This window comes from Tenacibaculum lutimaris (assembly GCF_003610735.1).
Taxonomy (GTDB): Bacteria; Bacteroidota; Bacteroidia; order Flavobacteriales; family Flavobacteriaceae; genus Polaribacter; species Polaribacter lutimaris.
Window position 1 is genome coordinate 57,672 of record NZ_RAQM01000007.1, and the last position, 57,073, is coordinate 114,744.

Annotated in this window: 63 protein-coding genes and 2 tRNA genes (2 of these 65 only partly in view); 36 read left to right on the plus strand and 29 right to left on the minus strand. The window is 32.6% G+C overall.

The genetic code is table 11. The features are described from left to right. The 3 genes in view from C8N26_RS03810 to C8N26_RS03820 are tightly spaced (at most 26 nt apart) and all read left to right on the plus strand, a layout consistent with a single transcriptional unit that may run on beyond the window. A protein-coding gene (locus tag C8N26_RS03810) for a TonB-dependent receptor (protein WP_120186145.1) crosses the window boundary here: on the plus strand, positions 1-1,903 show its 3' portion. The gene continues 536 nt to the left of window position 1, outside the view; 1,903 of the gene's 2,439 nt are visible here — the last part of the coding sequence; its start codon lies beyond the left edge, outside the window; the stop codon is at positions 1,901-1,903. A 26-nt stretch (positions 1,904-1,929) separates the two neighbouring features. Then, positions 1,930-2,712, plus strand: coding sequence for an alpha/beta fold hydrolase (locus C8N26_RS03815; RefSeq protein WP_120186146.1), 783 nt, complete (start codon positions 1,930-1,932; stop codon positions 2,710-2,712). Then, complete coding sequence (locus C8N26_RS03820) at positions 2,705-3,475, plus strand: 3-hydroxybutyrate dehydrogenase (RefSeq protein WP_120186147.1); 771 nt, start codon at positions 2,705-2,707, stop codon at positions 3,473-3,475. The genes C8N26_RS03815 and C8N26_RS03820 overlap by 8 nt, the downstream gene beginning before the upstream one ends. Positions 3,476-3,621: 146 nt before the next feature. Here C8N26_RS03820 and C8N26_RS03825 read toward each other — a convergent pair. Then, positions 3,622-3,698: transfer RNA gene (locus C8N26_RS03825), tRNA-Asn, on the minus strand. 58 nt (positions 3,699-3,756) lie between these two features. Further along, positions 3,757-3,833: transfer RNA gene (locus C8N26_RS03830), tRNA-Asn, on the minus strand. A 273-nt stretch (positions 3,834-4,106) separates the two neighbouring features. Between C8N26_RS03830 and C8N26_RS03835 the strand changes: the two genes are divergently transcribed. The 5 genes from C8N26_RS03835 (at position 4,107) to C8N26_RS03860 (ending at position 9,842) form a co-directional block, all read left to right on the plus strand. After that, positions 4,107-6,833 (plus strand): 2-oxoglutarate dehydrogenase E1 component, encoded by a 2,727-nt coding sequence (locus C8N26_RS03835; RefSeq protein ID WP_120186148.1) that lies wholly within the window; start codon positions 4,107-4,109, stop codon positions 6,831-6,833. Between the two features lie 117 nt (positions 6,834-6,950). Next, on the plus strand, positions 6,951-8,159 hold the full coding sequence (gene odhB, locus C8N26_RS03840; protein WP_028892180.1) for a 2-oxoglutarate dehydrogenase complex dihydrolipoyllysine-residue succinyltransferase: 1,209 nt from the start codon (positions 6,951-6,953) through the stop codon (positions 8,157-8,159). Positions 8,160-8,279: 120 nt separating this feature from the next. Then, on the plus strand, positions 8,280-8,624 hold the full coding sequence (locus C8N26_RS03845; RefSeq protein WP_120186149.1) for a hypothetical protein: 345 nt from the start codon (positions 8,280-8,282) through the stop codon (positions 8,622-8,624). A gap of 385 nt (positions 8,625-9,009) precedes the next feature. Beyond that, positions 9,010-9,456, plus strand: coding sequence for an SRPBCC family protein (locus C8N26_RS03855; RefSeq protein WP_120186151.1), 447 nt, complete (start codon positions 9,010-9,012; stop codon positions 9,454-9,456). Positions 9,457-9,470: 14 nt separating this feature from the next. Beyond that, positions 9,471-9,842 (plus strand): VOC family protein, encoded by a 372-nt coding sequence (locus C8N26_RS03860; protein WP_120186152.1) that lies wholly within the window; start codon positions 9,471-9,473, stop codon positions 9,840-9,842. Positions 9,843-9,900: 58 nt separating this feature from the next. Here the strand turns inward: C8N26_RS03860 and C8N26_RS03865 are convergent, their stop codons facing one another. From C8N26_RS03865 to C8N26_RS03905, 9 genes are all read right to left on the minus strand, one after another. Continuing rightward, complete coding sequence (locus tag C8N26_RS03865; RefSeq protein ID WP_028892184.1) at positions 9,901-10,104, minus strand: hypothetical protein; 204 nt, start codon at positions 10,102-10,104, stop codon at positions 9,901-9,903. Positions 10,105-10,140: 36 nt separating this feature from the next. After that, positions 10,141-11,454, minus strand: coding sequence for a Fe-S cluster assembly protein SufD (gene sufD / locus C8N26_RS03870; RefSeq protein WP_120186153.1), 1,314 nt, complete (start codon positions 11,452-11,454; stop codon positions 10,141-10,143). A 42-nt stretch (positions 11,455-11,496) separates the two neighbouring features. Beyond that, a complete protein-coding gene (sufC, locus tag C8N26_RS03875) occupies positions 11,497-12,246 on the minus strand; it encodes a Fe-S cluster assembly ATPase SufC (protein WP_028892186.1) in 750 nt (249 codons plus the stop codon). A 76-nt stretch (positions 12,247-12,322) separates the two neighbouring features. After that, positions 12,323-13,771, minus strand: coding sequence for a Fe-S cluster assembly protein SufB (gene sufB, locus C8N26_RS03880; RefSeq protein ID WP_120186154.1), 1,449 nt, complete (start codon positions 13,769-13,771; stop codon positions 12,323-12,325). Positions 13,772-13,804: 33 nt separating this feature from the next. Continuing rightward, positions 13,805-14,134, minus strand: coding sequence for a HesB/IscA family protein (locus C8N26_RS03885; protein ID WP_028892188.1), 330 nt, complete (start codon positions 14,132-14,134; stop codon positions 13,805-13,807). Between the two features lie 136 nt (positions 14,135-14,270). Further along, positions 14,271-15,338: a cytochrome-c peroxidase gene (locus C8N26_RS03890; protein ID WP_211327783.1), complete on the minus strand. Its 1,068-nt coding sequence runs from the start codon at positions 15,336-15,338 to the stop codon at positions 14,271-14,273. A 2-nt stretch (positions 15,339-15,340) separates the two neighbouring features. Further along, positions 15,341-16,099: an MbnP family protein gene (locus C8N26_RS03895; protein ID WP_120186156.1), complete on the minus strand. Its 759-nt coding sequence runs from the start codon at positions 16,097-16,099 to the stop codon at positions 15,341-15,343. Between the two features lie 4 nt (positions 16,100-16,103). Then, positions 16,104-17,426 carry a hypothetical protein gene (locus C8N26_RS03900; RefSeq protein WP_120186157.1) on the minus strand — a complete coding sequence of 441 codons (1,323 nt, stop codon included), beginning with the start codon at positions 17,424-17,426 and terminating at the stop codon, positions 16,104-16,106. A gap of 13 nt (positions 17,427-17,439) precedes the next feature. Continuing rightward, on the minus strand, positions 17,440-18,792 hold the full coding sequence (locus C8N26_RS03905; RefSeq protein WP_120186158.1) for a choice-of-anchor B family protein: 1,353 nt from the start codon (positions 18,790-18,792) through the stop codon (positions 17,440-17,442). Positions 18,793-18,931: 139 nt separating this feature from the next. Here C8N26_RS03905 and thiL point away from each other — a divergent pair, with 139 nt between their 5' ends. From thiL to C8N26_RS03950, 9 genes are all read left to right on the plus strand, one after another. After that, positions 18,932-19,978, plus strand: coding sequence for a thiamine-phosphate kinase (gene thiL / locus C8N26_RS03910; protein WP_120186159.1), 1,047 nt, complete (start codon positions 18,932-18,934; stop codon positions 19,976-19,978). Between the two features lie 158 nt (positions 19,979-20,136). Then, entirely contained in the window at positions 20,137-20,607 is a 471-nt protein-coding gene (gene lysM, locus C8N26_RS03915) for a peptidoglycan-binding protein LysM (RefSeq protein ID WP_120186160.1), read from the plus strand. 151 nt (positions 20,608-20,758) lie between these two features. Beyond that, entirely contained in the window at positions 20,759-21,658 is a 900-nt protein-coding gene (locus C8N26_RS03920; RefSeq protein WP_028892194.1) for a DMT family transporter, read from the plus strand. Positions 21,659-21,689: 31 nt separating this feature from the next. Further along, positions 21,690-22,556, plus strand: a complete 867-nt coding sequence (locus tag C8N26_RS03925) for a YicC/YloC family endoribonuclease (protein WP_231517316.1) — start codon at positions 21,690-21,692, stop codon at positions 22,554-22,556. A gap of 2 nt (positions 22,557-22,558) precedes the next feature. Further along, the gene (gmk, locus tag C8N26_RS03930) at positions 22,559-23,158 is read left to right on the plus strand and encodes a guanylate kinase (protein ID WP_028892196.1); all 600 of its coding nucleotides are present in this window, start codon (positions 22,559-22,561) and stop codon (positions 23,156-23,158) included. Positions 23,159-23,185: 27 nt separating this feature from the next. Next, a complete protein-coding gene (nadD, locus tag C8N26_RS03935; RefSeq protein WP_120186161.1) occupies positions 23,186-23,770 on the plus strand; it encodes a nicotinate (nicotinamide) nucleotide adenylyltransferase in 585 nt (194 codons plus the stop codon). Between the two features lie 48 nt (positions 23,771-23,818). Further along, entirely contained in the window at positions 23,819-24,682 is an 864-nt protein-coding gene (locus tag C8N26_RS03940; protein WP_120186162.1) for a M23 family metallopeptidase, read from the plus strand. After that, the gene (locus tag C8N26_RS03945) at positions 24,683-26,179 is read left to right on the plus strand and encodes a GH3 auxin-responsive promoter family protein (protein WP_120186163.1); all 1,497 of its coding nucleotides are present in this window, start codon (positions 24,683-24,685) and stop codon (positions 26,177-26,179) included. Between the two features lie 10 nt (positions 26,180-26,189). Further along, complete coding sequence (locus C8N26_RS03950; RefSeq protein ID WP_120186534.1) at positions 26,190-26,756, plus strand: MOSC domain-containing protein; 567 nt, start codon at positions 26,190-26,192, stop codon at positions 26,754-26,756. Here the strand turns inward: C8N26_RS03950 and C8N26_RS03955 are convergent. From C8N26_RS03955 to C8N26_RS03980, 6 genes are all read right to left on the minus strand, one after another. Next, positions 26,746-27,501, minus strand: a complete 756-nt coding sequence (locus tag C8N26_RS03955) for an HD domain-containing protein (protein ID WP_120186164.1) — start codon at positions 27,499-27,501, stop codon at positions 26,746-26,748. The genes C8N26_RS03950 and C8N26_RS03955 overlap by 11 nt on opposite strands. Positions 27,502-27,573: 72 nt before the next feature. After that, on the minus strand, positions 27,574-28,164 hold the full coding sequence (locus C8N26_RS03960) for a TetR/AcrR family transcriptional regulator (protein ID WP_120186165.1): 591 nt from the start codon (positions 28,162-28,164) through the stop codon (positions 27,574-27,576). Between the two features lie 207 nt (positions 28,165-28,371). Next, positions 28,372-29,943: a S41 family peptidase gene (locus C8N26_RS03965; RefSeq protein ID WP_120186166.1), complete on the minus strand. Its 1,572-nt coding sequence runs from the start codon at positions 29,941-29,943 to the stop codon at positions 28,372-28,374. Beyond that, on the minus strand, positions 29,930-30,361 hold the full coding sequence (locus C8N26_RS03970) for a deoxycytidylate deaminase (protein WP_120186167.1): 432 nt from the start codon (positions 30,359-30,361) through the stop codon (positions 29,930-29,932). The genes C8N26_RS03965 and C8N26_RS03970 overlap by 14 nt, the downstream gene beginning before the upstream one ends. A gap of 66 nt (positions 30,362-30,427) precedes the next feature. Continuing rightward, positions 30,428-31,009 (minus strand): HupE/UreJ family protein, encoded by a 582-nt coding sequence (locus C8N26_RS03975; RefSeq protein ID WP_028892203.1) that lies wholly within the window; start codon positions 31,007-31,009, stop codon positions 30,428-30,430. Positions 31,010-31,017: 8 nt separating this feature from the next. Continuing rightward, the gene (locus tag C8N26_RS03980; protein ID WP_120186168.1) at positions 31,018-31,479 is read right to left on the minus strand and encodes an Lrp/AsnC ligand binding domain-containing protein; all 462 of its coding nucleotides are present in this window, start codon (positions 31,477-31,479) and stop codon (positions 31,018-31,020) included. Between the two features lie 105 nt (positions 31,480-31,584). Between C8N26_RS03980 and C8N26_RS03985 the strand changes: the two genes are divergently transcribed. The 5 genes from C8N26_RS03985 to C8N26_RS04005 are packed head-to-tail and all read left to right on the plus strand — an operon-like array spanning position 31,585 to position 34,640. Next, positions 31,585-32,145, plus strand: a complete 561-nt coding sequence (locus C8N26_RS03985; RefSeq protein ID WP_120186169.1) for a DUF2975 domain-containing protein — start codon at positions 31,585-31,587, stop codon at positions 32,143-32,145. Positions 32,146-32,157: 12 nt separating this feature from the next. Continuing rightward, the gene (locus tag C8N26_RS03990; protein ID WP_120186170.1) at positions 32,158-32,661 is read left to right on the plus strand and encodes a DUF2975 domain-containing protein; all 504 of its coding nucleotides are present in this window, start codon (positions 32,158-32,160) and stop codon (positions 32,659-32,661) included. Positions 32,662-32,664: 3 nt separating this feature from the next. After that, entirely contained in the window at positions 32,665-32,871 is a 207-nt protein-coding gene (locus tag C8N26_RS03995; protein WP_047789930.1) for a helix-turn-helix domain-containing protein, read from the plus strand. 28 nt (positions 32,872-32,899) lie between these two features. Continuing rightward, positions 32,900-34,156: a Y-family DNA polymerase gene (locus C8N26_RS04000; RefSeq protein ID WP_120186171.1), complete on the plus strand. Its 1,257-nt coding sequence runs from the start codon at positions 32,900-32,902 to the stop codon at positions 34,154-34,156. Between the two features lie 25 nt (positions 34,157-34,181). Continuing rightward, positions 34,182-34,640: a LexA family protein gene (locus C8N26_RS04005; RefSeq protein ID WP_120186172.1), complete on the plus strand. Its 459-nt coding sequence runs from the start codon at positions 34,182-34,184 to the stop codon at positions 34,638-34,640. Positions 34,641-34,710: 70 nt separating this feature from the next. On the opposite strand, the gene C8N26_RS04010 is transcribed toward C8N26_RS04005, so the two are convergent. Continuing rightward, positions 34,711-35,121, minus strand: a complete 411-nt coding sequence (locus C8N26_RS04010) for a BrxA/BrxB family bacilliredoxin (protein WP_028892207.1) — start codon at positions 35,119-35,121, stop codon at positions 34,711-34,713. 114 nt (positions 35,122-35,235) lie between these two features. Here C8N26_RS04010 and C8N26_RS04015 point away from each other — a divergent pair, with 114 nt between their 5' ends. The 6 genes from C8N26_RS04015 (at position 35,236) to C8N26_RS04040 (ending at position 41,971) form a co-directional block, all read left to right on the plus strand. Continuing rightward, positions 35,236-35,994, plus strand: coding sequence for a TerB family tellurite resistance protein (locus tag C8N26_RS04015; RefSeq protein ID WP_028892208.1), 759 nt, complete (start codon positions 35,236-35,238; stop codon positions 35,992-35,994). A gap of 123 nt (positions 35,995-36,117) precedes the next feature. Next, positions 36,118-39,525: an isoleucine--tRNA ligase gene (gene ileS, locus C8N26_RS04020; protein ID WP_120186173.1), complete on the plus strand. Its 3,408-nt coding sequence runs from the start codon at positions 36,118-36,120 to the stop codon at positions 39,523-39,525. 4 nt (positions 39,526-39,529) lie between these two features. Then, entirely contained in the window at positions 39,530-39,907 is a 378-nt protein-coding gene (locus tag C8N26_RS04025) for a TraR/DksA family transcriptional regulator (protein WP_028892210.1), read from the plus strand. A gap of 44 nt (positions 39,908-39,951) precedes the next feature. Continuing rightward, the gene (locus C8N26_RS04030) at positions 39,952-40,602 is read left to right on the plus strand and encodes a hypothetical protein (RefSeq protein ID WP_147418480.1); all 651 of its coding nucleotides are present in this window, start codon (positions 39,952-39,954) and stop codon (positions 40,600-40,602) included. 132 nt (positions 40,603-40,734) lie between these two features. Then, complete coding sequence (locus tag C8N26_RS04035; RefSeq protein ID WP_120186175.1) at positions 40,735-41,328, plus strand: lipoprotein signal peptidase; 594 nt, start codon at positions 40,735-40,737, stop codon at positions 41,326-41,328. Between the two features lie 40 nt (positions 41,329-41,368). Next, complete coding sequence (locus C8N26_RS04040; RefSeq protein WP_120186176.1) at positions 41,369-41,971, plus strand: DUF4230 domain-containing protein; 603 nt, start codon at positions 41,369-41,371, stop codon at positions 41,969-41,971. Here C8N26_RS04040 and C8N26_RS04045 read toward each other — a convergent pair. The 9 genes from C8N26_RS04045 to pdxA form a co-directional block, all read right to left on the minus strand. Next, positions 41,968-42,381 (minus strand): DUF6691 family protein, encoded by a 414-nt coding sequence (locus C8N26_RS04045; RefSeq protein WP_120186177.1) that lies wholly within the window; start codon positions 42,379-42,381, stop codon positions 41,968-41,970. The two genes, C8N26_RS04040 and C8N26_RS04045, sit on opposite strands and share 4 nt — an antisense overlap. 1 nt (position 42,382) lies before the next feature. Beyond that, positions 42,383-42,943 carry a YeeE/YedE family protein gene (locus C8N26_RS04050; RefSeq protein ID WP_120186178.1) on the minus strand — a complete coding sequence of 187 codons (561 nt, stop codon included), beginning with the start codon at positions 42,941-42,943 and terminating at the stop codon, positions 42,383-42,385. Continuing rightward, positions 42,943-44,181, minus strand: coding sequence for a 3-deoxy-D-manno-octulosonic acid transferase (locus C8N26_RS04055; RefSeq protein WP_120186179.1), 1,239 nt, complete (start codon positions 44,179-44,181; stop codon positions 42,943-42,945). Before C8N26_RS04055 ends, C8N26_RS04050 begins: the two co-directional genes overlap by 1 nt. A gap of 69 nt (positions 44,182-44,250) precedes the next feature. Further along, entirely contained in the window at positions 44,251-45,591 is a 1,341-nt protein-coding gene (accC, locus tag C8N26_RS04060; RefSeq protein WP_028892216.1) for an acetyl-CoA carboxylase biotin carboxylase subunit, read from the minus strand. Between the two features lie 89 nt (positions 45,592-45,680). Beyond that, positions 45,681-46,169, minus strand: a complete 489-nt coding sequence (accB, locus tag C8N26_RS04065; protein WP_120186180.1) for an acetyl-CoA carboxylase biotin carboxyl carrier protein — start codon at positions 46,167-46,169, stop codon at positions 45,681-45,683. Between the two features lie 24 nt (positions 46,170-46,193). Then, positions 46,194-47,189 (minus strand): beta-ketoacyl-ACP synthase III, encoded by a 996-nt coding sequence (locus C8N26_RS04070; RefSeq protein ID WP_120186181.1) that lies wholly within the window; start codon positions 47,187-47,189, stop codon positions 46,194-46,196. 150 nt (positions 47,190-47,339) lie between these two features. Beyond that, positions 47,340-47,534 (minus strand): 50S ribosomal protein L32, encoded by a 195-nt coding sequence (rpmF, locus tag C8N26_RS04075; protein WP_028892219.1) that lies wholly within the window; start codon positions 47,532-47,534, stop codon positions 47,340-47,342. An 8-nt stretch (positions 47,535-47,542) separates the two neighbouring features. Further along, complete coding sequence (locus tag C8N26_RS04080) at positions 47,543-48,079, minus strand: YceD family protein (protein ID WP_120186182.1); 537 nt, start codon at positions 48,077-48,079, stop codon at positions 47,543-47,545. A 74-nt stretch (positions 48,080-48,153) separates the two neighbouring features. Beyond that, positions 48,154-49,188, minus strand: coding sequence for a 4-hydroxythreonine-4-phosphate dehydrogenase PdxA (gene pdxA, locus C8N26_RS04085; RefSeq protein ID WP_120186183.1), 1,035 nt, complete (start codon positions 49,186-49,188; stop codon positions 48,154-48,156). Positions 49,189-49,251: 63 nt separating this feature from the next. Here pdxA and C8N26_RS04090 point away from each other — a divergent pair, with 63 nt between their 5' ends. The 8 genes from C8N26_RS04090 (at position 49,252) to C8N26_RS04125 (ending at position 55,871) form a co-directional block, all read left to right on the plus strand. Continuing rightward, on the plus strand, positions 49,252-49,842 hold the full coding sequence (locus tag C8N26_RS04090; RefSeq protein ID WP_120186184.1) for a riboflavin synthase: 591 nt from the start codon (positions 49,252-49,254) through the stop codon (positions 49,840-49,842). A gap of 38 nt (positions 49,843-49,880) precedes the next feature. Then, complete coding sequence (locus tag C8N26_RS04095) at positions 49,881-51,404, plus strand: patatin-like phospholipase family protein (RefSeq protein WP_051435887.1); 1,524 nt, start codon at positions 49,881-49,883, stop codon at positions 51,402-51,404. Positions 51,405-51,495: 91 nt separating this feature from the next. Beyond that, positions 51,496-51,882 carry a hypothetical protein gene (locus tag C8N26_RS04100; RefSeq protein ID WP_028892223.1) on the plus strand — a complete coding sequence of 129 codons (387 nt, stop codon included), beginning with the start codon at positions 51,496-51,498 and terminating at the stop codon, positions 51,880-51,882. A gap of 18 nt (positions 51,883-51,900) precedes the next feature. Then, a complete protein-coding gene (locus C8N26_RS04105) occupies positions 51,901-52,758 on the plus strand; it encodes a universal stress protein (RefSeq protein ID WP_120186185.1) in 858 nt (285 codons plus the stop codon). Positions 52,759-52,768: 10 nt separating this feature from the next. Beyond that, the gene (locus C8N26_RS04110; protein WP_120186186.1) at positions 52,769-53,179 is read left to right on the plus strand and encodes a hypothetical protein; all 411 of its coding nucleotides are present in this window, start codon (positions 52,769-52,771) and stop codon (positions 53,177-53,179) included. Further along, positions 53,169-54,017, plus strand: coding sequence for a restriction endonuclease (locus C8N26_RS04115; RefSeq protein ID WP_120186187.1), 849 nt, complete (start codon positions 53,169-53,171; stop codon positions 54,015-54,017). The genes C8N26_RS04110 and C8N26_RS04115 overlap by 11 nt, the downstream gene beginning before the upstream one ends. Before the next feature lie 11 nt (positions 54,018-54,028). Continuing rightward, the gene (locus C8N26_RS04120; protein ID WP_120186188.1) at positions 54,029-55,402 is read left to right on the plus strand and encodes an MBL fold metallo-hydrolase RNA specificity domain-containing protein; all 1,374 of its coding nucleotides are present in this window, start codon (positions 54,029-54,031) and stop codon (positions 55,400-55,402) included. 31 nt (positions 55,403-55,433) lie between these two features. Beyond that, a complete protein-coding gene (locus tag C8N26_RS04125) occupies positions 55,434-55,871 on the plus strand; it encodes a hypothetical protein (RefSeq protein ID WP_120186189.1) in 438 nt (145 codons plus the stop codon). Between the two features lie 36 nt (positions 55,872-55,907). Here the strand turns inward: C8N26_RS04125 and C8N26_RS04130 are convergent, their stop codons facing one another. Together C8N26_RS04130 and C8N26_RS04135 are read right to left on the minus strand one after the other, a co-directional pair. Then, positions 55,908-56,774 carry a universal stress protein gene (locus tag C8N26_RS04130; protein WP_120186190.1) on the minus strand — a complete coding sequence of 289 codons (867 nt, stop codon included), beginning with the start codon at positions 56,772-56,774 and terminating at the stop codon, positions 55,908-55,910. Positions 56,775-56,777: 3 nt separating this feature from the next. Continuing rightward, positions 56,778-57,073, minus strand: the 3' end of a protein-coding gene (locus tag C8N26_RS04135) for a BCCT family transporter (protein WP_120186191.1). Its footprint extends 1,321 nt past the window's final position; only the last 296 of its 1,617 coding nucleotides appear in the window; its start codon lies off the right edge, out of view; it ends in the stop codon at positions 56,778-56,780.

Below are 57,073 nucleotides of genomic sequence, written 5' to 3' on the forward strand. Positions count from 1 at the left end.
AATGACCGACGATAGAGTTTCTATGTTAATTGCAACAGGATTACCTTATGGGTCGTTTTCAACAGTTACAAAAGATGATGTTGAACGTGTAGAGATTTTATTAGGGCCAAACGGAACATTGTATGGACCAAATGCTCATAACGGTTTGGTAAGTACAATAACTAAAAACCCAAGAACTTCAGAAGGAACTACAATAGCGGTTGGTGCTGGAGATCAAAATGTAGTTACAGGTAGATTACGTCATGCGCAAGTATTGAGTGATAAGTTTGCCTATAAAATTCATTTAGAAAGTACACAAGGTACAGAGTTTAATTATGTAGATAGTGTGTATGTAGGAACGAAAGCGTATGGCGAGAAAAACTTAGATCGTGATTTTAATGCGTTAAAATATGGGGCTTCGTTATACTATAAGCCTACAAGTAGTTCTGAAATTACAGCATATTATGGGCATAGTAATAATACCAATTTAGCAGTAAATAGTACTGGTCGTAATCAAATTAAAGATTGGACAATAGATGTGGCTCAGTTAAAATACGTGTCTAAAAACTTTTTTGCTAATGCATATTATACATGGAGTAAAACAGATGAGACTTATTCTATAAATCAACGTACAAAAAATTATATAGCATTGGTTGATAATGGTTTTTCAGAAGAAGAAGCTTGGGATTTAGCGCTGTATGGAGGGGCTTTATTTAGAGATGCGTCAGAAAGGTTTAATGCTGAAGCACAGTATAATAATAGTTGGGGAGATTTTCACTTAACAACAGGAGTTCAGTATCAATTAGATATGGCAGATTCCAAAGGGACTTATTTGATGGATCAAGATGGTTCTATTGATGTAAATCAGACTGGAGTATATGGTCAGTTTGAATACAAGTTAAATTCAGGATGGAATTTCTTGGCAGGAATAAGAGCTGATAATCACGATATATACGGAACTAATTTGTTGCCAAAAGCGGCAATTACCAAAACAATTGGTGAGGGTACGTTTAGGTTAACGTATGGTAAAGGTATAGCAGCGCCAACAATTTTGAATTTAAAAGGTTATTTGTTTGAAGGGTTGTTGTTAGGTAATAGCGAAGGGTTTACGTTAACTGATGGAACTAAAATAAATAAGTTAGAAGTAGAAACTATCAATTCTTTTGAATTTGGATATAAGGGTAAACTGTCAGATAAGTTGTATGTTGATGCAAGTGCGTATTATAATATGTCAGAAAATTTTATAAGTCCAGCACTTGTTATAACAGACTTTGTTAATGGTAATTATGTAACTCATATAGGTAACGAGCCTATAGACCCAAATGCTGCAGGTGCTAGCGCTTCAAAACCAGTGTTAATTAGTTATGTAAATTTTGGAAGTGTTGATACTTATGGTGTTGATTTTGGATTGAACTATTATTTTACGGATGCTATTAGGGCGTCAATAAACTACTCGTATTTTGGTCGTAGTTTAGATAAAAATGATTTGAGTAATGATCTTAATTCAGATGGAAAAGTTTTAGAAACAGAATTACCTGTAAATACACCAGAAAATAAATTTAGTTTAGGATTTCACTATGGAGGAAAGAAATTATACGGTTCTGTTTTTGGTCGTTGGGTGCAAGATTATGATTTTTTCTCAGGAAGTCATGTAGCTGCTAAAACACAAGATTTAAATGGAGATGGAATAAATGATGTTATAGAAAATGGAAAAGGAGCAGTAGGAAACTGGAACTATGGACCTTTAGGTGGGTTTACTGTGGATGCTAATTTAGGATATAATTTAAATGATAATATATCTGTTGGTATGAATGTTACTAATGTTTTTGATGCAAGTGTAAGAGAGTTTGTAGCTTCTCCAGAAATAGGAAGACTAGTTTCATTCGAGCTTAAATATAACTTTAACGTATTTAAGAAAAATTAAAATCTAATCCGTTAAGCTTATAAAGTATGCCGAAAGTAAAAGTAAACAATATAGAGCTTGATTATGAAGAGTATGGAAAAGGCGAGGTTCTTTTGTTTCTTCATGGATTAGGTTCTACCAAAGCAGATTGGGATGCGCAAATCCCTTTCTTTTCAAAAAAGTATCGTGTTGTGGTAGTAGATCTTAGAGGGCATGGAAAAACTTCTATTCCCTCTAAAGATTACGGAGTCGAGTTTATGACCGAAGATATTAAACAATTACTAGATGTTTTAAAAATAGAAAAAGCCACGGTTGTAGGTTTTTCTATGGGAGGAGCAGTAGCTTTTCAATTGGCTTCCAGTTATCCTGAGTATATTAATAATCTGGTTATTGTAAATAGTGGTCCCGATTTTAATAATATGGGTAAAATAGGTGAAGAGTTGTTGAGTTCACGAACAGAGTTTTTAAAAACTAAAGGATTGCTTCCTTTGGCTAAAGAAATTGCTTATAACATGTTTCCTGAAGTTAATCAAATTGAAATAAGAAACCAATTTGAAGAAAGGTGTAAGGAGAATGATTATAACGCGTATTATAACTCATTTGTTACGTTGATGAATTGGGGTTTAGGAGATAGATTAAATGACATTACAGTTAGAACACTAGTGGTAGCTTCTGATATGGATTATACGCCTGTTTCTTTCAAGGAAGAATATGTAAAGAGAATGCCAAATGCAACGCTGTCTGTGATTGAAAACTCAAGACATGGAGCGGTAATAGATCAACCAGAGGCTTTTAATAAAATACTCGAAAATTTTCTGAATCATGAATAAAGTAGTGTTGATAACAGGAAGTACTAGCGGTATCGGTTTAGGTATTGCAGAAGCTTTTGCGAAAGCGGGTTACAATATTATGTTTCATGGTTTGGAAGCAGATGGAGATACAATAGCAAAAAGCGTAGGAGATAAGTATAATGTAAAAGTTTCTTTTTCAAATGCGAATTTACTTGTTGCTGATGAGGTTGAAGAATTAATAGAGCAAACAATAAAAGTATTTGGAGGGCTGCATGTGTTGATTAATAATGCGGGAATACAGTATGTAGCTCCAATAGAAGACTTCCCTAATAATAAGTATGAAAATATTATTGCTATTAATATGAATGCTGCTTTCTATGCTTCAAAAAAGGCGTGGAGCTTTATGAAATATCAGAAATTTGGTAGAATTATCAATGTTTCGTCAGTTCATGGGTTAAGAGCTTCTGAGTTTAAAACAGCGTATGTGACAGCAAAACATGGTGTAATTGGTATGACTAAGGTTTTAGCGTTGGAAGGTGCGCCTCATAATATAACCTGTAACGCAATTTGTCCTGGATATGTAAAAACACCGTTAGTAGAAGGGCAAATAAAAGATCAAGCCAAAGCGCACCATATGTCAGAAGAAGAAGTAGTTGAAAAAGTAATGCTAAAAAAACAAGCAGTAAAGCAGTTTGTTTCGTTAGAAACGATTGCAGATATGGCTCTATTGTTAGCAAAAGACACTTCTTCAACTATTACTGGAACTTCATTTGCTTTAGACGGTGGCTGGAGTGCGCAGTAAAGTTTAATGAAAATCTTTGTTTCATTAATTTAGTATATACAAGAGCAGAAGTCTAGCTTACTAAATTGTTAGTAGGTTGGGCTTTTGTATAATTTTAAGTTTAGGTAAAATGAAAAATCCGATTTACAATGTAAATCGGATTTTTTTGGCTCCTCAACCTGGACTCGAACCAGGGACCCTCTGATTAACAGTCAGATGCTCTAACCAACTGAGCTATTGAGGAATGTTCTTGTAGAACAATCTATATGTGTTGTAGAAATTATCGGCTTCTACGTTGCCTTTGGCTCCTCAACCTGGACTCGAACCAGGGACCCTCTGATTAACAGTCAGATGCTCTAACCAACTGAGCTATTGAGGAATTTAAAACATACTTGTCTTAAAATGCGAGTGCAAATTTAAGTCCTTTTTTTATATCTGCAAATTATTTTTAGTAAAAAGTAAAACTATTTTTTCTTAATGCTGAAATTCAGTGCTTTATTTTTGATGAAAAGAGGTGTCTTTAACTCAAATTTAACAAAAACTAAAAACTCGTTAAAGAGTTTAAAATTAGGCTAAAAAGGAGTGCTATATTTGTTAAAAGTTGTACTTTTGTCAACATTATTCTTATAGACAGAAAAGTATAACAAAATATATGGACAAGTTTTCGTTCTTAAACGCAGCACACGCAGGTTTTATAGGTGATTTGTATGAACAATATCAAAAAAATCCTGATGCGGTAGAACCAAGTTGGAGAAGTTTTTTTCAAGGATATGATTTGGCTAACGAGAATTATTCATTAACAGATGAAGAAGTTTCGGTAGAAGTCCCTGAAGAAGTACATAAAGAATTTTTAGTAATCGATTTAATCAACGGTTACCGTACACGTGGACATTTGTTTACAAAAACAAATCCAGTTCGTAACAGAAGAACTTATACACCAACGTTAGAAATTGAGAACTTTGGGTTAAATCAAGGAGATTTATCCACAGTTTTTAATGCAGGTGAAATTTTAGGTATAGGTCCTAAAAGTTTAGCTGAGATTATAGATTATTTAAAATCTGTATTCTGTGAGAGCATCGGAGTTGAGTATATGTATGTACGCAACCCTGAAGAGTTAAAGTGGTGGAATGAGCGTTTAAACAAAAATGCAAACCATCCTAATTATGATGTAGAATCGAAAAAGTATATTCTTACCAAATTAAACCAAGCGTCAACTTTTGAAAGCTTCTTGCAAACAAAATATGTAGGACAAAAGCGTTTCTCTGTTGAAGGAGGTGAAACATTAATTCCTGGGGTAAGTGTAGCGCTTAGAGATGCAGCTGAATTGTATGGGGTAGAAGAATGTGTGTTAGGAATGGCACACCGTGGACGTTTGAATACTTTAGTAAACATCTTTAAAAAACCAATTCGCGATTTATTTAGCGAGTTTGAAGGGAAAGATTTTGAAGACCAAGATATTGATGGAGATGTGAAGTATCACTTAGGGTTAACCTTAAGTAAAGCGTATCAAGGAGGTCAAAAAATGAAAATGAATTTAGTTCCTAACCCATCTCATTTAGAAACAGTAGATGCTGTTGCTGAAGGAATTGTTAGAGCTAAAATAGATAAAGATTACGAAGGAAATGAAAACAAAATCCTTCCAATCTTAGTGCACGGAGATGCTGCAATTGCAGGTCAAGGAATTGTATACGAAGTTGTGCAAATGGCACAATTAAACGGATACAAAACTGGAGGTACTATTCATGTAGTAGTGAATAACCAAGTAGGATTTACTACTAACTATTTAGATGCACGTTCAAGTACGTATTGTACAGACGTTGCTAAAGTAACTTTATCACCAGTATTACATGTAAATGCCGATGATGCAGAGGCTGTTTGTCACGCAATGGAAATGGCAGTTGAATATCGTATGAAATTCAATAAAGACATTTTTATTGATTTATTAGGATATCGTAAGTACGGTCATAACGAAGGAGATGAACCTCGTTTTACCCAACCTAAACTATATAAAGCAATTTCTAAGCATAAAAACGCTAGAGAAATTTATGCTAATAAATTAATAGCAGAAGGTAGTATTACTACAGAATATCTAAAAGAGATTACTGAAGAATTTAAGGCACATTTAGAAACTGAGTTTGCTGAGTCTAAAAAGAAAGAAACAGCAAAAGTTCAAGAGTTTATGCCTGATGTATGGGAAGGGTTTGTACGCAAGCAGCTGCAAGAAATGTTACAACCTGTAGATACAACCTACTCAGTAGATGGTTTAAAAGGAATTGCAAGAGTTATTTCAAAAACACCAGAAGGACACAAGTTTGTTCGTAAAGCAGAACGTATCTTAAAAGGCCGTGAAAAAATGGTTTTTGAAGATAATTTGTTAGATTGGGGTACAGCTGAAAACTTAGCATACGGTACGTTATTAGAGGAAGGATACGATGTACGTATTTCTGGAGAAGATGTAGAAAGAGGAACGTTCTCTCACCGTCATGCAATTATGCGTGATGAAGAAACCTTAGAGCGTGTTAATTTGTTAAACACAAACCCTAAGAATAAAGGAGAGATGACTATTTACAACTCTCACTTATCAGAATACGGAGTGTTAGGTTTTGATTATGGATATGCAATGGCAGCTCCAAATACCTTAACCATTTGGGAAGCTCAGTTTGGTGATTTTGCCAACGGAGCACAAATTATGTTCGACCAATATATCTCTTCAGCAGAAGATAAATGGAAGTTACAAAACGGATTAGTAATGTTACTACCTCACGGGTATGAAGGTCAAGGACCAGAGCATTCATCAGGTAGAATTGAACGTTTCTTACAATCATCATCAACTGATAACTGGACAATAGCAAACTGTTCTACACCAGCGAATATGTATCATATTTTGCGTCGTCAGATGAAACGTGATTTTAGAAAACCATTAATTGTTTTCACACCAAAAAGTTTATTACGTTTACCAAAAGCAGTAAATCCTATTGAAGATTTAGCAAACGGAACTTTCCAAGAAGTGATTGATGATACTATCGATACATCAAAAGCTAAGAAAATGGTGTTTTGTACAGGTAAATTCTACTACGATTTATTAGCAGAGCGTGAAAAATTAGGAAGAGAAGACGTTGCTTTAGTTCGTATAGAACAATTGTTCCCATTACACAATGATAAAATTAAAGAAGTAATGGATAAGTATCCAAATGTAGAGCGTTACGTTTGGGCACAAGAAGAACCTAAAAATATGGGAGCTTGGAGTTATATGTTAGAACGTTTTGAATTAGCTAGGTTAGAATGTGCTTCAGAAGAGTATCGTTCGGCACCAGCAGCAGGTTCAAGTGCACGTTTTAGAAGACGTCATCAAGCTATTATAGATAAGGTTTTTGATTAAAAAATAAATGCGTTAGGGATTGAAGCAAGCTACCGTGTAGCGCGAAAAGCCCGACCCGATAGGGAAACGCCCAAATAAAAGAAATAAAATAATTCAGATATATAAAATTTAGAACTGATGGTTTTAGAAATGAAAGTTCCTTCTCCGGGGGAATCAATTACAGAAGTAGAAATCGCAACTTGGTTAGTTGAAGATGGTGATTACGTTGAGAAAGATCAACCAATTGCCGAAGTAGATTCTGACAAAGCAACGTTAGAATTGCCTGCGGAAGAAAGCGGAATAATCACTTTAAAAGCTGAAGAAGGTGATGCAGTAGCAGTAGGAGCTGTAGTTTGTCATATTGATATGAGTGCTGCAAAACCTGATGGAGCAGCAGCACCAAAAGCAGAGACACCAAAAGCTGAAGAGAAAAAAGAGGCGCCAAAAGCTGAGCCTGCTAAAGAAACGTATGCTACAGGTACAGCATCTCCAGCAGCTAAGAAAGTTTTAGCTGAAAAAGGAATGAGTGCAGCTGACGTTAAAGGAACTGGTAAAGATGGTCGTGTAACAAAAGAAGATGCTGTAAAGGCAGTTCCATCAATGGGAACTCCAGGTACAGGTGCACGTACTAGTGAGCGTAAGAAATTATCTATGTTACGTCGTAAGGTTGCTGAGCGTTTAGTTTCTGTAAAGAATGAAACAGCAATGTTAACTACGTTTAACGAAGTAAACATGCAACCAATATTCGACTTACGTAACGAGTATAAAGAAGAGTTTAAAGCGAAACACGGAGTAGGTTTAGGGTTTATGTCATTCTTTACCTTAGCAGTTGTAAGAGCTTTAAAAATGTATCCAGATGTAAACTCTATGATAGATGGAGATTACAAAATAAGTCACGATTTCCAAGATATTTCTATTGCAGTATCAGGACCTAAAGGATTAATGGTACCTGTAATTAGAAACGCAGAAAACTTAACGTTTAGAGGTGTTGAAAGTGAAGTAAAGCGTTTAGCATTACGTGCACGTGATGGACAAATCACAGTGGATGAAATGACAGGTGGTACTTTTACAATCACTAACGGTGGTGTATTTGGTTCTATGTTATCTACACCAATTATCAACCCTCCACAAAGTGGAATTTTAGGGATGCATAACATTGTAAATCGTCCAATGGCGGTGAATGGAGAGGTAGTTATTCAGCCAATTATGTATGTAGCATTATCATATGACCACAGAATTATTGATGGTCGTGAGTCTGTTGGGTTCTTAGTAGCTGTTAAGGAAGCCTTAGAAAATCCAGTAGAATTGTTAATGGATAACAATCCTACTAAAGCATTAGAAATGTAGTCGAAAATTTCGACTTATAAATATCTAAATCCCGCACAGATAGTGCGGGATTTTTTTATTTAGTTTTGATTCTAGATGATAAATAATTATATTAGTTGAAATGCTTTTTAATTGCTTGAAATGAAAAATATTGTATTTATAATTTGTTTGCTCATAGCTTCTTTTAACACCTACTCTCAACAAGTTGAATTTGAAAATGAATTTGGACAAGAAAATGTAAAAATTTTAAACTCACTTCTAAAAGATTTTGAAACCAATACGTTAAAAAAGGAATATCCGAATGTTGCATTAGAAAATGCTTATAAAGAGTTTCTAGAAGCTATTGTGGAAGAAAATTATTCGGTTCTAGAAAAAAGTAGAGGTAGTTTTAAAGAAAATAACTTTAAGCTACATATATATATTGTGTTCCAGATTCTGCTTGGATTGAAAAAAGGCTGCCTTCTTCAGAAAAAAAAGGATTTTTAATAAAAGAAAGGTATAAATACTTAACAACAAATAATACGACTGGATATACAGAATCAACCATATTTTGCTGTGATAATAAGGATAAAACACTTGAGCTCTTGAAAAAGGAAAGAGTTCAGGTACATCTTTCAGGATTGTATATAAAGGCTTTAAAAAAGATATCTAACAAATCAGAATTTATTAAAAACTATCTTCACTACATCCAAATTACTGCTGATCCTATTCATCCTAATACAATGTCAAATTATATTCTCATGAATGATATTGATGTAAACGATTATTTTGTGAAAAGGATATTATTTATAAATAATGTTTATAGATAAGACGGGGTTTTTATTTTGATTTAATTTTTTAGTAACTTTAGTATCTATAAAATCAGGTGATTATGAAAGTCATTAAAGAAGGATTTACCGTTTATCATAATTTTCCTATAAAGGTATTGTCTAATGAAGTTTTTAAGGCTATTACCAATCCTCAAGACTTGGTGCATTGGTGGCCGCTTAAGTGTACCGGTATACCTAAACTAGGAGCTGAATATAATTTCTTTTTTGGAGAACCTTATAATTGGTATGGTGAAGTAGTAAAATATGAAGAACATTCTTCTTTTTACATAAAAATGACAAAGTCTGATAAAGATTGGAGTCCTACAACGTTTGGTTTTAACTTGTATGAAAAGGATGATGGAATCACTTGGGTACACTTTTTTCACACTGGTTGGATAGAAGAGAATGATCATTTTAAACACTCTTCGTATTGTTGGGCATTGTTGCTAAATGGACTTAAAAATTACGTTGAAAAAGGAATCATTATACCTTTTGAAGATAGAAATTAAAAAAGATATATAATATGAAACTAGGGGCGTTTTCAATTAGTTTATCGGTGAAGGATATTGATAAATCGAAAGAGTTTTATGAAATGTTAGGGTTTACAGTTTTTGCAGGTCAAATAGAAAAGAATTATTTGATTATGAAAAATGGGAATTCGTTAATTGGTTTGTTTCAAGGTATGTTTGAAAATAATATTCTTACGTTTAATCCAGGGTGGGATGAAAGCGCAAACAAGTTAGATGATTTTGATGATGTAAGAAGTATTCAGCAACATTTAAAAGAAAATCACATCAAATTGAAAAGAGAAGTTGACGAAAGCACTTCAGGTCCCGCAAGTATTATATTCTTTGACCCTGATGGAAATACCATTTTAATAGATCAACATGTGTAAAATAAAAAGCGGAAAACTTATATAAGTTTTTCCGCTTTTTATTTTATTGTTATAACTTCTACTTCTTACCCCAAAAAGAACTAAAGGCAATAGCTACTATACCAATAATTATGGTAATATATGAGCCAGTATTGTCTTGTACTTTTAATAAATCCACATCTCCTACAGAAAGTTGAGTTTCTGGTTGTATAAGAGTATAAACTCCATAAGCTAAAATTACGATGCCAGCAATTAATACTATTGATTTAAAGTTTTTACCCATAATTAATTGTTTTTCATAAAGATATGAAAAAACAACTTATAGTTCAAAACCAATATTAACGCCTAATTTATTAGCAATTAATTGGGTAATTCTTTTTTTAACTTCAGGTATTTTAACACTTTCTAAAACAGTGTTGGCAAAAGCATACATTAATAAAGCGTTCGCTTCCTTTTTAGGAATTCCTCTTTGTTGCATATAGAATAATGCTTGGTCGTCTAATTGACCAATAGTACAACCATGTGAACACTTAACATCATCAGCAAAAATTTCTAACTGTGGTTTAGCATTTATGGTAGCTTTATCACTAATTAATATATTGTTGTTTTGTTGATAAGCATTGGTTTTTTGAGCTTCCTTTTCAACAATAACTTTTCCGTTAAACACTCCAGTAGAGCGATCTCCGTAAATACCTTTATAGTCTTGGTGGCTCTCACAATTAGGTTCAATATGATTAACCAAAGTATGATGATCTACATGTTGCTTACCTTCAATAATGGTAATTCCTTTCAAAATTGAGTTGATATGCTCTCCTTTTTGATAGAAATTTAAATTATTACGAGTAATATTTCCACCGAAAGAGAAGGTGTGTACAGAACAGGTACTCTCTTTTTGTTGCTCAATGTAAGTGTTGTCTACTAAAGAAGCATTTTCATTGTCGTTTTGAATCTTATAATAGTCTACTGTAGCATGTGTATCTGTAAAAATTTCAGTTACAGAATTCGTTAAAACAGCATTACTATTAAGATTTTGATGACGTTCTATAATTTGAACATGTGCATTTTTTTCAACAACAATTAAGTTACGAGGTTGTAACATTGCTGCATTTTCTTTTCCTGTATTAAAGTTGATAATTTGAATAGGTTTTTCAACTTCAACATTTTTAGGAATGTGAATAAAAGCACCTTCGGAAGCAAATGCAGTGTTTAAAGAAGTTAAATTATCTTGCTTAGCTATTTTATTAAAATACTTCTCTATTACGGGTTTGTATTTGTCTTTTGAAAAAGCAGCTGATAATAAACAAACATCTTTTCCATCATGAGTAGTACTTGATAAGAAAGAACTGTATTTACCATCTACAAAAACAATTTTGTAGCTGTCTATTTCATGAATAAAATACTTCTTTACATCTGCTAATTCTATTGCGGCTTCACGATCAGGAAATATGCTGTAATCTTCTTTTAAAATTGAATTTAAAGAAGTGTATTTCCAAGCTTCTAACTTTTTAGTAGGAAACCCTAACTTTTCAAAGTTCTGTAGTGCTTTTGTTCTAATTTCGTGTAAATCAGAGTTGATGTTTATACCGTTTTCAAAAGCTACGTATGATGATAATATTTTTTCTTTTAACTCCATTGTTTCTTACTGTCATTACATCCTAGCGGTAATTAAAATTAATTACGCTAATTCGTTTTTAATCCAATCGTATCCTTTTTCTTCAAGTTCTAAAGCAAGAGAAGCATCTCCTGTTTTAACGATTTTTCCATCGTGTAAAACGTGTACATAGTCAGGAACGATATAATCTAATAAACGTTGGTAGTGTGTAATAACTACTACTGCGTTGTCTTTAGATTTTAATTTATTAACTCCATTAGCAACAATACGTAGTGCGTCGATATCTAAACCAGAATCTGTTTCATCTAAAATAGCTAGTTTAGGCTCTAACATTGCCATTTGAAAAATCTCATTACGTTTTTTTTCACCTCCAGAAAAACCTTCGTTTAATGAACGAGATAAGAACTTACGATCGATTTCTAACAATTCTGACTTTTCACGAATCTTTTTTAACATGTCTTTAGCAGGCATTTCTTCTAAACCTTTTGCTTTACGAGATTCGTTAATAGCAGTTTTGATAAAATTCGTAACAGTTACTCCAGGAATTTCTACAGGATACTGGAATGATAAAAATACACCTGCATGTGCTCTTTCTTCAGGAGCTAATTCGCTAATATCTACGCCTTCTAATTCAATAGAACCAGAAGTCATTTCGTAAGTTTCATTACCAGCAATTACAGATGATAAGGTACTTTTACCAGCACCGTTAGGTCCCATAATTGCATGAACCTCTCCTGCTTTTACTTCTAAGTTAATCCCTTTAAGAATATCTTTACCTTCTACTTGTGCGTGTAAGTTTTCTATTTTTAACATGTTTCTATGTCATTTCGCTTTTTTATCAAAAAGCATTTTTATTATTTTGAAGTTTTCAAATTAACAGATACGTTAATTATCCAACACTTCCTTCTAAACTAATTTCTAATAATTTTTGAGCTTCTACAGCAAACTCCATTGGTAACTTATTTAGTACTTCTTTACTAAATCCATTTACAATTAATGCAATGGCTTTCTCGGTATCAATACCACGTTGGTTACAATAGAATAATTGGTCTTCACCAATTTTACTAGTGGTAGCTTCGTGTTCTATTTGAGCCGATTTATTTTTTACTTCAATGTAAGGGAAGGTGTGAGCACCACACTCATTACCCATTAATAAAGAATCACATTGCGAGAAGTTACGTGCGTTTTCTGCTCTAGAATTAATCTGAACTAATCCGCGGTAACTATTTTGTGATTTTCCAGCAGAAATTCCCTTAGAAATAATAGTTGATTTTGTGTTTTTTCCTAAGTGAATCATCTTGGTACCTGTATCTGCTTGCTGGTGGTTATTGGTAACTGCAATTGAGTAAAATTCACCAACAGAATTGTTTCCTTTTAAAATACAACTAGGATATTTCCATGTAATTGCTGATCCTGTTTCAACCTGAGTCCAAGAAATTTTAGCATTGGTTTCACACAAGCCTCTTTTAGTTACAAAGTTGAAAACACCACCTTTTCCTTCTGAATCACCAGGAAACCAGTTTTGAACTGTTGAATATTTTATTTCAGCATCGTCTAAAGCAATAAGCTCAACAACTGCTGCGTGTAATTGATTTTCGTCACGTTGTGGAGCGGTACATCCTTCTAAATACGAAACATAACTACTTTCGTCAGCAACAACTAAAGTACGCTCAAATTGCCCTGTTCCTCCTTCGTTAATACGGAAGTAAGTTGATAGTTCCATAGGACAACGAACCCCTTTTGGAATATAACAGAAAGATCCGTCAGAGAATACTGCTGAGTTTAATGCAGCATAAAAGTTGTCTGTTGGTGGTACAACTGACCCAATATATTTTTTTACTAATTCTGGATGCTCTTGAATCGCTTCAGAAATAGGCATAAAAATAATTCCTTTTTCAGCAAGTGTTTCTTTAAAAGTAGTAGCTACAGAAACAGAATCCATTACAATATCAACTGCTACGTTAGCTAATTTTTTTTGTTCCTCTAAAGAAATTCCTAATTTTTCAAAAGTGGCTAGTAAATCAGGGTCAACCTCATCTAAGCTGTTTAATTTAGGTTTCTTTTTAGGTGCTGAGTAGTAAGAAATATCTTGAAAACTCGGTTTTTTATAGGTAACATTAGCCCACTCTGGTTCTTCCATTTGTTCCCAAATTCTAAAAGCTTCTAAACGCCATTCAGTCATCCATTCTGGCTCGTTCTTCTTTTTAGAAATGGCACGAACGACATCCTCGTTTATCCCATTAGGAAACTTTTCACTTTCAATATCAGTATAAAAACCGTACTCGTATTCTTTGGTTTTTAATTCTTCTCTTAAATCGTCCTCGGTGTATTTACTCATCAGTTTTTTTGTATTCTTTTTGATGTATAGGTTTTATAGAGAAAAGCTTTCTCCACAACCACAAGTTCTGTTAGCATTAGGATTGTTAAACACAAAACCTTTACCGTTTAAACCTCCAGAATATTCTAAAGTTGTCCCCACTAAGTATAAAAAGCTTTTTTTATCGACAACAATTTTTACCTCATTGTCTTCAAAAACTTTATCATTTTCTTGTTGGGTTTTGTCAAAAGTTAAGTCGTATGATAATCCTGAACAACCACCACTTTTTACTCCAACACGAACAAAGTCGGTTGTAGTATCAAATCCATCATCCGTCATTAGTTCAATGACTTTCTTTTTTGCTGTGTCTGAAACTTTTATCATCGTTTAAATAGATTAAATCTAAGTGAATTGCAAAGATAATGACAAAATATGATTTATATCATGTTTTGAAATGAATATAGTTATTAAACAATAAAATTTGTTTATACCTTAAAGCCTGTAGTAAATTGTTGTTATATTATTGCTGAAAATCAGGATTGTTTATAAAATTATTATCAGAAAGACTCAAAAGAAAAGTTTTTAAATCGGCTTTGTCTTTGTCTGAAAGTTGAACACCTCCTTGGTTTACTTTTTTCATCAAAGGATCGATAGTTAATGATTGTTTTAATCCTTCGGAATAGTGATTAATTACCTCATCTAAAGTAGTAAATCTACCATCGTGCATATAGGGAGCGGTAAAAGCTAAGTTTCGTAGTGAAGGACTTTTAAACTTTCCATTGTCATTTGGATCTCCTGTAACAGCACCTAAACCTAAATCGTTAAAGGTTTCGTCTAGCCCGTTGTTATGAAATTGATTGTCTGTCCAAAGTGGATTGTTGTCGCTACCATGACAATGAAAACAATCACCGCGAGCTTCATCCATGAAAACATTAAAACCGTTCAATTCTTCAGGAGTTAATTCAGTCTTACCTAAAAGGTATTGATCAAATTTTGAGCTTCCTGAAATCAAAGTTCTCTCAAACTGAGCAATTGCTTTTGTTACATGAGTTGAATCTATTTTAGAGGTTCCAAAAGCTTGCTGAAAAAGTGTTGGGTATTCAGTATGTTCTTGTAGTTTTTCTGCAACATTCTTCCAGTTGCTATGCATTTCAATTGGATTTCGAACTGGCGAAAAAGCTTGATGTTCGATGCTGAAATCTTTTCCATCCCACATAAAACGTTCGTCAAAATTCCATGCTAAATTAAATAAGGGCATTGAGTTTCGCGTTCCTAGTTTGCCATCAACACCTTCACTAAAACGAGTATTATTAGTAAAAGCTTTTTTGGGATTATGACAAGAGGCACAAGATTGTGTATTGTCTTTTGATAAAATAGGGTCAAAAAATAATTTTTTGCCCAAAGCAATTCCTTCTTCGGTTAACGGATTATTTGTTGGGATAATTGGGGCAATTAATTTTTGCTGAAAAATTTCGGGGATTTTTAAACTTACTTGGACTGGAGTATATACATTTTCTATTTCTTCTTTTGAGGAGCAACCCATTAAAAGAAATAAGAATGAAAATAGGTATATACTTTTTTGTTTCATGTTTATTGTGTAATGGTTCCTAAACTAAAAACACCACTTTTTCCGTTTTCAGAAATATCTTTTTGAGCTTCAAAATCACCCATCAAATCAACGCTTTTTTCGTTTAAATTCCAGTCGTTAGGGGATTTAAACCATCCGGCTGCATTCATTTTAATTTCAATAGTAGCGTTGTTTTTTAATAAGATTGAGCCTGTTTCAATTGAAATAGAAGTGTCAAAAATAGAGTCTTTTTCACTGTTGTAAGCTCTAACTGCATGGAAGTTGTAAGGATTTTTTATGCCTAAAGTATCTTTGTATTGACCATCTAGTTGCATAAAATGATATCCTCCACCCATCATATCAGGCACATTCCAATCTACAGAGTTTAAGTCAGTATAAGCACTGCTTATATTGTCTTTATCAATGAAGCCAAAAGTAAATAGCAGCTTATAGCTTCCTTCTGATATTTTTTCTGGAAGAGCTAGTGTTAAATTATCAGGTTTGTTAATGTCTACTAGTTTATAACTATCAAATTTAGTAGTGTCGCTAGCGCCGTTAACAAGACTTACGCGAGAAATTAAATAACGTAGTCTACTTATGGTTAATTTACTTCCTGTTTTATTGGTAAACTCAGTGTTTTCTAAATCAGATCTTTCAATGATTGTACCATCCCAGTTTTGGGTAAATTTCAATTTTACTGAAATTTCTTTAATAGGTTCGTCATTGTCTGAGCTACAAGAAAGTATAACTAAACTGAATATAGAAAGGATTATTTTTTTCATTGGTTTATTTTATGTTAACAACTACTAAATCAGAAAAACCTTTGTTGGTTTCAATATCATAATTTGAACTCCAAGACTCCCCAACCACAATAATCTCTTGATTATTTAATTGAACAATTCCGTTGGCAGTATCAATTTCACTACCACCAATAGATTTTTGCCATTCGAGTTTTCCGTTAGTAGCTATTTTTAGCACCCAAATATCGTTATTTCCGTTGTTATTCGTAAGGTTTTTATCACTACTTCTTGAATTTCCTACGATAAAGAAACCACCATCTAGAGCAGGAATAATTCCTTTAGAAACATCAAATGAAGTTCCTCCGTATGTTTTTTGCCAGATTAAATCTCCATCAGTGTTAATTTCAATAGCCCAAATATCTGAAGAACCATGGTTGCTGCTCACTTGTTGATTATTACTTCTAGTATTGCCTGTAATGATAAAATTATTTTGAGGTGTTTTGGTAATGGCAAAAGCTTCATCTATTTCACTACCTCCATAATTTTTTTCCCAAAGAAGCTCGCCTTGATTGTTAATTTTTACCACCCAGAAATCATAACTACCTCGGTTGTTTGAAATGTCAACATCATCACTATCGCTTGAGCCTACCAATAAAAAATTATTGTTTTGAGTTTCTATCACATCGTATAGTGTATCGGTAAACGTGCCACCATAGTATCGAGACCATTGTTTTTCTCCATTAGAATTGAGTTTTATTACCCAATAGTCACCTCCTGCATGTCTATTAATACTACGAGAGTTTCCTTCGCCTCCAGAAGCACTTACGTCTAACGTGCCACTGAGTAAAAAACCGTTATCAGAAGTTTGAATTATTGAAAAAGCTTGATCGGTTCCAGAAAAACCATAAGTTTTTTGCCAAAGTAAGTTTCCGTTACTATCTGTTTTTAGTAGCCAAAAATCATAAGAACCAAAGTTTTCAGTTACATCTCCATTAATACTTCTACTAAATCCAGTGATTAAAAAGCCTCCATCAGCAGTTTGGATGATATCTTTACCACGATCGTCATCACTCCCTCCATAGGTTTTAGTCCAAGTTAATTCGTTGTTACTATTGAATTTTAGTAGCCAATAATCATAACTACTGTTTGTTTTGTCGGTAATATCGTAATCAGCACTTTGGGTGTGTCCAATAACAGCATAACCTCCATCGGTAGTACTAATTACTGAATGCCCAGTTTCGTTTAAAGAACCGCCATATGTTTTTATAGATTGAATAGTGCCCGAATAGTTATTGGTTGGAGGATTATCATCTTTAGAACAAGATATAATCAGTAATATAAAAACGATATAAAATTTAGTAAATTTCATAAAATGGTTAAGGTTATTTTTTCTTCAAAATAAATAATCCTTTTTCAATATCACTCACTACAATATTTCCACTATTAAAGAAAGGATACACACTCCAAACCCCATTAAAATCAGGGTTGTTGTTTTCAGGATAAGTGTCAAAATACCCTGTTTCAGTCATTGTTCCTGAAGCAATGTTTGAAATGTCGTGCATTCTAACACCAGCTCTATAGTTAGCAAGGTAGAAAGTATTGTCTTTTATATATCCATTGTGGTCAATAGCTTCTGTAGGGCCATAGTATTCATTTAATAATTGTGGATTATCTAAATCAAGCATATCAAAAATTAAAATTCTTGTCTTACCTACTTTACCTGTCATTTCATCAAGTTCATCACCAACAATAAAATAACGTTGATCATCGGTAAACCATCCTTGATGGGTGTAAGCTTCATTGTTATAGGAAATCTTAGAAATATTAACAGGGTTGGCTTTATTGGTAACATCAACTACTACAACTTCATTAGTTCCATTTACTTCTCCATTGCTTCCTACTAAAATTTCCTTTCCTGTGTAATCACTATCAGGACCTTTATAGTTGATTACTTGTGCATCGTGAGAATATCCGTCAGCAGCATATCCACCAGCTGAAGTTGGATTTTTTGGATCCTGTATATTAATAAAAAGAGGTCCACCACTATATTGTGTGCTACCAACTACGTAGGCAAATCCCGAATCTTCATTAATTACAATGTTGTGTGCTTTGCCAAAAGTTGTAAAATGTGCATCAGTAGTAAAGGTTGCGGGTGGGTCACTTACGTCACGAAGTCTAGTTAAATCAAAAACTTGCATTCCATGAGTGTTATCGCTTATACTGTTGTCAGCAACAATAAACGCATGGTTGTTATATACTTTAATATCTCTCCAAGGGCTGCTAATGGTTGCTGTAGGGAGCTTTCCTAAGTATATAGGGTTTTCAGTGTCGGTAACATCAATAAAGACAGTACCGTTATCTAATCCCATAATAGCATATTCTTTATTAGTTGTTGGGTCTGTCCATCCCCAGCAATCATTTCCTTCGGCAGCTTGAAAAGTGTTTATTGGAATATGAAGTAGTAAGTCATAACCGTTACAAGGGAATTGCCCTGCAAAACCATTTTCACAAGGAATTTTATTTGTTATTACACCACTATCACTATCGCATACATCACCAATTCCATCATTATCTGTATCTTCTTGATTGGGGTTAGCAGTATCAGGACAATTATCTTTTGTGTTTACTATTCCATCGTTATCTAGGTCTTCATCAATAAGTTTTATTTTAGGAGAAGAACAAGCTGCAAATGCTGCAAAACAAATAAAAAAGAAAATAATTTTATAAAGTTTCATGAAAAGGGATTTTAAAAGCACTAAATTAGGTAATTAACTGTAGATATAACATTCAAAAACAGCAAAACCCTATTTTTATTTTATGTGGATTCATCGCTGAAAATGAGTTTGTTTATTTACTTGTCATTATCTTTGCAGCATGTTAGAAGATAAAAACAAAGAAAGAACTTCGTTGGCTGAACTTGGAGAGTTCGGATTAATCAACCATTTAACAAAACACTTTAAAATGTACCATTCTTCAACAATTAAAGGAGTCGGAGATGATGCTGCTGTTATCAAATATTCAGATAAAGAAACTGTTATTACAACAGATTTATTAGTAGAAGGGGTTCATTTTGATTTGAGTTATATGCCGTTAAAGCACTTAGGCTATAAAGCTGTAATGGTGAATTTGTCTGATGTATACGCAATGAATGCAACAGCTGAACAAATTACAGTATCAATAGCGGTGTCTAATCGTTTTCCTTTAGAAGCTATTGAAGAGTTGTATGCAGGAATTCAGTTAGCATGTGATACGTATAAAGTTGATTTAATTGGAGGGGATACTACTTCGTCAACCAAAGGAATTCTTATTTCTATTACTGCGATTGGAACAGCAAAAAAAGAGGATATTGTATATAGAAATGGAGCTAAACCAACAGATTTAATTGTAGTTTCTGGTGATTTAGGTGCTGCATATTTAGGGTTACAAGTTTTAGAAAGAGAAAAACAAGTATTTCAGGTGAACCCTCAAAATCAACCAGATTTAGATAATTACACGTATATAATTGAGCGTCAATTAAAGCCAGAAGCGCGTAAAGATATTCCGGAGTTGTTAAAAGAATTGGAAGTAAAGCCAACTTCTATGATAGATATTTCAGATGGGTTATCTTCTGAAATTATGCATATCTGCACCCAGAGTAAAACAGGATGTAAAATTTATGAGGATAAATTACCGTTAGACCCACAAGTAATTGCCACTTCAGAAGAATTTAATATGGATTCTACGATGATTGCTTTAAGTGGAGGAGAAGATTATGAATTGTTGTTTACAGTTTCAATTGATGATTACGATAAAATAAAAGGAAATCCCAATTTAACAGTTATTGGTCATATTACAGATAAAGACCAAGGAATAAATTTAGTAACTCGTGCTAATCAAGAAATTGAATTAAAAGCTCAAGGTTGGAATTCTTTTAAAGATTAATTAAGAGAAAATATTTTTTATAAAGCACACTATGTCAGTGTGCTTTTTTAGTTTAGAAAACTAACACCTTTAAATTATTCAAGATCATATATTCTGGTATAAAAATTGTATCTTGGTCAGACAGAAAATTGAATATTAACAAAAAATCAAAAAAGAGAATGGGAATTTTTTCATTTATTAAAAACGCCGGAGCTAAAGTTTTTGGTGTAGGGAAAACAACTGAAGAAGAAGCTGCTGAAAAGGCTGCGAAATTAGTAGATGCAGTACATAAATTAGAGCTTTCTGTTGAGAATCTAGCAATTAATGTAGATGACGATAAAGCTGCTGTTACAGGAGAAGCAGCAGATTTAGCTACAAAAGAGAAAGTAGTTTTAGTAGTAGGAAATACTGAAGGGATTGCTTCTGTAGAGGATAATATGACAGTTAAAGAAGTTGAGGTTGTTGAAGAAGCTGCTATGGCTCAGTTTCATACAGTAGTTAGTGGAGATTCATTAAGTAAAATTGCAAAAGAATTTTATGGTGATGCAATGAAGTATCCTGTAATTTTCGAAGCAAACAAACCAATGTTAACACACCCAGATAAAATTTATCCAGGACAAGTATTAAGAATACCACCTTTAGTGGACTAATCAAAAGTTAATCAACCAAAGGAAAAAGCACTGCATTTGCAGTGCTTTTTTAGTTGTAAAATATGTTATTTAGTTGTGAGTATAGGTTAAAAAAGTAACAGAAAAGAAGAAATTAATTGTCATCTTTGCAGCTGTTTTTAAAACTAGAAAAATGAACCAAAGAGCGTTAGCACTTACGGCAGCATCTATTGCAACACTTATTTACGGAGTTACATTTACAGTGGCCAAGGAAGTGATGGAAGGATATATTCAACCTTTTGGTTTTATATTACTTCGTGTTGGAGGAGCAGCTATAATTTTTTGGTTGTTAGGGCTTTTTGTAAAAGCACCATCTATAGAGAAAGCAGATTACAAAAGAGTGGCAATGGCGGCTTTTTTTGGTATTGCTTTTAACATGCTAACCTTTTTTAAAGGGCTAAGTTATACAACACCAATTAATGCATCGGTAATGATGGTAACTACGCCTATTTTAGTATTGATTTTTGCTAGTATTCTTTTAAAAGAGAAGCTTATTTTAAGAAAAATTGTGGGGGTTGTTGTTGGTATGGTGGGAGCTGTAATTTTAATAGCTTATGGAAATCCACTTAAAGGAGGGGCAACAAATATGGTGTTAGGTAACTTCTTGGTGTTTATTAATGCAGCGTCGTATGGTATGTATTTGGTGGTTGTAAAAAAACTAATAACAAAATACAATCCCATAGTTTTTGTAAAGTGGCTATATCTTTTTGGGTTAATAATGGTGCTTCCTTTTGGTTTCTTTGAATTGTTAGAAGTACAGTGGCAAACAATGCCCGTTTCAATTTTCTTAAAAGCAGGTTTTGTGGTGTTGTTTACGACCTGTATTACTTACTTGTTTAACTTATTTGCTTTGTCAAAATTAAAACCAACAACAGTAAGTGTTTTTATGTACTTGCAACCTGTAGTAGCGGCTATTTATGCATTGATAGTAGGAAGTGATCATTTAGATGTCGTTAAAATAGGAGCTGCGTTATTAATATTTTTTGGAGTATTTTTAGTAACAAAGCGTCCTGCTGAAACTCCCAATAAATAAACGTATCTTTGCCGATTATTAAACCGAAGTTATGATACAATCTATGACGGGGTATGGTAAATCCGTACTACATCTACCTTCTAAAAAAGTTACGATTGAAATTAAATCGTTAAACAGTAAAAATTTAGACTTAAACACTCGAATCCCTTCTTATTACAGAGAAAAAGAACTAGATGTTCGTAAAAAACTAGCAAGCAGTTTGGTACGAGGTAAAGTAGATTTTTCTATTTATGTAGAAATGACTGCGGATGAAACTTCAACTACGGTAAATACGGGTGTGGTACGAGAGTATATGCAACAGTTAAGAAATGTAACACAAGTAGGTTCTTCTAATGATGTAGAGTTAATGAAGATGGCAGTAAGAATGCCAGATGCATTAAAAACAGAACGAGAAGAATTAGATGAAGAAGAGTGGAAGCAAATAGATATTCATATTGATGAAGCTTTAAAGGAAATTATTCAATACAGAAGAGACGAAGCACAATCGTTAGAAGAAGATTTTAAAACAAGAATAGCAAATATTCAATCAGCTTTAGAAGAAGTTAAAAAGTTAGATGGTGATAGAATTGAACATGTTAAAGAGCGTTTGCAAAAAGCATTAACTGATTTAAAAGTTGAGGTTGATGAAAATCGTTTCGAACAAGAATTAATTTACTATTTAGAAAAGTTAGATATTAACGAAGAAAAAGTACGTTTAGCTAATCACTTAGAATATTTCTTACAACAATTAGCAACAGAAGATTCAAATGGAAAAAAATTAGGATTTATTGTACAGGAAATCGGAAGAGAAATCAACACAACAGGATCAAAAGCTAATTTTGCACCGATACAAAAATTAGTTATTCAAATGAAAGACGAGTTAGAAAAAATAAAAGAGCAAATTTTAAACGTTTTATAAAAATGTCGGAAGAATTTAAAGGGAAATTATTTGTGTTTTCAGCACCATCAGGTTCAGGTAAAACCACTATTGTACGTCATTTATTGGCGCAAGAACGTTTTAATTTGGAGTTTTCTATCTCTGCTACATCTAGAGAACCAAGAGGAGAAGAAGTTGATGGGAAAGATTATTATTTTATATCAGCAAAAGAGTTCAAGCAGAAAATAAAAAACGACGAGTTTTTAGAGTGGGAAGAAGTATATCGTGATAACTTTTATGGAACGTTAAAAACTGAAGTTGAACGAATTTGGGCACAAGGAAAACATGTAATTTTTGATATTGATGTTGTTGGAGGATTACGTATCAAAAAGAAGTTTCCTGAGGAGACTTTAGCTGTTTTTGTAAAACCACCTAGTGTTGATGAATTGAAAATTCGTTTGAAGAAAAGAAGTACCGAAAGCGAAGATAAAATTAACATGCGTATTGCTAAAGCTTCGGTAGAATTAGCAACAGCACCACAATTTGATAAAATCATCAAAAACTACGATTTACCTGTAGCTTTACAAGAAGCGGAAGATTTAGTAGATGATTTTTTAGGAATAGAAAAGAAAGTGAAAAACTGATAAAGAACAAGTCTAGTATCTATAAATATGAAAAATATCGGATTATACTTCGGAACTTTTAATCCAATTCATATAGGGCACTTAATTATAGCCAATCATATGGTTGAGTATTCTGATTTAGATGAAATTTGGATGGTGGTAACACCTCACAATCCATTTAAAAAGAAAAATTCTCTGTTAGATAATCATCATCGTTTAGATATGGTCTATTTGGCTACTGAAGAATATGAGAAAATTCAACCGTCAGATATAGAGTTTAGGCTTCCTCAACCAAATTATACAATCAATACGTTAGCGCATATTTCTGAAAAGCATCCAAATTATACATTTAGTTTGATTATGGGTGAAGATAATTTGAAAAGCTTGCATAAGTGGAAAAACTATGAAGCTATTTTAGAAGATTATAATGTATATGTGTATCCTAGAGTTTCTGAAGGGATCGTAGAAAATCAGTTTAAGAATCATAAGAAAATTCATAGGGTTGATGCTCCAATAGTAGAAGTCTCTTCAACCATGATACGAAATGCAATAAAAGAAGAAAAAAACTGTAAACCTTTACTTCCTTTTAAAGTTTGGAAGTATATAGATGAGATGAACTTTTATAAAAAATAGTTTCGCCACTTTTTCGTTGTATATTTGAATCCCAAACAAGTATAAAACGTGTCAAAAAACAAGAAAAAAAGAAAGCTTAAACAGAAGCTTACAGATAAGTACAGGCTGGTAATTTTAAATGAAGATACATTTCAAGAACGATTTTCTTTAAAATTATCAAGGTTAAATGTATTTGTTTTTAGCGGAGTGTTTTCAATACTTCTTATAGTTTTAACAACGCTATTAATTGCATTTACAGGAATACGAGAGTATATACCAGGTTACTCTTCTACAGCATTAAAAAAGAAAGCTACTCGGTTAACTTATGAAGCCGATTCTTTAAAAAATAGGCTGGCAGTTATAGAAAGTTACACTAAAGCATTAAAACCAGTGTTAACAGGTGATATTGAACCTGAAAAAATAGACTCTATAACAACCGAAATGCAAACAATCGTTGTTGATGAAAGTAAGCTACAGGCCACAAAGCAAGATTCACTTTTTAGAGAAAAGATAGATAATAAAGACCTTTTTCCATTGTATGAAGGAGGAGAGAACAGAATTAAAAACGTATTCTTTTCGCCTTTAACAGGTACTATTTCGCAGCCTTTTGATTTGAATGAAAAGCATTATGCAATAGATATCGTAGCACAAACAGGTACACCTGTAAAGGCTGTTGCAGACGGGACTGTAATTTTAGCTGAATGGACAGCAGAAACAGGGTATGTGATAACAATTCAACACCCTAATGAATTTATTTCTGTGTATAAGCATAACGGAACCTTGTTGAAGGAACAAGGTGATGTAGTAAAATCAGGAGAGGCTATTGCAAGTGTAGGATCAACAGGAGAGTTAACTACTGGGCCACATTTGCATTTTGAATTATGGAATAATGGATTTCCAGTAAATCCAACAAATTATATAGATTTTCAGTAGATGAGTATAAAATCAGTATTAGCAATTCCTTTCGCGAAAATTGTACGAAAGCAAGTGTACAAATGGGCAAATAATCCGCATAAAACGCAAGAAAAAGTATTTCAGTATTTAGTTGCTGAAGGATGTAAAACAGCTTTTGGGAAAGATCATGATTTTGTGTCAATCAATAATTATGAAGATTTTAAAAAGCGTGTTCCTATTAATGATTATGAAGGATTACGTTCTTATGTAGATAGAGTGGTTGAAGGAGAAGAAAATGTTTTGTGGAAAGGAAAACCATTGTATTTTGCTAAAACTTCAGGAACAACTTCGGGAGCGAAATACATTCCTATAAGTAAAGAATCAATGCCAACACATATTTCTGCAGCACGCAACGCTTTGTTATTTTACATAGCAGAAACAAACGACGCTAGCTTTGTTGATGGGAAGATGATTTTTTTACAAGGAAGTCCAGTTTTGGAAGATAAAAACGGAGTGAAATTAGGACGTTTAAGTGGAATAGCAGCACATTATGTTCCAAATTACCTCTTAAAAAACCGTTTACCGAGTTGGGAAACCAACTGTATTGAAGATTGGGATACCAAAGTAGATAAAGTAGTTGAAGAAACATTGCCAGAGAATATGACGGTGATAAGTGGAATTCCGTCGTGGGTACAAATGTATTTTGAACGTTTGAAGGAGAAAACAGGTAAGAATGTTTCCGAACTCTTTCCTAACTTTAATTTCTTCGTGTATGGTGGAGTAAACTTTGAACCATACAAGAATAAGTTTGAAGCGTTGATAGGAAAGAAAATAGACTATGTAGAGTTATACCCTGCATCCGAAGGATTTATTGCCTATCAAGATTCGCAAACTGAAAAAGGTATGTTGTTACAATTAAATTCAGGAATGTTTTATGAATTTATTCCAGCAAATGAATTTTTTGATGAAAACCCAACAAGAATATCGTTAAAAGACGTTCAGTTAGGAGTAAACTATGTTATTATCTTAAACACTTCTGCTGGTTTATGGGGCTATAATATTGGTGATACTGTTGAATTTACTTCGTTAAAGCCTTACAGAATAAAAGTAACAGGACGTATAAAACACTTTATTTCTGCTTTTGGGGAGCATGTAATAGGGAAAGAGGTTGAAAAAGCATTAAACGACGCTATAAAAGGAACAGATGTTAATGTGAGTGAGTTCACAGTAGCTCCGCAAGTAAATCCAGAAAGTGGATTACCATATCATGAGTGGTTTATTGAGTTTGAAAATGAACCAGAGAATTTGGATGAGTTAGCATCTAAAATTGATGCTTCTATGCAAGAGCAAAATGTATATTACTTCGATTTAATTGAAGGTAAAATTTTACGTCCTCTAATCATTAGAAAAGTGAAAAAAGGAGGTTTCCACGAGTATATGAAATCCATAGGGAAGTTCGGAGGTCAGAATAAAATCCCACAGCTATCAGACAATAGAAAAATAGCGGATGTATTAGAAGATTTCTTAATTGAATAAAAAAAATAAAATGAAAATTGTAGCTACTAACATTGGAGAAAGAAAAGAAATTGATTGGAAAGGAAAAACTGTAACGACTGGTATTTTTAAGTTTCCTGTTGAAACTCCTATTTTTTTAGATGTAGAAAAAGTAAAAGATGATGCTATTTGTGATAGAAAGTATCATGGAGGAATAGACCAAGCAGTGTATGCTTATTCAGAGAAACATTATGCATATTGGAAAGAGTTATACCCAAATTTAGATTGGGAACTTGGAATGTTTGGTGAAAACTTGACTGTTTCGGATTTAGAGGAAAGTCAATTGCACGTGGGAGATACTTTTAAAGTGGGAGAAGTTATTATTGAAGTTACGAAGCCGCGTCAACCATGCATGAAACTTGGTGTGCGTTTCAATGATATGAAAATTGTAAAACAGTTTTGGCAACAAAATTTACCAGGAGTCTATTTTAAAATACTTCAAACAGGTTTTGTAAAAGCTGGAGATGAGTTTGAACAGGTTAAAAGCTGCCCTCAAAACCCAACCATTGAAGAAGTGTATAAGAGTAAGAGGGAAGCGAAGTTTAAACCTAAAAACTAAACTTTTTAGAATCTAAAATATTTTTTGAAGCCATAGAGGCAAACCCCATTTTGTACAAAATATCAGCTCTGGTATTTTCTTTATGATTCAGTGTTTCCATAGTTTCTATTATATCTTTTTTGAAACCATTTCTATGATAAGTTTTATGAACTTCTTTAATAAAAGGAGTGGGAACTTGGAAACAGTGTGAACCAATCACATCCATAGCTGCCCCTTTTGACAGTAAATAAGCTTCATTACCAAACTTCTTTTTGTCTACTGAAGGATATAAGTGCATATCAATAGCCGTTTTAATAATAGTAGCTTTATTTTCAGTGCCATTTTTCTTTACAAAATCATCAGCATAAGAACCGCCATAATTAGCAAAACATTGTTGACTACATACATGGTTGTGAGAATCAGTCAAACCAATATCATGCAGCATTGATGATACAAAAAGTAATTCTTTATCATAGTGTAATTTTTCTGAAAGAGCAATTCCAGCCGACCAAAAAAAGGTTCTATAAGAATGATATAAAAGTATCGGGTTACATAACTCATTTGCCTCTTCTAAAGCCAGTTTAGATAGTTTAGAGTCTGGAATTCCAATAGTGTTAATGTCAAAATCTAGTTTAGACTTAATGCCAGTTTTATATAAAAACTTAGCATAAGTTTCTTTTAATTTAGAAGTAATTAAGAGTTTTTTAAATTGTTGAACTTCTTTTCTGTTGAGTACAGAAGGACTATGGTTATTATGTATTTGCATTGCTTATTTTTTTCGAACAAAGCAAATATAAAATAAAAACATACTAAATAGTATGTTTTTTTGAGTCTAATATTATTTTAAACCAGTTAAGTAAAGTTTTAATTGCTTTAAATGATGGGTATAAGTATCTGTCTTATTGCTTAATTTTCCTAAAGCTCTAGCTCCCCAATAGCTAGCTATAATAAAATCAGCAACTTCTTCAGCGTTAATACTTGGGTTTAAGGTGTTATTTTGTTGTTCTTTGACTATAGAACTAGAAATAGCATCTGTCCATAGAGATTTTACTTCGTTAAGAGTCTGTTTAAAGTCATTGTCTAATGGAGACATTTCTTGAGTTAAGTTGGCTAGAGGACAACCATGCTCTATCGTTAAAAAAGAGTTGTGTAAAAGTAATTCTTCAATCATTGTGTATAAAGAATCACATAGACTATCGGAAGAAGAGAGAGAGCTAATAGATAAGTCAATAGTTTTTGGTTGTATTATCTCTTTAATAACAGCAATTCCCATTTGCTTTTTGTTCTTGAAATGATAATAAAAAGCACCTTTAGTAACTTTAGTAGTAGCTATTATTTCATCTATACTGGTAGATTGATATCCCTTTTTATAAATAAGTTCAAAAGCTTTTTGTAAAATAGTTGCTCTTGTGTTCGCAGATTTTTTCATTCGTTGTAGCGTACTCTTTATTAATTTACATGTAGTACAAATTTACTATTATGTATATAACAAAGTAATACTAAAACTAAAATTTAGGTTAAAAAGAGATTTTAGCCAGAGGTACTCCATCCATGGATGAAGTTCTCTATAATAAAACTAAAGAATTCATAAGTCAATATTATAGAAGTAATACCCCCGATGAGTTTAAGTATATTTTTATTCATTTTGTTTTTGCTCTAACTCAAACACTTTTTGTAACATTTTATCATCTTGTTGGTCTACTTTATATAAACCTTCATCGCTAAAAAGTTCACGCGCTATCAATACTTTTAAGTTACTACAAAGCTGATTTTTTGTTCTTTCAGAAAGCCTGAAATCTTTAATTTCTTCTAGGAATTTATTAGAAATGCTATGGTCTTTATCAAAGTTTTTAATAAAATCATCTACCGTTATAGAAGCTAGTTTTTTACGGTTATCGTCTACATACGAAAAAGCAAAATCATTTAAAGGACGGAAGAAAATTGTAGGAATGTAAGAAGAGGTGTCTACGGCAACAAAGTAATCAGGGATGATCCCACCACCGCCATATACTATTTTTCCTTTAGGAGTTGTGTATTTTAAGCTATCTACAGTTTTGATACTGTCTTTGTTGAAAAGCTCACCGTTTTCTAGTCGGTGTTCAAAGTCATGACTGTATTCTTCAGAGTCAGTTTCTGCTTTATAAGGTTTTTGAATAGATCGTCCTGTTGGAGTGTAATACCTAGCAGTAGTTAATCGCACTGCAGAACCATCACCTAAATCCATTTCTTGTTGCACTAACCCTTTACCGAAGGAACGACGCCCGATGATTATTCCTTTATCATTATCCTGCAAAGCACCAGCCACAATTTCAGAAGCAGAAGCAGAGTTTTCGTCAATTAGAACATATAATCCACCATGTTCAAAATCACCTTTATTTGTAGCAAAAGACTCAACAACATCACCTTTATTGTTTTTAGTGAATACAATAAGTTTTTTATCTTCTAAAAACTCATCTACAATGTCATTAGCAATATCTATAAAACCACCACCGTTACCACGAAGATCTAAGACTAAGTCGGTCATTCCTTTCGTAAGTAATTTGTTTAAAGAGGTTTTAAATTCTACATAAGTGTTACGAGCAAAACGGTCTAGTTTTATATAACCAACACTATCGTTTAGCATATACGCAACATCAACACTTTTAATATTTACTTTACCACGATTAATAGTGATATCAAAAATACTGTCGTTGGTTTTTCTATAAATCTGTAAATCAACTTTAGTATCTGGCTTCCCTTTTAAAGCTTTCATTATTTGGGAAGTTTGTAGGTTTCTTCCGTATAGCGTGTCCTTATCAGCAAGTAAAATTCTATCACCTGCTTTTATACCAGCCTCAATACTTGGTCCGCCTTTAATAGGTTCAATAACTGTTATAGTGTCACCAATCATACGGAATTGAACACCAATTCCAACAAAATTACCTTGCATGTTTTCGGTAACTAATTGCAAGTTTTCTTTCGGAATGTATACAGAGTGTGGGTCTAATTTACCTAGCATTTCAGCAATGGCACCATCTAATAGCTCGTCAGTGTTTACATTATCAACATAATCACTTTGAATGTAATCTATCAAGCGTTTTATTTTACGTTCACTAGAAGTGCTTTTATTGATAAAGTTGCTTGAGCCTCCACCGCTAAAAAAAGTTCCGATAAGAATACCGAAAACCACAGCGATAGATAAATATATAGGTAAATTATTCTTGTTCATTTGGTAAATATGTCAATTCAACACCTGCTTTTTCTAAAAAATCCAATCCTGATCGATCTTTGTATGCTTGTGAATATACTACACGTTTTATTCCTGCCTGATGTATCAATTTACTACATTGTTGACAGGGTGATAAAGTTATGTATAAAGTAGCACCTTTGCACGATTGTGTAGAAGAAGCTACTTTTAAAATAGCATTGGCTTCGGCATGCAATACATACCATTTAGTGTAGCCTTCTTCATCTTCGCAAAAATTTTCGAACCCAGAAGGGGTACCATTATAACCATCAGAAATAATCATTCTATCTTTAACAATTAAGGCACCTACTTTTTTGCGAATACAGTGAGAAAGTTGTCCCCATTCATTTGCCATTTTTAAATAGGCAATGTCATATTTTAATTGTTTTTTTTTCAAAATATTTAGTGTGATTTTTTCTTAGTTAAGCTAAGGTAATTAGATTTGAATTAGTTAGGCGTTAATTTTTTACCAAAAAACACGGTCAAACATCATTTGTAAAGCGAAACCGATAACGATAGACGACATGATTAAAATCCAATCACGACGGTTTACACTAAAGATTGATTGTACTAGAGCTCCGATTAATAAAATACCTAATACAATAATAATTTGTGCTACTTCTACACCTAAAGCAAACTCTACTAAAGGTAAAAACTTATCAGAAGTTTTGCCAATCATAATTTTAAAATAGTTAGAAAAACCAAGTCCGTGAATTAGTCCAAAAAATAAAGCAAAAAATAAATTCTGATTTTCTTTTCCAACCGATGCTTTTTTAGCAGTTAATACATTCATTAATCCAGTAATAAAAATGGTTAGTGGAATTAAAAATTCAATTAAATCTGCTCGTACGTTCAAAATCCCGTAAGCCGAAAGAGCTAACGTTATTGAGTGTCCAATAGTAAATAAAGTAATTAACCACAAAACTTTAGTCCACTGCTTAAATTGATATACAACAGCTAATACGATTAAAAATAAAATGTGGTCATAGGCTTTAAAATCAAGTACATGAAACAAGCCCATTTTAAAGTAGAAGATAAAATCGTTCATTCGGGGTTTTAAATTTTTATTTGTCGATCTATTTGTTGGTCTAAAGATATAAAAGTTTCGGTTCTTGAAACTCCTTTTATGGTTTGAATATCCTTATTTAACAAGTGCATTAAATCTTCATTATTCTTACACAGTATTTTAATAAAAATAGCATAGTTGCCCGTGGTGTAGTGGCTTTCTACAATTTCAGGAATTTCTTTTAAACGTTTAATAGCTGAAGAGTATAAACTGGCAGAATCTAAAAATACGCCAACAAAAGCGGTAGTAGTATAGCCTAGAGCTTTGGGGTTTAACACCATTTTATAACCTTCGATCAAATCTGATTCATCTAATTTTCGTAACCGTTGATGAATCGCAGCGCCAGATATCCCTACTTCTCGAGCAATACTTAAAATAGGAGTTCTAGCGTCATTAACCAATCTTTTGATAATGATTTTATCTATTCCGTCAATTTTTAATTTTTTTGCCATGTAACAAAAATAAGGAAACTTTTATTATCATATAAAGGTAAAAAATTATTGTTTTTCAATAATTTTATTATATTTGAACCCTCATTAATTAATCAAAAATTGAATATGAAATCAGTATTAAGTATTTTAAAGGTTTTTTGTACATTATTAGTAGTTAGTGTCGGGGTAAAATTTTTTGAAAGATTATATAGAATAGTTCATTATGCCGTTTATGGGGGAGGTAAAACGAAGATATTTAAATTGATAATTCCAGAAAACTGGAGCGATGAATATTATTATTTTTTGTCTCTGATAGTTTTAGTATTAATGGGGTATGTGATGTTTTTACTTGTTGAATTTAGAAAAGTAATTTTTAATTTTTCAAAAGATAGTGTTTTTACAAAGGAGAATAGCAACCGATTACGAAAAGTAGGAAAAGGGTTAATTATTTACGGAATTATAGTCTTGTGTTTCACAACAGTATTAGGTCTAATAATTGAAGGTGGCTCAACTTTAAGTTCAAGTTCAGACCCAGCTTATAGTAGTGGATATATATCTGGGTATACGGTAGGTACTTCAATAAGTAAAGTATTACCAATATTTGTGGTGGCTTTATTTGTGCAATTTATTTCTTTCATTGTAGGAAAAGGAAACGTTTTACAAGAAGAAAACGATCTAACCATCTAATAAAAACTAATTATGAGAAAATTAAAAATTTTAAAAAGCTTAATAGACTTTATTTTTATTGTATATAGTCTCATGGTTCCTTTTCTTATTATAGGGATTCCTACTGCGTTTTTTATGACAGAACAAAGTAGTTTTAAAATACTAGGATTAGATTTTAATGTGGGCACAAGTATAATATCAAAAGTATTTGTAGCAATTTTTTTATTGGTGTATGTGCTAGTTTATAATGCAATTTATAAGTTTAGAATAGTGTTAACCGAATTTGTTAGAACTAAGGTGTTTTCAGAAAAGGTAATTATGAATTTAAAGGGAATAGGAAATTTATTACTTATTTCAGGTATTTTAATGATTGTTGCTAGAGTTGGTTTAAAACTAACAACGACATCAGTCATAAATTTTGATTTTGGAGTTGGGGCTCATTATTTAACTATCTGTTTTGGGCTTTTCTTTTTAGTGCTTTCAGAGATATTTAGAACTTCAAAAGAGTTAAAACAAGAAAACGACTTAACAATATAAGGTATGCCAATTATTGTAAACTTAGATGTAATGCTAGCTAAACGGAAGATGAAAAGCAAAGAATTGGCAGAAATTGTGGGAATTACTACGGCAAATTTATCTATCCTAAAATCAGGAAAAGCCAAAGCTATTCGTTTTTCTACGTTAGAAGCTATTTGTAAAGCATTAGATTGTCAACCAGCAGATATTTTAGAATTTGTAGAGGAGTAAAAACAGAAGATTCTGTACCTTTACAGTTATGTATGCGTTGGTAGATTGTAATAACTTTTATGCTTCTTGCGAACGGGTTTTTAATCCGAATTTGCAAGGAAAACCAGTAGCCATTTTAAGTAATAATGATGGCTGCGTTATTTCAATGAGTGATGAAGCAAAAAAATTACAACTTCCATTTGGAGCACCAATTTTTAAGTGGGATCAATTTTGTAAAAACAACAATATCTCAGTGTTGTCTTCAAACTATCCGCTATATGGTGATATGAGTGCTAGAGTGATGAAAATTCTAGAACAATTTTCTCCAGATGTAGAAGTATACTCTATTGATGAAGCTTTTTTACAATTCAAAGGTTTTGATGAGTATGATTTTAATTCCTACGGGAAAGAAATTAGAGAAAGACTATTGAAGTGGACGGGGATTCCAACCTGTGTAGGGATCGCACCAACAAAAGCGTTAAGTAAAGTAGCCAATAAAATAGCTCGTAAATTTCCAAAAGAAACAGGAGGAGTATATGTAATAAATTCCGAAGAAAAAAGAATCAAAGCATTACAGTGGACTCCTATAGAAAGTGTTTGGGGAATTGGCATAGGTATACAGAAGAGATTGCTCGCCAAAGGATGTAAAAAGGCATACGATTTTACGCAGTTAAACGATGATTGGGTATTAAAAAATCTTTCTATAACAGGCTGGAAGTTAAAAAAAGATTTAGAAGGAGATTCGAAAATAGAATTAGATGAACCTACTAATAAGAAAGCAATAGCAACAACCCGAAGTTTTGAATATACATTTTCTGACTTAGATAATATTAAAGAAAGAATTTCAACCTTTGCAGTGAGTTGTGCAGAAAAATTACGCAAACAAAACTCTAGTTGTCATATGGTGATTGTTTTGCTACGAAGTGATTATCATAAAAAAGATACTGAACAACATCGAGTGAGTAAAACAGTTGTGTTTCCATATCCAACAAACTCCACATTAACGATAAGTAAAAGTGCAGTACAAGCGGCAACAACTATATTTAAAGAAGGAATAAAGTATAAAAGAGCAGGAGTAATTGTAACAGGATTGGTTCCTTCAGATAATTATCAGATAGATATGTTTGCAAGCGAAAATCCGAAGCATGCCTCTTTAATGAGTGCGATTGATAAAATTAATCAAACTTATAAAGCAGATAAGATTAAATTAGCCAATCAAGATTTACAACGTACTTGGAAGATGCGTCAAGAACGATTATCGCCCAAATACACTACAAATATTAACGATATTATTAAGGTAAAATAAGTTTAGTTAAATAATAAACAATAAGATGTTACGAAAATTAAAGCCAGTAAAAGCACCAGAGGCATTGACTTTTTTCTTACCAAAAGAGTTAAATGAAAGTGAAGGAGCTATTTTAATGGATACAGGTATTTCTGCAGGGTTTCCTTCTCCTGCTGATGATTTCAGGGAAACGCGTATTTCGTTAGATGAAGAACTTATTAGAAATAAAGAAGCTACTTTTTTTGCACGAGTAAGCGGACAGTCGATGATTGGTGCAGGCTTAGATGATAATGACTTGCTAGTAATCGATAGAAGTATTCCGCCTACAAATAATAAAATTGCAGTATGTTTTTTAGATGGTGAGTTTACCGTAAAACGTTTGCGAGTTGAAGGTAGTGAAGTTTGGCTACAACCTGAAAATCCAGATTATCCAATTATAAAAATCACTGAAGAAAATAATTTTATTATTTGGGGAATTGTAACCAATGTAATTAAGAAAGTATAAAAAAAATCCAGCTATTTGCTGGATTTTTTGTCTTTGTTCTTTAGTACAAAAGGTTTATGCCTAGAATGTCTTAACAAAACTCGTCGTAAGCAGCTGCTAAGTTCTGAGCAATTGCTTCAGCAGAACGTCCTTCAATATGATGACGCTCTAACATGTGTACTAAATTTCCGTCTTTAAATAAGGCAATTGCAGGTGATGATGGAGGGAAAGGAATCATATATTCTCTTGCCTTCGCAGTAGATTCTTTTTCTACTCCTGCAAAAACAGTTGTTAAATGTGTAGGAGTTTTATCAGCTCCTAAAGAAGCAATAGCTCCTGGTCTTGCAGTACCTGCTGCACATCCACAAACTGAGTTTACCATTACTAACGTAGTTCCTTCTTTTGCTAAAGCATTGTCAACATCTTCAGCAGTATATAAAGCTTCAAAACCAGCGTTGATTAATTGGTCACGCATTGGTTTTACTAATTCTTCTGGATACATATTTTTGAATTAAATTTTAAAGCAAAGATACTGCTTTTCATGGCAACAATCAACTTGAAATAGCCATGGTTGTAGTTGCTTAATATTTTATCTTTGCATTTTTAAATTTTATAAATGGGAAAATTTGCAAAATGGCTTGGGGCTGGAGCAGGCTTTACATTAGGAGGCCCAATTGGGGCTATTGTAGGATTTGTTGTGGGTAGTTTTATAGATGGGATTTCAGTAGAAGATTTTAAAGAAGAACAACAAGAGTATCAAAAAAGACAACATCAAGGAACAAGAGGAAGAGCTACATCAGGAGACTTTGAAATTAGCTTACTAATATTAGCATCGGTAGTTATAAAATCGGATGGTAAAATAGACCAACGAGAGTTAGATTATGTTCGTATGTACTTTGTAAAAATGTACGGAAAAGAACGAGCAAATCATGCATTTAAATTGTTTAACGGAATTATTAAAAAACAAATTTCTACACGTCAAGTTTGTTTGCAAATCCGCCAGTACATGTCGCATGCTACGCGATTACAATTAGTTCATTTTTTATTCGGAATAGCACAAGCAGATGGACAAGTAACGGGTAATGAAGAGCAAGAGATTAGAAAGATAGCAAGTTACTTATACATCAACGAATATGACTATTCATCAATAAAAGCTATGTTCTATAATGAATCTGATAGCGCTTATAAAATGCTTGAAATAACTAAAGAAGCTACGAATGACGAGGTGAAAAAAGCGTATCGAAAAATGGCTAAAAAGCATCATCCAGACAAGTTGCAAAACTTAGGAGAGGAGCATAAAAATGGAGCAAACGAAAAGTTTCAAAAAATTCAAGCAGCTTACGAACAGATTAAAAAGGAAAGAGGAATTAATTAGTTTGTTTGCTTAAAAATAGAATTCACAATAAAAACGCCTTTTTTAAGGCGTTTTTTTATATCTCAAACTCAACAATTACAAGAAAATACGTAATTTCGCACATTCAATTAATAAACCGACAAAATGAGTAAGAAGTTTACTGAATACAAAGGATTGGATTTACCAAAAGTAGCAGAAGAAATATTAAACTATTGGGAAGAAAACAACATCTTTGAAAAAAGTATTACTACACGTGAAGGAAACGAACCATTTGTGTTTTTTGAAGGACCACCTTCAGCAAACGGTTTACCAGGAATTCACCACGTAATGGCACGTGCCATTAAAGATATTTTTTGTCGTTATAAAACCCAAAAAGGATACCAAGTTAAGCGTAAAGCAGGTTGGGATACGCATGGTTTACCTGTAGAATTGGGAGTTGAAAAAGAATTAGGAATCACCAAAGAAGATATCGGAACCAAAATTACGGTTGAAGAATATAACGAAGCATGTAAAAAAGCTGTAATGCGTTATACTGATATCTGGAATGACCTAACAGAGAAAATGGGATATTGGGTAGACATGGAGGATCCATATATAACCTATAAACCAAAATATATGGAATCGGTTTGGTGGTTGTTAAAACAAATCTATAATAAGGATTTGTTATACAAAGGGTATACAATCCAGCCATATTCACCAAAAGCAGGAACAGGATTAAGTTCGCATGAGTTAAATCAACCAGGAACGTATCAAGACGTTACAGATACTACAGTAGTAGCTCAGTTTAAAACGATAAAAGAAACATTACCAGACTTTTTACAAGTTGATGGAGATGTACACTTTTTAGCTTGGACAACTACACCATGGACACTTCCATCTAATACAGCATTAACGGTTGGGCCAAAAATAGAATACGTTTTAGTTAAAACATTCAACCAATATACATTTGAGCCAATTCAAGTGGTGTTGGCTAAAAACTTAGTATCAAAACAATTTGCTGGGAAGAAATTTAATCAAGTAGAAGATGTAGCTGAATTAGCAAATTATGCTGAAGGAGATAAGCAAATTCCATATGCAGTTGTAAAAGAATTTATAGGAAAAGATTTAGTAGGTATTAAATACGAGCAATTATTACCATTTGCTTTACCATATCAAAATCCAGAAAATGCGTTTAGAGTAATTTCAGGAGATTTTGTTACTACCGAAGATGGTACAGGTATCGTACATACAGCCCCAACATTTGGTGCTGATGATGCTTTAGTTGCAAAACAAGCAACTCCAGAAGTGCCGCCAATGTTGGTATTAGATGAAAATGAGAATCCAGTTCCGTTAGTAGATTTACAAGGTAAATTTCGCCCAGAAATGGGAGAATATGCAGGTAAATATGTAAAGAATGAATACTATACAGATGGTGAGGCTCCAGAAAAGTCGGTAGATGTAGAACTTGCAATTCAATTAAAAGAAGAAAATAAAGCTTTTAAGGTTGAAAAATATGTACACAGTTATCCTAACTGTTGGCGTACGGATAAACCAATTTTATACTATCCGTTAGATTCTTGGTTTATCAAGGTAACTGACGTTAAGGATAAAATGTTCGATTTAAACGAAACCATCAACTGGAAGCCAAAATCAACTGGAGAAGGACGTTTTGGTAACTGGTTAAAAAATGCCAATGATTGGAACTTGTCACGTTCTCGTTTCTGGGGAATTCCATTACCAATTTGGCGTACTGAAGACGGAACAGAGCAAATCTGTATAGGTTCTGTAGCTGAATTAAAAGAAGAGATTCAAAAGTCAGTTGATGCTGGCGTAATGTCTGAAGATATTTTTGCTGATTTTGAAGTAGGAAATATGTCAGAAGATAACTATGATAAAATTGACTTACACAAAAATGTAGTAGATAAAATTATCTTAGTTTCTGCTTCAGGAAAACCAATGAAGCGTGAAAGCGATTTAATTGATGTATGGTTCGATTCTGGTTCTATGCCATATGCACAATGGCATTATCCGTTTGAAAACAAAGAATTAATTGATAATAAAGAAAGTTACCCAGCGAACTTTATTGCAGAAGGAGTAGACCAAACTCGTGGGTGGTTCTATACATTACATGCCATCGGAACTATGGTGTTTGATTCTGTAGCTTATAAAAATGTAGTGTCTAACGGATTAGTGTTAGATAAAAACGGACAAAAAATGTCAAAGCGTTTAGGAAATGCTGTTGATCCGTTTACTACATTATCTGAATTTGGTCCAGATGCAACACGTTGGTATATGATATCAAATGCGAATCCTTGGGACAACTTAAAATTTGATATTGCAGGAATAGAAGAGGTAAAGCGTAAATTCTTCGGGACTTTATATAATACGTATTCATTCTTCTCTTTATATGCAAACATTGACAACTTCACCTATAGTGAAGCTGAAATAGCTATTAACGAAAGACCAGAGATAGATCGTTGGATTTTATCTGAATTAAACACGTTAGTTCAAAAGGTAGATAAATTCTATGCAGATTATGAGCCAACCAAAGCAACCAGAGCTATTTCTGATTTTGTACAAGATCATTTAAGTAACTGGTATGTACGTTTATGTAGAAGACGTTTCTGGAAAGGAGAGTATGCACAAGATAAAATCTCTGCATACCAAACGTTATACACCTGTATGTTAACGGTAGCTAAATTAGGATCTCCAGTAGCACCTTTCTTTATGGATCGTTTGTATAAAGATTTAATAAAAGCTACAGGAAAAGAAAGTTTTGAAAGCGTACATATAGCAGAGTTTCCTAAATACAATGCTGATTTAGTAGATAAGTCGTTAGAGCGTAAAATGGAAAATGCACAAACAATATCTTCGTTAGTACTATCTTTAAGAGCTAAAGAAAAAATTAAAGTACGTCAACCGTTACAAAAAATTATGATTCCTGTATTGGATGCAACGCAGAAGGAAGAAATTTTAGCAGTAGCAGACTTAATAAAATCAGAAGTTAATGTTAAGGAGATAGAGTTATTAGACGATGCTTCAGGGATTTTAGTAAAACAAATCAAACCAAATTTTAAAGCTTTAGGGCCTAAGTTTGGTAAAGATATGAAGTTGATAGCTAATGAAATACAAAGCTTTACACAAGAAGATATCTTCAAAATAGAAAAAGAAGGAGAAATTTCTGTGGAAGTTAATAATAAAATGATTATTTTAGGAACCGCTGATGTAGAGATTTCATCAAAAGATATCGAAGGTTGGTTGGTGGCTAATGCAGAAGGGTTAACCGTTGCTTTAGATGTTACAATAAACGACGAATTACGCAAAGAAGGTGTGGCAAGAGAATTGGTAAACAGAATTCAAAACGCACGAAAAGACACAGGTTTAGAAGTAACCGATAAAATAAAATTAACCATTTTACAAGCTGATGATTTAAGAGAATCGGTATTGGCAAATGAAAACTACATTAAAGCAGAAACATTAACAAACGAACTAGTTTTTGTTGATGATTTAAAAAATGGTACAGAAATTGAGTTTGATACCATTAAAAGTAGAATGTTAATTGAAAAAATATAGCATTATGGATGATGTTAAAATAAGATATTCAGATAGTGATTTACAAGAATTTAAAGAAATCATCTTAAAGAAAATTGAAAAAGCAGAAGAAGACTTAAAATTATTACAAGCTTCTTATAAAAACGGATCTGATAACGGTACCGATGATACTTCACCACAATTTAAGTCGTTTGAAGAAGGATCGGATACGATGGCTAAAGAAGCAAATATGCAGCTAGCTATTCGTCAAGAAAAGTTTATTCGTGATTTAAAGAATGCCTTAGTTCGTATTGAAAATAAAACGTACGGTATTTGTAGAGTTACAGGTAAATTAATTCAGAAAGAACGTTTAAAGTTAGTGCCTCATGCTACCTTAAGTATTGAAGCAAAACGAAAGCAATAAACCGTAAAAAAATAGATAAAGCCTCTTTTAGAGGCTTTTTTTGTATGAAAAAATATACATTCTTATTATTTCTAGTCAGTAGTCAACTTCTTTTTAGTCAAGAAAAAGTAGTGCAGAGAAGAAGCATGACAGCACATGAATTGGAAGTTCTTACTTACGGACTGGATGATATTGTCATAGAGGATTCTGAAAATAATGAGTTAGAGGTAATTCTATTTGATGAAAATCCGCATACACATAACATTCTTTTTAAAGAGAAAGGAGAAATTTTAAAAGTAAGTTTTGAGCTAAATATTCCTCTACTACAAGATGAAGTTTTTAGAAAGTATATTACCAGAAGACTTGAAAGAGCTCGTGTAGTGATAAAAGTTCCAAAAAATAAACATATCACAGTTCATGGTAAAACGATTGGAGTAACCTCAAAAAGCTATTTAGGAGATTTAGATGTGTATATTGAAAGAGGGAATGTAAAAATGAATACTATTTTAGGAAATAGTAAAGTATATCTTTTTCAAGGGAATGTATTTGCTAATACATTTAAAACGGATTTAAGCCTTACTACAACTAAAGGAGTAATTTTAGTTAATGACAAAAAGAAAGTTTCTCCATTTCAAGAAAAGTATCCGCCTTCCTTAAAATCATTTACTGTAAATTCTATTCACGCTAATATTACTGTAAAAATTAAGAAAACCTGATAAAAATACATTACTTTCAATCAATAAAAAGAGAACAATATGATGAAAGAAAATTAGGTGTGTTTTTCTGAAATTTAACTGTAAAAAACATAAGAATAGTTTTCTTATTTTTGTTTCCATTAATTTGAAATAATGTCTAAAAAACACATCGCAATACTTACCGTAGTTTTGGCAATTTTAATTGACCAAATAAGTAAAATATATATCAAAACACATTTTCAATTAGGAGAAGAAATTGTTGTTTTTGACGATTGGTTCAGAATCCATTTTACCGAAAATAACGGTATGGCTTGGGGCTTTGAATTCGGAGGTAAAGCTGGAAAGCTATTTTTAACATTATTTAGAGTTGTTGCAGTTACAGGTATTGTATATTGGTTATGGCAAACTATTAAGAAAAAATCGCATACAGCAGTAATTATAGCTATTTCGTTAATTTTAGCCGGAGCGGTAGGTAATATTATCGACTCTGTTTTTTACGGAATAATTTTCGATACTTCATATCATAATGTAGCCACACTTTTTTCTGATAATCCTTACGGAGAATTGTTTCATGGAAAGGTAGTTGACATGTTGTATTTCCCAATTTATGAAGGGGAAAGCTTCACGTTTTTCAATGCTATTTTTAACGGAGCAGATTCTTGGATAACCATTGGTGTTGCGTTATTGTTTATATTTAATAAACAAGCATTTCCCAAAGAGGAAGAAGAAACTAAGAAGCTTTCATAATTCTCACATACTTTTTTTATATTTATAGAAAAAGAAAACGATGCGTTTACTAAAATACCTTGCTGTTTTTATACTAGGATTTTTAATTGCAAAATTTTGGTATGAAAAGAAAGAGGAAAAGTATGAACAAGAAGAAATTCAAGTTGTTTTAAACGGAATTCAAAACTTGAGCAAGTTAGTGGTTTCAGAAGGAAATTTTTCTGAAATGTATAGCTTTACCGATGCAAAAAAGTATTTCTATGGATACGTTACCTTTGAAAAGAAAGCAATGCTCTCAGTAAATGCTAAGGTTGAAGTAGGGTATGATTTATCGAAATTAGAAATTCAAATAGATAGTGTTGGTAAACAAATTATCATCAATAAAATTCCTGAAGAAGAAATTCTTATTTCTCCCGATATTAAATATTTCGATTTACAGCAGAGCCAGTTCAATACCTTTTCTAAGCAAGAACTAAATAAGCTGAATGCTAAAGCTATTGAAAAGATTCAATCGACAATTACAGTATCTCGACTACAAAAAGATGCTAAAACACGTTTATTTGAAGAATTGTCTAAAATTTACCAGCTCTCTAAAATTTACAATTGGAAAGTGGTAGATAATACCAATTCAAGGGTGTTTGACTCGTTATTGCTAAAAGATTAATGAGGTAATTTCTTACTTAATAACCCGTAAATAAAAGTGCCTAAAAGGGCTCCTAAAAGTACAATAACCATTGGGAGTATTCCGTGTCCAATTAAAACAAAAACAGGAGCAGGACACGCTCCTGCTAGCGCCCAACCTAAGCCAAAAAGAGTTCCTCCAACTAAAGTTCTAATAAAGCCTTTTTTCTTTTCTTTAATATTAATTTGATTACCTAAATAGTCTTTAATTTTTCCACTTTTAAAGAAATACATAAATACAGCAGAAATAGTTACAGCAGAACCAATAATTCCATACATGTGAAATGATTGAAATTTGAACATTTCGTAAATACGATACCAAGAAACCGCTTCAGATTTAGACAAAATAATTCCGAAAACTATACCTATAACTAAAAATTTCAAATTCTTCATCTTAACCAAATATTAAAGGAAATAGTACCCAAATCATAATTAAACCACCCACAAAAAAACCAATTACAGCAATTAAAGAAGGTAATTGAAAACTACTCAATCCTGTAATAGCATGCCCAGAAGTACAGCCATCAGCATAACGCGTTCCAAAACCAATTAAAATTCCGGCAACCAATAAAATTGCGAAACCTTTTAAGGTCAACATGTTTTCTATACTATAAATTTCGCTTGGAACATACGCTTTTCCAGCATCAGCAAAACCTAGTTCCGCTAATTCGTTAACGGTGGTAGGGTTTAAATCAATTCCTGGTGTAGCAGATAAATAATTAATAGCGATATAGCCTCCAATTAACAAACCAACTAAAAAGACAATAGCCCAATCACGTTCTTTCCAGTCTTTTTTAAAATAATCAGAGATTTTGCCTGCACCAGCCATGGTACACATAGTTTCTAAGTTCGTTGATACCCCAAAATTTTTTCCGAAGTAAAAAAACAAGAAAAGTATTATTGAAATAAATGGGCCAGATACATACCAAGGCCATGGTTGTAATATAAAATCCATTATAATATGTTTTTTAAATAAGTGACAATGATTTTTGTAGCTCCCACATTATTTTTGATGTAACTGTGGTTAACACTTCCCATTTGCTCTCTTAGTTTTTTGCCTGATTTTAACGAAACAAAATTACTAGAAAATTCGTTAGTATTTACAACTGTTTTAGCTCCTTTTAATTCAAGTAAGTCGATAGCTTCTTGAAATTTTTTGTATTTATTACCACCAAAAATAACAGGGACACCATATGTCGCTGGTTCTAAAATATTATGTAAACCAGTAGCAAGTCCACCACCTACGTAAGCTACATCAGCATAAGAGTAAATTTTGGTAAGCAACCCAATTGTGTCAATTATAAAAACTTGATAATTGGATAGTTGTTTTCCTTCTTTTTCAGAAAAAAGAATCGTTTTCTTATTGATTAAGCTCTGTAGTTCTTTAATCTGTTTTTGGTTGATGTTGTGTGGAGCAATAATAAACTTTTCGTCATCAGTAGCGTTATTATTAATGTAATTGATAATCAATTCTTCATCTTCTTTCCAAGTGCTTCCAGCAATTACGGTATACTGACTGTTTTTAAACTCAGAAATAAAATCTAAAGAGTTGTCTTGTTGTAAAATATCGTATACACGATCAAATCGAGTGTCACCAGCAATAGTTACATTGTGAAAATCAATATAATTTAATAGTTTTTTAGATGTTTCGTTTTGCACAAAAAAGTGATTAAACGCCGTCAATTTTTCACGCATAAAACCTCCATACCACTTAAAGAAGGATTGTTTTTTTCTAAAAATTCCTGAAATTAAAATTGTAGGAACATCATGCTTTTTTAATTCAGAAAGGAGGTTAGGCCAAAACTCATATTTAATCATAATAGCCATGTCAGGATGCACTAGTTTGATGAATTTTTTAACGTTCGATTTAGTGTCTAAAGGTAAATAGCATATGACATCAGCTAGTGGATAATTTTTTCTTATCTCATATCCCGAAGGAGAAAAAAAGGTTACTACAATTTTATAATCTGAATAGTGTTGTTTTAATTCTTCAATAATAGGTCTACCTTGCTCAAACTCACCTAAAGAAGCAGCATGAAACCAAATTACTTTATCGGTTTTGGAAATACTGTTGAGTTTAGAAAAAGTATCTTTTCTCCCTTCATAAAACAGCTTTATTTTTTTGTTGAATAAAGCTACAAATGGAAGTAAGATAGATACTATGGCAAGAAGTAAATTGTATAAAAAATTCATTATGCGAATTTATGAAATAAAAAAATCAGTGAAGTTACTCACTGATTTTTTATTCTATGTTGTAATATGTTATTTTTCCATTTCAAAATCTTCCATGAACTTAGTGGTATAATTACCAGCTACATAATCTGGATGATCCATTAATTGTCTGTGGAAAGGAATAGTTGTTTTTACGCCTTCAATAACATACTCATCTAATGCACGTTTCATTTTGTTAATCGCTTCTTCACGAGTTTGTGCAGTAACAATTAACTTAGAAATCATTGAATCGTAATTTGGTGGAATCATATACCCAGCATATACGTGAGTATCGATACGAACACCATGACCACCTGGCGCATGATAAGAGGTTATTTTTCCTGGAGCAGGTCTAAATCCATTATAAGGATCTTCTGCATTAATTCTACATTCAATTGAGTGTAATTGTGGCTTGTAGTTTTTACCAGAAATTGGCACACCAGCTGCAACTAAAATTTGCTCACGAATTAAATCGTAATCAACAACTTCTTCAGTAATAGGGTGCTCAACCTGAATACGTGTATTCATTTCCATAAAATAGAAATTACGGTGTTTATCTACTAAGAACTCAACAGTACCAGCGCCTTCATATTTAATGTACTCAGCAGCTTTAACAGCAGCGGCTCCCATAGCATCACGTAATTCTTCTGTCATGAATGGAGAAGGAGTTTCTTCAGTTAATTTTTGGTGACGACGTTGTACTGAACAATCTCTTTCAGATAAGTGACAAGCTTTACCGTAAGCATCACCAACTACTTGAATTTCGATATGGCGAGGCTCTTCAATTAACTTCTCCATATACATATCGTCGTTTCCAAAAGCGGCTTTTGATTCTTGTCTTGCAGAATCCCAAGCATCTCTTAAATCTTCAGCTTTCCAAACAGCACGCATTCCTTTACCTCCACCTCCAGCAGAAGCTTTTAACATTACAGGGTATCCTGTTTCTACAGCGATTTTCTCACACTCTTCAAAAGTGGTGATAACACCGTCACTACCTGGTACACAAGGTACACCAGCAGCTTTCATGGTAGCTTTAGCATTTGCTTTATCTCCCATACGGTCAATCATTTCAGGAGAAGCCCCGATGAACTTAATATCATGTTCTTCACATAATCTTGAAAACTTAGCATTTTCAGCTAAGAAACCGTATCCAGGGTGGATTCCGTCTGCGTTTGTAATTTCAGCAGCAGCAATGATACGATCCATTTTTAGGTATGATTCGCTACTTGGTGCAGGTCCAATACAAACCGCTTCGTCAGCAAATCGTACGTGTAAGCTTTCAGCATCTGCTTTAGAGTAAACAGCTACTGTTTTAATACCCATCTCTTTACAGGTTCTAATTACACGTAGCGCGATTTCGCCTCTATTGGCAATTAATATCTTTTTAAACATGTCTTTTAGTTTATGAGTTTATTGGGTTTAGCTGTTTAAGAGTTTAGTGCATAACTAAACTTCTAAACTTAAAACTTCTAAACCAAAAATTATGATGGGTCTACTAAGAATAATGGTTGATCAAATTCTACAGGAGAAGAATCATCCACTAATACTTTTACGATTTTACCAGATACTTCTGATTCAATTTCGTTAAATAATTTCATTGCTTCAATAATACAAACAGTATCACCAACTTTTACTTCAGTTCCTACTTCGGCAAAATTAGGCTTGTCTGGAGAAGGCTTTCTATAGAAAGTACCAATGATAGGTGATTTTATAGTTACATATTTTGAGTCGTCTTCAGTGTTAGCAGGAGCAGCTGCAGCTGCAGCTGGTGCTGCTGGTTGAGCAACAGGAGCTTGAGCCATCATTTGAGGAGCTTGAGTCATAGGAGCAGCAGCTTGAATAATAGTAGTTTCAGCAGCTTCGCCTCCAGTTTTAATGGTGATTTTAATATCTTCCATTTCTAGTTTTACTTCACTTGCACCTGACTTTGCTACAAATTTTATAAGACTTTGAATTTCTTTAATGTCCATTTTCCTAAATTTTAGTTGTTTAGTTTATGAGTTATATGCCCATTTTAAATAGATAGCTCCCCAAGTGAAACCACCACCAAATGCGGCAAAAATTAAATTATCTCCTTTTTTCAACTCTTTTTCATAGTCGGCAAGTAATAACGGTAAAGTAGCAGAAGTAGTATTTCCGTACTTGTGAATATTCATCATTACTTTATCATCTTCTAAGCCAACTCTATTAGCAGTAGCTTCGATGATTCTTTTATTAGCTTGATGTGGAACTAACCACTGAATGTCTTCTTTTGTTAAGTTGTTTCTGGTTAACATTTTTTCAGAAACATCTGCCATGTTTGATACGGCAAACTTAAACACAGTTCTACCTTCTTGGTGAACAAAGTGTTGTTTATTTTTTATGGTTTCTTCTGATGGAGGTAAGATTGATCCACCTGCATCAATTTTTAAGAATTCACGACCAATACCGTCACTTCTTAAGTATTCATCTTGTAATCCTAAACCATCATCATTTGGTTCGAATAAAACAGCACCTGCACCGTCACCAAAAATTATACAAGTAGCTCTATCAGTATAATCAATAATTGATGACATTTTATCAGCACCAATTAATAATACCTTTTTGTATCGACCACTTTCAATATACTTAGCAGCAGTAGACATACCATATAAGAAACTAGAACAAGCAGCTTGTAAATCATATGAAAAAGCATTAACTGCTCCAATTTTAGAAGCAGTATACGCTGCTGTAGAAGCTACAGGCATATCTGGTGTAGCGGTTGCTACGATTACCATGTCTATTTCTTCAGGGTTTGTGTTTGATTTTTGTAGTAAATCTTCGGCTGCTTTAATAGCCATGTAAGAAGTTCCAAGGCCTTCACCTTTTAAAATTCTTCGTTCTTTAATTCCTGTTCTACTGGTAATCCACTCATCGTTGGTGTCTACCATAGTTTCAAGCTCTTTGTTGGTTAGAGCGTATTCGGGAATATATTTTCCTACCGCCGATATAGCTGCAGTTATTTTAGTCATAGTTGTTTGTTTTGTAGTAAAACGAGTTTTCAAAGTAATGAAAATTATTTCACTTTTTTGTGGAAAAAAACATCAAAAAATACATTTTTTAATGTAAAAACATAAAAAAACCCTCAAAATAGAGGGTTTTTTAATTTTTTAAACTAGTTTTTAAGCCTCAGCAGTAGCGCTTTCTAATACTACTTGACCTCTGTAATAAAGTTTTCCTTCATGCCAGTGAGCTCTGTGGTATAAATGAGCTTCTCCAGTTGTAGGATCAACAGCTATTTGAGGAACAGAAGCTTTATAGTGAGTTCTTCTTTTGTCTCTTCTAGTTTTAGATATTTTTCTCTTTGGATGTGCCATTTTATGTCTTATTTATCTGTTAGTAAATCCTTTAATTTATCCCATCTTGGGTCTGTTGAGTCTTCTTCAACAGTTTTCTCTTCGTTTATTCTTAATTCTTCTAATCTCCTTAAAGCATCTGACTGCATTGAACCATCAGTTACACTTGGGTGTACTCTTTTGGTAGGAACCGATAACACAATTAATTCATATATATATTGTGCAACATTTATTTGATATGCTTCGTGTGGAAGGATCAAAATTTCATCGTGCTCGTCATTAAACTCAGGTCCAAATTTAACAACTAAATCTAAACTACCATTAATAGGTAGGTCAAATAATTCATTAGTGACATCACAAGGAACATTAACGGTTCCATTTACAGTAAAGTTAAGCTCAAATAAAGTGCTTTTTTTTACAAAGGTGATATCAGCTTTAATGTTTACGTCATTAAATTCATCAAACTGAAAAGCTTCAAAGAACGTTTTGTCAATTTGATATTCAAATAAATGACTTCCTTCTTTTAAACCTACAAAAGGTATGTTGAATTGTTTTAAGTCTTTCATCTACAACTATCAATTTGAGCGTGCAAAGATATAAAAAATGTTTTTATTTTTATGTTTTGTGTAAAAAAAATGCACTATTTTACGTTTAAAGCATTTTTAGTGAGTTCTTGGTACTCTTTTCGGTTCTTAAATATTTGTAATGAGGTAAATAAAGCTTCTTTAAACGACGTTTCATTTGCTTTATTTTTACCTGCAATATCAAATCCTGTTCCGTGATCTGGTGAAGTTCTTACCTTAGCTAAACCTGCGGTAAAATTTACACCATTTCCAAACGATAAAGCTTTGAAAGGTGCCAAACCTTGATCGTGATACATTGCTAAAACACCATCAAATTGTTCGTAAGTTTTAGAACCAAAGAAACCATCAGCTGCATATGGACCAAAAACTAATTTACTAGTTTCTTTAATTTCTGCAATCGTTGGGCGAATGATTTCATCGTCTTCAGTACCTATAATTCCGTTATCTCCACAATGAGGATTTAATCCCAAAATGGCAATTTTAGGTTTGTTGATGTTGAAATCTTGCTTTAATGAATTATACATGATTTCAACCTTCGATTTAATAAGTTCAGGAGTAATGGTTTCGGCTACTTTTGAAACAGGAATATGTCCTGTTATTAAACCAATACGCAATTCATCTGTCATTAAAATCATCAAACTTTTTCCGTCTATGTTCTCTTCCAAGTATTCTGTATGACCTGGAAAGTTAAATTCTTCCGATTGAATATTTTCTTTACTAATAGGAGCGGTAAGTAAGACATCAACTTGATTCTTCTTTAAAGCAGCTACTGCTCCTTGCAAAGATTTTAAAGCATATTTACCACCTTCTTCAGTAATTTTACCTAAATCAATTTTAGCCTCCTCTTTCCAAACATTCAATAAATTGACTTTTCCGTGAACTAATTTATCTATTGAAGTAATTCCATGGATACTATTATTAAGATTCAACGCTTTTTTGTGGTATGAAATCAGTTTGTTTGAAGCAAACAACACAGGGGTACAGAAATCTAACATTCGTTTGTCTTCAAAAGTTTTTAAAATAATTTCGATACCAATTCCGTTGATGTCTCCAACTGAAATTCCAACAATAATTTTGTTTGCTTTATCCATAGTTTACTTTCGTAGGTAAAGTTGTATTTTTGATGCTAACAAAAGTAACTAAATTTTTATAGAATGTTTACCGGAATAATAGAAACTCTTGGAACGGTTAAAGGAATAGAGCGTGAAAAAGAAAATTTACACCTTACAATTCAAAGTACAATTACCAACGAGTTAAAAATAGATCAAAGTGTGGCTCATAATGGAGTTTGTTTAACAGTAGTAGCAATTAATAATGATGAATATACCGTTACAGCAATAAAAGAAACTCTAGATAAAACCAATATAGGTGATTTACAAGTAGGTGAAGAAGTAAATCTTGAAAGAGCTATGAAATTAGGTGCTCGTTTAGATGGTCATATCGTTCAAGGGCATGTAGATGGAACAGGTGTTTGTAAAAGTATAGAAGATGCTGATGGAAGCACAGTGTTTACATTTTCATATAACTTTGATGGAAGTAATGTAACGATTGAAAAAGGTTCTATTACAATTAACGGAGTGAGCTTAACGGTTGTAAATTCTAAAAAAGATGAATTTAGTGTGGCAATTATTCCTTATACCTTTGAGCATACTACGTTTAAAAATTTTAAAGTTGGTAGCAAAGTAAACTTAGAGTTTGATGTTATAGGAAAGTATGTTGCTAGACTTTACGGATTAAGAGAGTAGAGTTAGCTTAAAAAACTACATAAAAATTGCGTTAAGAAATGGAATTATTCAAATCTATTGCCTTGTGTTTTTCAGGAGGTGGATATCGAGCTGCTTGTTTTTCTTTAGGAACATTGTCTTTGTTAGAAAAAGTTGGGTTACTAGAAAATGTAAAAGCAATTTCTACTGTTTCTGGAGGAACAATTACGGGAGTTAAATATTCACAATCTCAATTAGAAGGAAAAGATTTTCAAACATTTTTTGAAGAGTATTATCAATGGTTGCACAAAGATGAGTTAGCAGGTAATGCGCTTGATCATTTAAGATCTCCTTTAATATGGAATCAACTAGAAAATAAACATAAAAGAAAAAACCCGATTAACGCCTTTGCTATTGAGTATAATAAATTTACAAATCATAGAACTTTAGGGGAGGTTCAAGATGCTATTAATGAAGGAGAAACGCATTTAAAAAGAGTCATTTTTAATGCTACGGATTTTGATAGTACACATCAGTTTAGATTTCAAAATATAAAAGGAAATAGAAAAAGGTTTGGAAATGGGAAAGTACATAAGAAGTATAAAGATGTTATTGACGATATTAAGTTAGGAGATGTGATTGCAGCTTCAACTGCTTTTCCGGGTGGATTTGAACCTATGGGTTTTCCGTACGATTTTAGTTCTAAACATGACGCTTTAGAAGAAATAGGTTTGATGGATGGAGGAATTGTGGACAATCAAGGAGCTTCTGTGTTTGTGTCGGAAGCAAATGGAGAAAAAGGCGAAGAACACGATATGTACTTTTTGTGTGATGTTTCTTCACCTTACCCAGGTGAAGGGTTTAAGTTTGCGTCAGATTCAAGGTTTAATAAGTACGTTTCTTATATTTCAAGCGCTTTTACATTATTATTTATATTACTAACTACGGTGTTTTTCGGAATGCAAAAGTGGTGGGTGTTGTATACAATTAGTGTAGTTATACTTGCATTTTTAGTTTGTATTCATTTTTTGTTTTTTTCGCTGTCTAGATTAATGCAAAAGGAAACAGGTATAGATCAAAAATTATACTTACCGCCAAGAAGAGTAGGGTTTTATGTATTAAACAGAGCAAAATCTTTGATGCGTATGGCAAGTGTGGTTTTTCTTAAAAATGATAGAAGGCAACATGCTAATGCTATTTATAGTACATTTCCCAATAAAACTGTTACGTCTACCGTGTATGAATTGCGATGTGAAGATGTTTTAGGAAATCAAAGAAATAGACCAGAAAATAAGAAGAACTGGAAAGAAATAGCTGAATTTACAGGAGAAATAAGTCCTGCTATTATTGAAAACTCTAGAAAGAGTACTTCTTTTGGAACAACTTTATGGTTTACCAAAAAAGATAAAGCAGAAAATATGTTAGATAATGTTATTGCTTGTGGTGAATATACCGCATGTTATAATTTATTATCGTATATGATTGTTCAATATGGAAATCAAGTAAAAGAAATGTCTCTTTTTAACGAGCTAATGCTTTTGTGGAAAGAGTTTCAGGAAAATCCAAAGTTTTTAATAGAACAACGTAAACAAAAAACCTTATAGATCTCTATGAGGTTTTTTGTTTTATGATAAATATCATGGGAATCAACGAGTTATATTCGTATCTTTGAGAGAATGTATAAAACTACGAGTTATGGATATATCGGTTTTTTTATTAAAATTTTGGGGCTGGTATTGTATCATTTTCTTTTTTGTATTGAGTTTTAACCCAAAAAGGGTAAAACAAATAGTAGATAATTTAAAAGATGCCCGATTTTTAATTATTCTTTCGCTTTTTGCAATTATTATAGGGTTACTTAATGTGTTAGCTCATAATATTTGGGAGCCAAACATTAAGTTGTTAGTAACTTTATTTGGTTGGTTAGCCTTAATTAAAGGAATTATTCTATTTACTTTTCCTAAGCAAACCATTAGCTTATTAAAACAAACCAATTTAAAGTTTATACAGGCATTATATGTCTTACTATTTTTTTTAGGGCTGTTCTTGTTAAATGAAGCTTATGGAATTGTGCCTTTTTAAACTGAATTCTGACCTAAAATGAGAAAAAAGATTTTACTACTAACCGATTTTTCAGAAGCGTCATATAATGCAATTGTGTATGCTTTGGAGCTTTTTAGGGCAGAAAGGTGTAGTTTTTATGTGTTAAATGTTTTTAAAACAACATATAATTTAATAGAAGACTTGGTTCCTCCAAAACCTGGAGAGAAAGGTTATGATGAACCAAAGAAAAAGTCGTTAGAAGGACTTAATAGAGTATCAAACTTAATAGCATCAAAAGAAGAAGGGAATCCTTTTCATGAGTTTGATTATATATCACAAAAAAATAAATCTTTATTGAATGCAGTCGAGGAAATAGTGGAGCAGAAAGATATAGAAATGGTTATAATGGCTACGAAAGGACTAACTAGCGATAATAGTTCTGTATTTGGAAGTAATGCAATACAGGTGATGGAGAAGATTCGTAATTGTCCTGTTTTAGTAGTGCCAAAACAAGCTAAGAAGCAAATACCAAAAGAAATTGTTTTTCCTACGAGTTATAGAACTCATTATAAAAAAAGAGAATTAAATTATTTAATAGATATAGTTAGCGCTTGTAACGCTTCTTTAAGAGTGTTGCATATTACTAATAATGGCGATATAGATGAGAATCAAGAAGAGCACAAAGAGACGTTAAAAGAATACTTTGAAGGAGTAAAACATTCTTTTCACACATTGTCTTGTGTTACTGTATCTACAGCAATAAAGTGTTTTGTTGAAAGTAGAGATAGTGATATGGTGGCTTTTGTAAACAAAAAGCACGCGTTTTTTGATACTATATTCTCAAAGCCTTTAGTAAAAGAAATAGGGTACAAGTTAAAAGTACCTGTATTAGTATTACATGATCTAAGAAATTAAAACGAAAACGATGAAAAATGTAGGTGTTTGGTTAGACAAAGAGAAGGCTTTTGTTGTAACTATTGAAAATGGAACAGAGGATATGAAAACAATAGAATCTAATATAGAAACATTTCGTATTCATGGAGGTTCAGGAACTCGATTTAAAGGAGGACCACAAGATGTAGTTCAAGATAGTAAGTATTTGGAAAGAGAAAAGCATCAAACAAAAAAATACTTTAGTGAGCTTGCTGCTGAAGTTGATAATGCTGATTCTCTAGCTATTTTTGGTCCAGCAGAAACTTTTGAGAAATTTAAAAAAGAGTTAGAAAGTTCGCATAAAGAATTAGATGCTAAAGTTAAAACGGTGAAGAGAGTTGATAGTATGACAGACAACCAAGTAAAAGCATTGATTAGAGATTTCTTTAAAGATGAGAACTAGTTCTGATAAAATTTCAATAGTAAAGAGTTCTGGAGACGTAGTACAGTTTTCGGTAACTAAGTTGAAAAAATCTCTAAAACGAACAGGTGCCGATGATGAATTGGTAGCGTATATTTTAGAAACCGTTCAAGATGAATTGTATGAAGGAATAACCACAAAAGAAATTTATAATAGAGCTTTTGCTTTGTTAAAGAAAAAAAAGAACGTGTTTGCTTCTAAGTATAAGTTAAAGAAAGCAATATATGAGTTAGGGCCTACAGGTTTTCCTTTTGAACATTTTATAGGAGCGATTTTAAAGTACTCAGGTTATAAGGTGGCGGTAGGAGAAATTTTACAAGGTGAATGTGTACAACACGAAGTAGATGTTGTTGCGCATAAAAATAATGAAACCACTGTTATAGAGTGTAAATTTCATAGTGAGCAAGGTCTTGTTTGTAACGTTAAGGTTCCTTTATATGTTCATTCTCGTTATCGCGATGTAAAAAATCATTGGAATACTTTTAAAAAACACGATACAACCTTAACTCAAGGTTGGGTTGTAACGAACACACGGTTTACAAAAGATGCAACTCAGTATGGTAACTGTGCAGGGTTATACTTGTTAAGTTGGGATTATCCTGTAGAAAATAGTTTAAAAGATATAATTGATCGTTTAGGGCTATACCCTATCACAGTTTCAACTTTGCTTACAAAAAGAGAAAAGCAGTTTTTATTAAATAGAGATGTGGTGTTGTGTAGAGAGTTGATAAAAGACAGCTTTTATTTAGATCATTTAGGGGTTTCAGATACTAGAAAGAAAAGAATTCTTGCAGAAATACAACAATTGTGTAACGCTTAAAACAAGTAATGATGCTTAATTTTGCTAAAGTTCATTTTTTAGGAGCAGCAGGTACAGTTACAGGATCTAAATTTTTGCTTGAAGCATACAGTAAGAAAATTTTGATTGATTGCGGTATGTTTCAAGGACTCAAAGAGCTTAGAGAGTTAAATTGGAAAGAGCTTCCTATAGATGTAGATCAAATCGATATAGTGCTATTAACGCATGGACATTTAGACCATGTGGGTTTTTTACCAAGATTATATAGACAAGGATTTAGAGGAAAAATTATTGGAACAGCTCCTACTTTAGCAATTGCAGGGATTATTTTAAAAGATAGTGCAAAAATTCACGAAGAAGAAGCAGAAAAAGCAGCTGTAGAACATTATAGCAAACACAATCCTGTACTTCCTTTTTATACAATTGTTGAAGCTGAAAAAACAATAACCTTATTTGAAGCTGTAGAGGAGGGAGAATGGATTCCTTTTTCAGATAAAATATCATATAGATTTCAATATAACGGACATATTATAGGAGCAACTTTTATAGAATTAGATATTGATAAAAAGCGATTTGTGTTTTCTGGAGATGTAGGAAGAGTGAATGATTATTTGTTAGAAAAACCAAAAAAACCTGAGTGGGCAGATTATCTTTTTTTAGAAAGTACGTATGGTCATAAACTGCATCCCACAGAAGATTTAGAAGAAATTTTATCAGAAGTAATTAAAGAAACCATTGTACAGAAAGGAAATTTAATTATTCCTAGTTTTGCCGTTGAACGTTTGCAAATGTTAATGTATGTTTTATGGAAGCTGTATAAGAAAAATAGAATTCCAAACATTCCCATTTTTGTAGATAGTCCTATGGGAAATAATGTTTTAGAGGTTTTTAAACGATATCCGCAATGGCATAAATTACCAATGGATGAATATGCAGCGATGTGTAACCACGTTAATATTGTAGAATCGTATAGAGAAACTTGGGAAACAATTGATAACCCTAGGTCTAAGATAATAATAGCAGGAAGCGGTATGGTAACTGGTGGTAGGGTTTTAACTTACTTACAACAGATGATTGATGATCCTACTACAACGATTTTGTTGGTTGGGTATCAAGCAGAAGGAACTAGAGGTAGGCAATTACAAGAAGGATGTCATGAAGTAAAGTTTTTTGGACGATATTTTCCTGTAAAGGCAAGAGTTAAAAGTATAGAAAGTTTATCTGCTCATGCAGATCAGAATGATTTGTTAGATTGGTTAAGTGAGATAAAAAATATACCTGAAGAAGTATTTCTTATACACGGAGAACAAACCGCTTTAGATGCTTTTAGGGTGAAAATACAAAAAGAGAAAAATTGGAATGTTTGTATTCCAAAATTACATGCTATAAAAGAGTTAATGATATAAAACGAAATGTTTAATCGTAAAAGCTAGCTCAATGAAAACAACAAACACACATTTAAAATATGTTGAGTGGTTGAGTGCAGAAGATATGCATTCAACTTCAAAACAATGGCTGTCTGAACTTTCTTTTTTGAAAGATGAACAACTCTTTTTTGAAGATTTAATTCGAAAATATATTTTTGAATTAATAGCTCCTGATCAGTTTAAGAAAACAACTAAAATAGTTGAAGACTTAGGGTTTTCTAGAAAAAAAACAGACGAGTTAATCAAGCTTGTAGAGGCTCATGAAAGAGGTTTAGAGATAATGGTAGATGGAGTAGATCAAGTTATAGAGGAAGAGGTGTACAAAAATGAACACAAAAGATTAATTATTGAAGTAAGTGAGTTTTTAGAAGGGTATCGTAAGTTAAAAGAAACTCTTTTTAATACTGTAAAAGAGATTGCCAAATCAGACAAAAAAAGAATTGAGTAATAAAAGCGGAGCTAGTTACTAGCTCCACTTTTTATTTTATGAGGTAATATAACGTTTAACTACCCATAAAGGTACATGTAAATCTTGTGTAAATAACTCTTCAGTAACACTTCCTACTAAAAGAGAAGTAAAGTTATTGTGTCCTTTATCGGCAACAAATAAAATATCTGTTTTGTTTTTTTCGGCAATAGCTCTAATTTTTTCAGGAATACTATCTTCACCAGCAGACGCTTTTAGAGTTTCAATTTGTTGATTTTTTGTTTTTTGAAGTAATTTTTCAAATTGTTGATCAACGTGTTTTTCTACTTTTTCTCGAGCTTTATCAATTTTTATGTAAGGAAAAAATAACTGAGGTATTTTAAAAACATTAAGTGCTTTTAAAGTAGATTTTTGTTTTGAACTCATGTCTGAAGCAGTATGAAATGCTTTTAGTGAGGCTGATGAAAAATCAGTAGCTACCATAAGATTTTCAGGGTTTAGGTTTGCTTCTTTAGGAATTAAAAGCACGTTACATTTTGCCATGCGTAATAACTTTCCTGAAACCGAACCAGATCCTTTATATGTATTTTTGTTACCTACAATAATTAAATTAGTGTGGTATTTATTAGCAACGTAGCTAATTAAACTTTCAGTATAAGCATCGTCTGAAACTAATAGCTCATAGTTGCAATCAGTATTAAAATATTTACCTATGCTGTTTTCAAGCTCTTCTTCTATAATTTCTTCAATGTTAATGTTTTCCAGCTGTTCAGAAAACAAGTTGCTTATTTCATATTTTTTTACATTATGAATAAAATATACGTTTTCTGTTCCGTAATTTTTAGCCAGCATGCTACAATATTTAATTAGCGTGATGTCTAATTCAGATAAATCTAAGGCTACAAGTATGTTTTTTATCTTCATAATTTAAGCTTTTTGTTTTTTTGAATCTATTAATCTTTTCACAGTTTCCTGGTATTCTTCCTTCTCTTTTTGGTTTAAACGTTTTAAATGTTCTTTATAGTCTTCTTTTAATCCTTTAAAAAGAGAGTAACACATTAATAACAAAAGTAAGGTAAAAGGAAGACCTGTGGCAATAGAAGCTGTTTGGAGTGCTTTTAAACCTCCTCCTAATAATAAAACGGCAGCTACAGCACCTTCTGCAAGTGCCCAAAATATTCTTTGTCCTACAGGAGCGTCTATTTTTCCACCTGAAGTTAAGC

Excerpts from the sequence above, each read along its gene's own strand:
- lysM (WP_120186160.1), top strand. The coding sequence starts at position 20,137 with ATGGGAATTTTTTCATTTATTAAAAACGCCGGAGCTAAAGTTTTTGGT.
- C8N26_RS04130 (WP_120186190.1), bottom strand. The coding sequence starts at position 56,774 with ATGAAGATAAAAAACATACTTGTAGCCTTAGATTTATCTGAATTAGAC.
- C8N26_RS04010 (WP_028892207.1), bottom strand. The coding sequence starts at position 35,121 with ATGTATCCAGAAGAATTAGTAAAACCAATGCGTGACCAATTAATCAAC.
- odhB (WP_028892180.1), top strand. The coding sequence starts at position 6,951 with ATGGTTTTAGAAATGAAAGTTCCTTCTCCGGGGGAATCAATTACAGAA.
- C8N26_RS03820 (WP_120186147.1), top strand. The coding sequence starts at position 2,705 with ATGAATAAAGTAGTGTTGATAACAGGAAGTACTAGCGGTATCGGTTTA.
- C8N26_RS03845 (WP_120186149.1), top strand. The coding sequence starts at position 8,280 with ATGAAAAATATTGTATTTATAATTTGTTTGCTCATAGCTTCTTTTAAC.
- C8N26_RS04045 (WP_120186177.1), bottom strand. The coding sequence starts at position 42,381 with ATGAAGAATTTGAAATTTTTAGTTATAGGTATAGTTTTCGGAATTATT.
- C8N26_RS04110 (WP_120186186.1), top strand. The coding sequence starts at position 52,769 with ATGAAAAATGTAGGTGTTTGGTTAGACAAAGAGAAGGCTTTTGTTGTA.
- C8N26_RS03950 (WP_120186534.1), top strand. The coding sequence starts at position 26,190 with ATGAAAATTGTAGCTACTAACATTGGAGAAAGAAAAGAAATTGATTGG.
- C8N26_RS04090 (WP_120186184.1), top strand. The coding sequence starts at position 49,252 with ATGTTTACCGGAATAATAGAAACTCTTGGAACGGTTAAAGGAATAGAG.
- C8N26_RS04100 (WP_028892223.1), top strand. The coding sequence starts at position 51,496 with ATGGATATATCGGTTTTTTTATTAAAATTTTGGGGCTGGTATTGTATC.
- C8N26_RS03965 (WP_120186166.1), bottom strand. The coding sequence starts at position 29,943 with ATGAACAAGAATAATTTACCTATATATTTATCTATCGCTGTGGTTTTC.
- ileS (WP_120186173.1), top strand. The coding sequence starts at position 36,118 with ATGAGTAAGAAGTTTACTGAATACAAAGGATTGGATTTACCAAAAGTA.
- rpmF (WP_028892219.1), bottom strand. The coding sequence starts at position 47,534 with ATGGCACATCCAAAGAGAAAAATATCTAAAACTAGAAGAGACAAAAGA.
- C8N26_RS04105 (WP_120186185.1), top strand. The coding sequence starts at position 51,901 with ATGAGAAAAAAGATTTTACTACTAACCGATTTTTCAGAAGCGTCATAT.
- C8N26_RS03855 (WP_120186151.1), top strand. The coding sequence starts at position 9,010 with ATGAAAGTCATTAAAGAAGGATTTACCGTTTATCATAATTTTCCTATA.
- C8N26_RS04050 (WP_120186178.1), bottom strand. The coding sequence starts at position 42,943 with ATGGATTTTATATTACAACCATGGCCTTGGTATGTATCTGGCCCATTT.
- C8N26_RS04055 (WP_120186179.1), bottom strand. The coding sequence starts at position 44,181 with ATGAATTTTTTATACAATTTACTTCTTGCCATAGTATCTATCTTACTT.
- C8N26_RS04095 (WP_051435887.1), top strand. The coding sequence starts at position 49,881 with ATGGAATTATTCAAATCTATTGCCTTGTGTTTTTCAGGAGGTGGATAT.
- C8N26_RS03885 (WP_028892188.1), bottom strand. The coding sequence starts at position 14,134 with ATGATAAAAGTTTCAGACACAGCAAAAAAGAAAGTCATTGAACTAATG.
- C8N26_RS04005 (WP_120186172.1), top strand. The coding sequence starts at position 34,182 with ATGTTACGAAAATTAAAGCCAGTAAAAGCACCAGAGGCATTGACTTTT.
- C8N26_RS03925 (WP_231517316.1), top strand. The coding sequence starts at position 21,690 with ATGATACAATCTATGACGGGGTATGGTAAATCCGTACTACATCTACCT.
- C8N26_RS03835 (WP_120186148.1), top strand. The coding sequence starts at position 4,107 with ATGGACAAGTTTTCGTTCTTAAACGCAGCACACGCAGGTTTTATAGGT.
- C8N26_RS03815 (WP_120186146.1), top strand. The coding sequence starts at position 1,930 with ATGCCGAAAGTAAAAGTAAACAATATAGAGCTTGATTATGAAGAGTAT.
- C8N26_RS03905 (WP_120186158.1), bottom strand. The coding sequence starts at position 18,792 with ATGAAACTTTATAAAATTATTTTCTTTTTTATTTGTTTTGCAGCATTT.
- C8N26_RS04035 (WP_120186175.1), top strand. The coding sequence starts at position 40,735 with ATGTCTAAAAAACACATCGCAATACTTACCGTAGTTTTGGCAATTTTA.
- C8N26_RS04030 (WP_147418480.1), top strand. The coding sequence starts at position 39,952 with ATGAAAAAATATACATTCTTATTATTTCTAGTCAGTAGTCAACTTCTT.
- C8N26_RS04015 (WP_028892208.1), top strand. The coding sequence starts at position 35,236 with ATGGGAAAATTTGCAAAATGGCTTGGGGCTGGAGCAGGCTTTACATTA.
- C8N26_RS03890 (WP_211327783.1), bottom strand. The coding sequence starts at position 15,338 with ATGAAACAAAAAAGTATATACCTATTTTCATTCTTATTTCTTTTAATG.
- C8N26_RS03860 (WP_120186152.1), top strand. The coding sequence starts at position 9,471 with ATGAAACTAGGGGCGTTTTCAATTAGTTTATCGGTGAAGGATATTGAT.
- C8N26_RS04125 (WP_120186189.1), top strand. The coding sequence starts at position 55,434 with ATGAAAACAACAAACACACATTTAAAATATGTTGAGTGGTTGAGTGCA.
- C8N26_RS03920 (WP_028892194.1), top strand. The coding sequence starts at position 20,759 with ATGAACCAAAGAGCGTTAGCACTTACGGCAGCATCTATTGCAACACTT.
- C8N26_RS04000 (WP_120186171.1), top strand. The coding sequence starts at position 32,900 with ATGTATGCGTTGGTAGATTGTAATAACTTTTATGCTTCTTGCGAACGG.
- C8N26_RS03975 (WP_028892203.1), bottom strand. The coding sequence starts at position 31,009 with ATGAACGATTTTATCTTCTACTTTAAAATGGGCTTGTTTCATGTACTT.
- C8N26_RS04115 (WP_120186187.1), top strand. The coding sequence starts at position 53,169 with ATGAGAACTAGTTCTGATAAAATTTCAATAGTAAAGAGTTCTGGAGAC.
- C8N26_RS04080 (WP_120186182.1), bottom strand. The coding sequence starts at position 48,079 with ATGAAAGACTTAAAACAATTCAACATACCTTTTGTAGGTTTAAAAGAA.
- C8N26_RS04070 (WP_120186181.1), bottom strand. The coding sequence starts at position 47,189 with ATGACTAAAATAACTGCAGCTATATCGGCGGTAGGAAAATATATTCCC.
- nadD (WP_120186161.1), top strand. The coding sequence starts at position 23,186 with ATGAAAAATATCGGATTATACTTCGGAACTTTTAATCCAATTCATATA.
- pdxA (WP_120186183.1), bottom strand. The coding sequence starts at position 49,188 with ATGGATAAAGCAAACAAAATTATTGTTGGAATTTCAGTTGGAGACATC.
- sufD (WP_120186153.1), bottom strand. The coding sequence starts at position 11,454 with ATGGAGTTAAAAGAAAAAATATTATCATCATACGTAGCTTTTGAAAAC.
- C8N26_RS03980 (WP_120186168.1), bottom strand. The coding sequence starts at position 31,479 with ATGGCAAAAAAATTAAAAATTGACGGAATAGATAAAATCATTATCAAA.
- C8N26_RS04040 (WP_120186176.1), top strand. The coding sequence starts at position 41,369 with ATGCGTTTACTAAAATACCTTGCTGTTTTTATACTAGGATTTTTAATT.
- sufB (WP_120186154.1), bottom strand. The coding sequence starts at position 13,771 with ATGAGTAAATACACCGAGGACGATTTAAGAGAAGAATTAAAAACCAAA.
- accB (WP_120186180.1), bottom strand. The coding sequence starts at position 46,169 with ATGGACATTAAAGAAATTCAAAGTCTTATAAAATTTGTAGCAAAGTCA.
- C8N26_RS04120 (WP_120186188.1), top strand. The coding sequence starts at position 54,029 with ATGCTTAATTTTGCTAAAGTTCATTTTTTAGGAGCAGCAGGTACAGTT.
- sufC (WP_028892186.1), bottom strand. The coding sequence starts at position 12,246 with ATGTTAAAAATAGAAAACTTACACGCACAAGTAGAAGGTAAAGATATT.
- C8N26_RS03895 (WP_120186156.1), bottom strand. The coding sequence starts at position 16,099 with ATGAAAAAAATAATCCTTTCTATATTCAGTTTAGTTATACTTTCTTGT.
- thiL (WP_120186159.1), top strand. The coding sequence starts at position 18,932 with ATGTTAGAAGATAAAAACAAAGAAAGAACTTCGTTGGCTGAACTTGGA.
- C8N26_RS03995 (WP_047789930.1), top strand. The coding sequence starts at position 32,665 with ATGCCAATTATTGTAAACTTAGATGTAATGCTAGCTAAACGGAAGATG.
- accC (WP_028892216.1), bottom strand. The coding sequence starts at position 45,591 with ATGTTTAAAAAGATATTAATTGCCAATAGAGGCGAAATCGCGCTACGT.
- gmk (WP_028892196.1), top strand. The coding sequence starts at position 22,559 with ATGTCGGAAGAATTTAAAGGGAAATTATTTGTGTTTTCAGCACCATCA.
- C8N26_RS03955 (WP_120186164.1), bottom strand. The coding sequence starts at position 27,501 with ATGCAAATACATAATAACCATAGTCCTTCTGTACTCAACAGAAAAGAA.
- C8N26_RS03990 (WP_120186170.1), top strand. The coding sequence starts at position 32,158 with ATGAGAAAATTAAAAATTTTAAAAAGCTTAATAGACTTTATTTTTATT.
- C8N26_RS03865 (WP_028892184.1), bottom strand. The coding sequence starts at position 10,104 with ATGGGTAAAAACTTTAAATCAATAGTATTAATTGCTGGCATCGTAATT.
- C8N26_RS03945 (WP_120186163.1), top strand. The coding sequence starts at position 24,683 with ATGAGTATAAAATCAGTATTAGCAATTCCTTTCGCGAAAATTGTACGA.
- C8N26_RS04025 (WP_028892210.1), top strand. The coding sequence starts at position 39,530 with ATGGATGATGTTAAAATAAGATATTCAGATAGTGATTTACAAGAATTT.
- C8N26_RS03960 (WP_120186165.1), bottom strand. The coding sequence starts at position 28,164 with ATGAAAAAATCTGCGAACACAAGAGCAACTATTTTACAAAAAGCTTTT.
- C8N26_RS03985 (WP_120186169.1), top strand. The coding sequence starts at position 31,585 with ATGAAATCAGTATTAAGTATTTTAAAGGTTTTTTGTACATTATTAGTA.
- C8N26_RS03900 (WP_120186157.1), bottom strand. The coding sequence starts at position 17,426 with ATGAAATTTACTAAATTTTATATCGTTTTTATATTACTGATTATATCT.